The 57,671-nt window shown below is 46.8% G+C and carries 51 protein-coding genes (2 of these 51 cut by a window edge); 9 read left to right on the top strand and 42 right to left on the bottom strand.

The window, feature by feature from the left end:
* On the top strand, positions 1-626 hold the 3' end of the coding sequence (locus tag D2V93_RS01470) for a tetratricopeptide repeat protein (protein ID WP_245978038.1). 658 nt of this gene lie to the left of the window's left edge; 626 of the gene's 1,284 nt are visible here — the last part of the coding sequence; its start codon lies off the left edge, out of view; the stop codon is at positions 624-626.
* A gap of 87 nt (positions 627-713) precedes the next feature.
* Here D2V93_RS01470 and D2V93_RS01465 read toward each other — a convergent pair whose 3' ends face one another.
* Complete coding sequence (locus D2V93_RS01465; protein ID WP_245978037.1) at positions 714-1,244, bottom strand: mechanosensitive ion channel family protein; 531 nt, start codon at positions 1,242-1,244, stop codon at positions 714-716.
* A gap of 82 nt (positions 1,245-1,326) precedes the next feature.
* Between D2V93_RS01465 and D2V93_RS01460 the strand changes: the two genes are divergently transcribed.
* Positions 1,327-2,307: a CorA family divalent cation transporter gene (locus D2V93_RS01460; RefSeq protein ID WP_119618086.1), complete on the top strand. Its 981-nt coding sequence runs from the start codon at positions 1,327-1,329 to the stop codon at positions 2,305-2,307.
* A gap of 143 nt (positions 2,308-2,450) precedes the next feature.
* On the top strand, positions 2,451-3,098 hold the full coding sequence (locus D2V93_RS01455) for an OmpW/AlkL family protein (protein WP_083569734.1): 648 nt from the start codon (positions 2,451-2,453) through the stop codon (positions 3,096-3,098).
* A 73-nt stretch (positions 3,099-3,171) separates the two neighbouring features.
* On the opposite strand, the gene D2V93_RS01450 is transcribed toward D2V93_RS01455, so the two are convergent.
* The 13 genes from D2V93_RS01450 to D2V93_RS01390 form a co-directional block, all read right to left on the bottom strand.
* Positions 3,172-3,966, bottom strand: coding sequence for an anti-sigma factor (locus D2V93_RS01450; protein ID WP_119618085.1), 795 nt, complete (start codon positions 3,964-3,966; stop codon positions 3,172-3,174).
* Positions 3,967-3,969: 3 nt separating this feature from the next.
* Positions 3,970-4,497, bottom strand: a complete 528-nt coding sequence (locus D2V93_RS01445) for an RNA polymerase sigma factor (RefSeq protein ID WP_072882107.1) — start codon at positions 4,495-4,497, stop codon at positions 3,970-3,972.
* Between the two features lie 40 nt (positions 4,498-4,537).
* Positions 4,538-4,840 carry a GNAT family N-acetyltransferase gene (locus D2V93_RS01440; RefSeq protein ID WP_072882106.1) on the bottom strand — a complete coding sequence of 101 codons (303 nt, stop codon included), beginning with the start codon at positions 4,838-4,840 and terminating at the stop codon, positions 4,538-4,540.
* A gap of 17 nt (positions 4,841-4,857) precedes the next feature.
* Complete coding sequence (locus D2V93_RS01435; RefSeq protein WP_119618084.1) at positions 4,858-5,064, bottom strand: (4Fe-4S)-binding protein; 207 nt, start codon at positions 5,062-5,064, stop codon at positions 4,858-4,860.
* Between the two features lie 63 nt (positions 5,065-5,127).
* Positions 5,128-5,715, bottom strand: a complete 588-nt coding sequence (locus D2V93_RS01430; protein WP_119618083.1) for a superoxide dismutase family protein — start codon at positions 5,713-5,715, stop codon at positions 5,128-5,130.
* 75 nt (positions 5,716-5,790) lie between these two features.
* Complete coding sequence (locus tag D2V93_RS01425) at positions 5,791-6,483, bottom strand: DUF2490 domain-containing protein (RefSeq protein WP_119618082.1); 693 nt, start codon at positions 6,481-6,483, stop codon at positions 5,791-5,793.
* A complete protein-coding gene (locus tag D2V93_RS01420) occupies positions 6,480-8,402 on the bottom strand; it encodes a S9 family peptidase (RefSeq protein ID WP_119618081.1) in 1,923 nt (640 codons plus the stop codon). The genes D2V93_RS01425 and D2V93_RS01420 overlap by 4 nt, the downstream gene beginning before the upstream one ends.
* Positions 8,403-8,573: 171 nt before the next feature.
* Entirely contained in the window at positions 8,574-10,004 is a 1,431-nt protein-coding gene (locus D2V93_RS01415; protein ID WP_119618080.1) for an amidohydrolase family protein, read from the bottom strand.
* Positions 10,004-10,573, bottom strand: a complete 570-nt coding sequence (locus D2V93_RS01410) for a YdeI/OmpD-associated family protein (RefSeq protein ID WP_119618079.1) — start codon at positions 10,571-10,573, stop codon at positions 10,004-10,006. The genes D2V93_RS01415 and D2V93_RS01410 overlap by 1 nt, the downstream gene beginning before the upstream one ends.
* A gap of 1 nt (position 10,574) precedes the next feature.
* The gene (locus tag D2V93_RS01405; protein WP_119618078.1) at positions 10,575-12,188 is read right to left on the bottom strand and encodes a M1 family metallopeptidase; all 1,614 of its coding nucleotides are present in this window, start codon (positions 12,186-12,188) and stop codon (positions 10,575-10,577) included.
* A 53-nt stretch (positions 12,189-12,241) separates the two neighbouring features.
* Complete coding sequence (locus D2V93_RS01400) at positions 12,242-13,573, bottom strand: M28 family metallopeptidase (protein WP_119618077.1); 1,332 nt, start codon at positions 13,571-13,573, stop codon at positions 12,242-12,244.
* Between the two features lie 39 nt (positions 13,574-13,612).
* On the bottom strand, positions 13,613-15,136 hold the full coding sequence (locus D2V93_RS01395; protein WP_119618076.1) for a nuclear transport factor 2 family protein: 1,524 nt from the start codon (positions 15,134-15,136) through the stop codon (positions 13,613-13,615).
* Positions 15,133-17,343 carry a bifunctional alpha,alpha-trehalose-phosphate synthase (UDP-forming)/trehalose-phosphatase gene (locus tag D2V93_RS01390; RefSeq protein WP_119618075.1) on the bottom strand — a complete coding sequence of 737 codons (2,211 nt, stop codon included), beginning with the start codon at positions 17,341-17,343 and terminating at the stop codon, positions 15,133-15,135. Before D2V93_RS01390 ends, D2V93_RS01395 begins: the two co-directional genes overlap by 4 nt.
* 103 nt (positions 17,344-17,446) lie before the next feature.
* On the opposite strand from D2V93_RS01390, the gene D2V93_RS01385 reads away from it, so the two are divergent.
* On the top strand, positions 17,447-19,246 hold the full coding sequence (locus D2V93_RS01385) for a glycoside hydrolase family 15 protein (protein WP_072882095.1): 1,800 nt from the start codon (positions 17,447-17,449) through the stop codon (positions 19,244-19,246).
* 54 nt (positions 19,247-19,300) lie between these two features.
* Here the strand turns inward: D2V93_RS01385 and D2V93_RS01380 are convergent, their stop codons facing one another.
* The 10 genes from D2V93_RS01380 to D2V93_RS01335 all read right to left on the bottom strand — a co-directional run bounded on the left by D2V93_RS01380 (position 19,301) and on the right by D2V93_RS01335 (position 34,651).
* Positions 19,301-21,112, bottom strand: a complete 1,812-nt coding sequence (locus D2V93_RS01380) for an acyl-CoA dehydrogenase family protein (RefSeq protein ID WP_119618074.1) — start codon at positions 21,110-21,112, stop codon at positions 19,301-19,303.
* A 33-nt stretch (positions 21,113-21,145) separates the two neighbouring features.
* Positions 21,146-21,511 carry a four helix bundle protein gene (locus tag D2V93_RS01375; protein ID WP_072882093.1) on the bottom strand — a complete coding sequence of 122 codons (366 nt, stop codon included), beginning with the start codon at positions 21,509-21,511 and terminating at the stop codon, positions 21,146-21,148.
* Between the two features lie 30 nt (positions 21,512-21,541).
* Positions 21,542-22,732 carry an acetyl-CoA C-acyltransferase gene (locus tag D2V93_RS01370; protein ID WP_072882092.1) on the bottom strand — a complete coding sequence of 397 codons (1,191 nt, stop codon included), beginning with the start codon at positions 22,730-22,732 and terminating at the stop codon, positions 21,542-21,544.
* Between the two features lie 86 nt (positions 22,733-22,818).
* A complete protein-coding gene (locus tag D2V93_RS01365) occupies positions 22,819-25,224 on the bottom strand; it encodes a 3-hydroxyacyl-CoA dehydrogenase/enoyl-CoA hydratase family protein (protein ID WP_119618073.1) in 2,406 nt (801 codons plus the stop codon).
* A 19-nt stretch (positions 25,225-25,243) separates the two neighbouring features.
* Complete coding sequence (locus D2V93_RS01360; protein ID WP_072882090.1) at positions 25,244-25,690, bottom strand: MarR family winged helix-turn-helix transcriptional regulator; 447 nt, start codon at positions 25,688-25,690, stop codon at positions 25,244-25,246.
* Positions 25,691-25,827: 137 nt separating this feature from the next.
* Positions 25,828-27,597, bottom strand: coding sequence for an AMP-dependent synthetase/ligase (locus tag D2V93_RS01355; protein ID WP_119618072.1), 1,770 nt, complete (start codon positions 27,595-27,597; stop codon positions 25,828-25,830).
* Positions 27,598-27,722: 125 nt separating this feature from the next.
* Entirely contained in the window at positions 27,723-31,397 is a 3,675-nt protein-coding gene (gene purL / locus D2V93_RS01350; RefSeq protein WP_119618071.1) for a phosphoribosylformylglycinamidine synthase, read from the bottom strand.
* 110 nt (positions 31,398-31,507) lie between these two features.
* The gene (locus D2V93_RS01345; RefSeq protein WP_245750709.1) at positions 31,508-32,452 is read right to left on the bottom strand and encodes a helix-turn-helix domain-containing protein; all 945 of its coding nucleotides are present in this window, start codon (positions 32,450-32,452) and stop codon (positions 31,508-31,510) included.
* A gap of 14 nt (positions 32,453-32,466) precedes the next feature.
* On the bottom strand, positions 32,467-33,309 hold the full coding sequence (locus D2V93_RS01340; protein WP_119618070.1) for an SDR family NAD(P)-dependent oxidoreductase: 843 nt from the start codon (positions 33,307-33,309) through the stop codon (positions 32,467-32,469).
* Positions 33,310-33,439: 130 nt separating this feature from the next.
* On the bottom strand, positions 33,440-34,651 hold the full coding sequence (locus D2V93_RS01335; protein WP_119618069.1) for an RsmB/NOP family class I SAM-dependent RNA methyltransferase: 1,212 nt from the start codon (positions 34,649-34,651) through the stop codon (positions 33,440-33,442).
* A gap of 59 nt (positions 34,652-34,710) precedes the next feature.
* On the opposite strand from D2V93_RS01335, the gene D2V93_RS01330 reads away from it, so the two are divergent.
* Entirely contained in the window at positions 34,711-35,742 is a 1,032-nt protein-coding gene (locus tag D2V93_RS01330) for a WD40/YVTN/BNR-like repeat-containing protein (RefSeq protein WP_119618068.1), read from the top strand.
* A 189-nt stretch (positions 35,743-35,931) separates the two neighbouring features.
* Here D2V93_RS01330 and D2V93_RS01325 read toward each other — a convergent pair whose 3' ends face one another.
* From D2V93_RS01325 to D2V93_RS01290, 8 genes are all read right to left on the bottom strand, one after another.
* Positions 35,932-36,276: a DUF6515 family protein gene (locus tag D2V93_RS01325; RefSeq protein WP_245978036.1), complete on the bottom strand. Its 345-nt coding sequence runs from the start codon at positions 36,274-36,276 to the stop codon at positions 35,932-35,934.
* 121 nt (positions 36,277-36,397) lie between these two features.
* A complete protein-coding gene (locus tag D2V93_RS01320) occupies positions 36,398-36,838 on the bottom strand; it encodes a hypothetical protein (RefSeq protein ID WP_119618067.1) in 441 nt (146 codons plus the stop codon).
* Positions 36,831-37,361: a hypothetical protein gene (locus tag D2V93_RS01315; RefSeq protein WP_072882082.1), complete on the bottom strand. Its 531-nt coding sequence runs from the start codon at positions 37,359-37,361 to the stop codon at positions 36,831-36,833. The genes D2V93_RS01320 and D2V93_RS01315 overlap by 8 nt, the downstream gene beginning before the upstream one ends.
* A 33-nt stretch (positions 37,362-37,394) precedes the next feature.
* Complete coding sequence (locus tag D2V93_RS01310; RefSeq protein ID WP_072882081.1) at positions 37,395-37,937, bottom strand: RNA polymerase sigma factor; 543 nt, start codon at positions 37,935-37,937, stop codon at positions 37,395-37,397.
* Between the two features lie 167 nt (positions 37,938-38,104).
* Complete coding sequence (locus D2V93_RS01305; RefSeq protein WP_119618066.1) at positions 38,105-39,931, bottom strand: ABC transporter ATP-binding protein; 1,827 nt, start codon at positions 39,929-39,931, stop codon at positions 38,105-38,107.
* Positions 39,932-39,935: 4 nt separating this feature from the next.
* Positions 39,936-41,642: a phospho-sugar mutase gene (locus D2V93_RS01300; RefSeq protein WP_119618065.1), complete on the bottom strand. Its 1,707-nt coding sequence runs from the start codon at positions 41,640-41,642 to the stop codon at positions 39,936-39,938.
* A gap of 54 nt (positions 41,643-41,696) precedes the next feature.
* Positions 41,697-42,644 (bottom strand): glycosyltransferase family 2 protein, encoded by a 948-nt coding sequence (locus D2V93_RS01295; RefSeq protein WP_119618064.1) that lies wholly within the window; start codon positions 42,642-42,644, stop codon positions 41,697-41,699.
* A gap of 42 nt (positions 42,645-42,686) precedes the next feature.
* Positions 42,687-43,208 (bottom strand): DUF4199 domain-containing protein, encoded by a 522-nt coding sequence (locus tag D2V93_RS01290; protein WP_119618213.1) that lies wholly within the window; start codon positions 43,206-43,208, stop codon positions 42,687-42,689.
* A gap of 160 nt (positions 43,209-43,368) precedes the next feature.
* Between D2V93_RS01290 and D2V93_RS01285 the strand changes: the two genes are divergently transcribed.
* Positions 43,369-43,629 carry a type B 50S ribosomal protein L31 gene (locus D2V93_RS01285; RefSeq protein WP_072882077.1) on the top strand — a complete coding sequence of 87 codons (261 nt, stop codon included), beginning with the start codon at positions 43,369-43,371 and terminating at the stop codon, positions 43,627-43,629.
* A 93-nt stretch (positions 43,630-43,722) separates the two neighbouring features.
* Positions 43,723-44,898 (top strand): GlmU family protein, encoded by a 1,176-nt coding sequence (locus D2V93_RS01280; protein WP_119618063.1) that lies wholly within the window; start codon positions 43,723-43,725, stop codon positions 44,896-44,898.
* Positions 44,899-44,901: 3 nt separating this feature from the next.
* Here the strand turns inward: D2V93_RS01280 and D2V93_RS01275 are convergent, their stop codons facing one another.
* The 9 genes from D2V93_RS01275 to D2V93_RS01235 all read right to left on the bottom strand — a co-directional run bounded on the left by D2V93_RS01275 (position 44,902) and on the right by D2V93_RS01235 (position 55,161).
* A complete protein-coding gene (locus D2V93_RS01275; protein WP_245978035.1) occupies positions 44,902-45,981 on the bottom strand; it encodes a 3-keto-alpha-glucoside-1,2-lyase-like domain-containing protein in 1,080 nt (359 codons plus the stop codon).
* 182 nt (positions 45,982-46,163) lie between these two features.
* Positions 46,164-47,360 (bottom strand): STAS-like domain-containing protein, encoded by a 1,197-nt coding sequence (locus D2V93_RS01270; protein WP_182849912.1) that lies wholly within the window; start codon positions 47,358-47,360, stop codon positions 46,164-46,166.
* A gap of 266 nt (positions 47,361-47,626) precedes the next feature.
* Complete coding sequence (locus tag D2V93_RS01265; RefSeq protein WP_119618061.1) at positions 47,627-48,502, bottom strand: polysaccharide deacetylase family protein; 876 nt, start codon at positions 48,500-48,502, stop codon at positions 47,627-47,629.
* 109 nt (positions 48,503-48,611) lie between these two features.
* Positions 48,612-50,657: an amidohydrolase family protein gene (locus D2V93_RS01260; RefSeq protein WP_119618060.1), complete on the bottom strand. Its 2,046-nt coding sequence runs from the start codon at positions 50,655-50,657 to the stop codon at positions 48,612-48,614.
* Between the two features lie 180 nt (positions 50,658-50,837).
* The gene (gene ygiD / locus D2V93_RS01255) at positions 50,838-51,665 is read right to left on the bottom strand and encodes a 4,5-DOPA-extradiol-dioxygenase (RefSeq protein ID WP_072882719.1); all 828 of its coding nucleotides are present in this window, start codon (positions 51,663-51,665) and stop codon (positions 50,838-50,840) included.
* 116 nt (positions 51,666-51,781) lie between these two features.
* A complete protein-coding gene (locus D2V93_RS01250) occupies positions 51,782-52,315 on the bottom strand; it encodes a YceI family protein (protein ID WP_119618059.1) in 534 nt (177 codons plus the stop codon).
* A gap of 98 nt (positions 52,316-52,413) precedes the next feature.
* A complete protein-coding gene (locus D2V93_RS01245; protein ID WP_119618058.1) occupies positions 52,414-53,238 on the bottom strand; it encodes a helix-turn-helix domain-containing protein in 825 nt (274 codons plus the stop codon).
* A gap of 74 nt (positions 53,239-53,312) precedes the next feature.
* Positions 53,313-54,137 carry a helix-turn-helix domain-containing protein gene (locus tag D2V93_RS01240; RefSeq protein WP_119618057.1) on the bottom strand — a complete coding sequence of 275 codons (825 nt, stop codon included), beginning with the start codon at positions 54,135-54,137 and terminating at the stop codon, positions 53,313-53,315.
* A gap of 28 nt (positions 54,138-54,165) precedes the next feature.
* A complete protein-coding gene (locus tag D2V93_RS01235) occupies positions 54,166-55,161 on the bottom strand; it encodes an SDR family NAD(P)-dependent oxidoreductase (protein WP_119618056.1) in 996 nt (331 codons plus the stop codon).
* Positions 55,162-55,375: 214 nt separating this feature from the next.
* Between D2V93_RS01235 and mtaB the strand changes: the two genes are divergently transcribed.
* Positions 55,376-56,704, top strand: a complete 1,329-nt coding sequence (gene mtaB / locus D2V93_RS01230) for a tRNA (N(6)-L-threonylcarbamoyladenosine(37)-C(2))-methylthiotransferase MtaB (protein ID WP_119618211.1) — start codon at positions 55,376-55,378, stop codon at positions 56,702-56,704.
* Between the two features lie 51 nt (positions 56,705-56,755).
* Here the strand turns inward: mtaB and D2V93_RS01225 are convergent, their stop codons facing one another.
* Positions 56,756-57,049: a GNAT family N-acetyltransferase gene (locus tag D2V93_RS01225; RefSeq protein ID WP_072882456.1), complete on the bottom strand. Its 294-nt coding sequence runs from the start codon at positions 57,047-57,049 to the stop codon at positions 56,756-56,758.
* 163 nt (positions 57,050-57,212) lie between these two features.
* Here D2V93_RS01225 and D2V93_RS01220 point away from each other — a divergent pair, with 163 nt between their 5' ends.
* A protein-coding gene (locus tag D2V93_RS01220) for an alpha/beta fold hydrolase (protein ID WP_119618055.1) crosses the window boundary here: on the top strand, positions 57,213-57,671 show its 5' portion. Its footprint extends 204 nt past the window's final position; only the first 459 of its 663 coding nucleotides appear in the window; its start codon is at positions 57,213-57,215; the stop codon falls past the right edge of the window.

The following is a 57,671-nucleotide window of genomic DNA, read 5'->3' as shown; positions in this document are numbered from 1 at the left end:
TCTATGGACATGCGGGACGTATTGAGGAATCGTACCGGTTTTATTTGAAAGCATTGCACATGGATCCTCAAAATGCCTATGCCAAAAAAGGAATAGCATGGATCGTTTATTCCCATGAGCGAAATGGCCATGAGGCCCTTCGGATATTGGATTCGATCATCAAAAGAAACAAATCCCCGGAATACCATTTGTTAAAAGCGGAGATAGCTTCATTCCTGGACGATGAGACACTCCGGATGCAATCCTTGGACAACTACTATAAAAGTGTTGTGCAGGACGGCTACGGACAAATGTACAATGCCTACAATGTTGGTTTTTACTTGGAGATGGATGCCATGGATAGAGCGCTGCAGTTGGCAAAAGAGGAAGTAGTGAACAGGCCTACCCCGGAAACCTATGCTTGGCTGGCCTATAGCCTTTTGAAGGGGGGCGAAAAGGAGCGGGCACTGGAATTGGTAGAGGACTATGTCGATGGGCAAACTTTTGAGCCTGAAATTTTATTCTGCGTCGCCGAGATTTACAAGGCAAACGGACAGACCGAGAAGGTCAAGGAAATCAAAAAGGAGCTCCTTGGGGCGGTATACGAATTGGGGCCTGTCAAAGAATTAGGGATAGCCAGCCTATAGGACATTTTAAATTTTGCAAGGAGTGGTTTCCAAGTTTTCACTTGGTTGTTGTTTTCAAGGGTGTTCGGCCATGCTGGGCACCCTTGATCAATTCTCGATGATCTCTTCCTCATCCGAAGTGTCTTCGATGTCCTTCAAGATTTCTATCCCTTTTTGGATGACAAGGTTGGTAGGTATGGTGATCCTTCTCCCATCATCCGTGCGCATGAAGAGGTAAAAACCGCTGATGTCCTCCACTTTGCCGGTCCAGTCAAAATCCTTGTCCATGACCCTGATCCGATCGCCCAATCTCAAAGGATGGCTAAAAAACAAGATGACGCTTGCGGTCAAATTGGAAAGGATGGACCACTGGGCCACAAAGCCAACCCCCAAAATGGCCAGAACGGAAGACAGAAAAAGAGAAAAATCCTTTAGATTGACACCCCATATCAATGAAATCCCGACAAAGGCCAAAATGTAAAAAATCAAATTGCTCAGGTAGAAAATGATCTTTCGACTGTTCATGTCGATGGAACTGCTCTTGCCATATCTTCTAATGCCTCTTTTGGTCAAGGTGTTCAGTAACAAAATGAAAGCCAGCAGGATAACCGTGAACAAAATCTCGGTTTTAAAAGACATTGGGTCTATCATGGGATGTTCTTGCTATTTTTGGGTTAACTTATGCTCTAAACTACAAATAACCCATTTCACTTGCATAACAATGGAGACAGAATTTGAAAAAAATACATGGGTGATCAATTACTCCCTGGACAACTATGACAACCGCCAATTCTCCTTGCAGGATGACATCATCCTCTCCAAAGGGGACAAATCGATTACGTGGGTCAATACCTATGGCCTGGAATATATGGATGAGTTCAGAAAGATGGTCCTGGAAAATAATTTGGACGATTTTCTGCTACGGCTTCTCTTAAACCAAAAGATGGGCAACAAGGTAATCGAACTGGAGGAGCAGCTCTTTGTGGCCGCCAGGATCGTGAAAACGGAGCATGATAGTCTGGAATCCGAGCAGATCTTCTTTGTAGTGGCCAAGGATTTCATTTGGTGCATTCAGGAGAAAAGAGGGGACCATTTTGATTGGATCCGTCAGCGCATCTTTGAAAATAAGGGGATCATCAGGAAAAAGCGTGCGGATTATCTATTGTTTTTCATCTTGGAGACCTTGATCACCAATTATAAGGACAAATATGAAGAAAGCGTTTTGATGGACAATACCTTGGATGTCATCATGAAGCGCGAACCCACCCCTCAGTTCATGTTCGATGTGGAGCAGAAGAAATCCATGATCAATGAGTTCAAAAAGGCGTCCATTGGACTTAGGGACATCATCATAAAACTGGAAAGGGTGGAGATGAAGGGTTTCCACAACAAATATTTCAGTGAACTCAGGGAACAGATCAATGGTTTGACCAACGATATCGATTCGGATATCCACGAATTGGAGAGCCAGATCAACCTTTTTTTTAGTATCCAGGGCCATCGTTTGAACGAGGTGATGAAAACATTGACCATTTTTTCGGTCATTTTCATACCCCTTACTTTTTTGGCCGGGATTTATGGGATGAACTTCGAAAACATTCCAGAGCTCCGATGGCCCAACGGGTACTTCATCCTTTTGGGGTTGATGCTGGTCGTCACCATTGTTTCCATCATCATATTCAAGCGGAAAAAGTGGTTCTAAAGCCATAGTCCCCTAAAGTCCTTTTTTCCTTTCATCTGATTTTCAAGGGATATATGGCTCCTGTTGTTCATATCCTATGACAAACATCATATATCTGGAGAGCCTCTAGGATTAGTTTTGTCCCATCTTAAAATAACAGTACAATGAGAAAGACAATACTTTTTGCAGTGATGGCATTTATGGGATTTTCAAACTTTGTAATGTCCCAAGATTCACCCACCAATGACTTTGACAAATGGCAATTTAGATTGAGGGGCATAGTGGTAGCTCCAGATGAAGGAGCTGACATAGAGGCCATAGGCGGGGACGTTTCCATATCCACCTCCGTTGTCCCCGAATTTGATATTACCTATTTTTTTACAGAAAATTGGTCGGCGGAACTTATCTTGGGAACTACGAAACACGATGTGGAAGCCATTGGTACAGCTGCAGGGGATATCGATTTGGGCAGCGTCTGGCTTTTGCCGCCAACATTGACCGGACAATACCATTTCACTGGCGGCAACCTCGTTCCTTATTTGGGTGCCGGCGTAAACCTCACGCTTTTTTATGGTGTGGATGAGGGACCTGTGGCAAATGATGTAGAATATGATACGGCAGTAGGTTTTGCACTGCAGGGTGGGTTCGATTTCATGCTGAATGATAAGTGGTTCTTGAACTTGGATATTAAGAAACTCTTCTTGAACACTACCGCCACCGTAGATGCAACTACGGCTTTGGGCGCTACTGTGGAAGCAGATGTGGATATAGACCCATGGATCTTTGGATTTGGAGTGGGCCTTAAATTATAGTAGGGTTATTGCGCTTTATTTAGGTGATGAAGGCAGTCCAAAAAATTGGACTGCTTTCTTTTTTAAGATTATGTTACCTGCCTACGGCCCCCAAGGTATACAACTGCTCCAAGGTAGGGGATTCGCTTCCGCCCTCGGGTTCCAATGTAATTCCGAATGCCTCGGACTCGTTGGCGTTCTCGAGCGTGAAAAGCTTGCTCTCAGTTGAGATAAAATTATCCAAAAGGCCAATGCTGGTAGGAGTTAGGGGGTCCAGTTTCAAGGACCATACCTGATAGGTGAATCCCGTTGGAGGTTCTGGCAACCCCTGCGCATCGATGACTACCTTGTTTTCCGCCCTGTCCCAATAGGCCTTGGCATAGGATTCTGGGGAGACGGCCTGTCCACCCAGGGCAATCACAGTAACATTCTGACCTCTAAGCATTTCCAGGAACGTTTCTTGTCGGGCAGCCTTCTCCTTGATGTCGGACAACGTTTCTTCCAAGTTCTGTTTTTCCTGATTTGAGACTTCTATTTCCGATTTGAGGTTGTTGTTTTCCGTATAGACCCACAATAGACCCGCCGCAAATAGCAAAGAGGCGGCCCAGCCCAGATAGCTGCCCCAAGGAGCCTTCTTCTTGGAAGTGGGCGGAACAAATGTGATCACATCGTCCAACTCGGCCCCGATTCTCTTGAACCCATCCTTGGGCAATCCAGGAGAAGTGGTGCGGGCGAGTTCCATAATGGTAGCCTCAATGGCCTCAATCTCCATTTTTATTTCTGGATATTCTTCCGCATACCGATGTACCTCTAAGTTTTCTTCAGGGGTAAGTGCCCCCGCAACATAGAGTTCCAAAATACCTGATGCTATGTACTTTTCAACTTCCATAACTTACGCCATATTCTTCCGGATCTCGGAAAGACAGCTTCTAATACGTGTTTTTATGGTGCCGACTGGTGCTTTGAGCTCCTCTGCGGCTTCCTTTTGTGTGTACCCTTTGAAATAAAGCAAGTCTATCAACAGAATGCATTTATCCTTGAGCCCTTTCAATAGGGACATCAGGCCAATAGTATCCACTTTATCGTTCAGATCCTCACTGTTTTCATAGATACCTACGAGAGATTCGACAGAGAGGTTTTTCTTTTGGTTTTTATGGCTTTTTGAGCGCAGTTCATCGATCGCTGTGTTTCTGGCGATATTCAAAATCCATGTAAAAAAGCGGCCTTTTGAGGTGTCGTATTGGTCAGATTTTGTCCAGATCTTGACAAATACGTCCTGACAAAGTTCCTGGGAGCGTTCGGGGTCCTTGAGAATGATATTGATGGCCCCGCATAGATTTTCCGCATACATATTGTATAGTGCCTCAAAAGCAGCTCTATCCTTTTTCTGAAATCGTTCTATGAGGTTGTCCAATTGCATAGCCTATGGCTAAAGATATGAAAAGTCGGATAAGATAAGGTTATTCGATGTTGATTCCTTTCATCACCAATACTTTCCACTCGGGATGTTTTTGGAGGTACTTGGCCACAAAGGGACAAAGGGGAATTAGGGTCCAATCCTGTTCCTTGATGTGTTCCAAGGTCTGTTTGATGAGTTCCGAGCCGATGCCCTGTCCTTCATAACCTACGGGGACTTCAGTATGGGTAAGGTATATCTTTTCTTTTGCCTTGATGTATTCGATTTTTGCAATGTCGCCATTGTCCAATTCAAACTGGAACCGTTTGGCGTTTTCATTGTCCACAAGTTGGTGTTTCTTTTCCATATTTTTTTGGCGGGCTGTTAACGGTAACTCAGTGCTCCGGACGGGCATTTTGAGATTTGGTGTTTCAGTTCATCGGTTGCGGCGTTTTCAACTTTTATCCAAGGTTTCTCTTTGGGATTATAGACCTTGGGCAACAATTTCACGCATACTCCGGCATGTTGGCATAGCTCAGGCTTCCATACCACCGTTATTTCCCCATTGGGATATTCTTTCACAGTGTCCATATATCGTTTTGTTATGGGAAGAAAAAAGAGCTGCTTCGAGGCAGCTCTTTTCCATATTGTTTATTATTGGATGATACCGGTACAGGAAACCCTGGCTCCTGCGTCACCGCTGGGCTGCGAGGTGTAATCATCCACTCCTTGGTGAACAATGACTGCCTTGCCCAAAATGTTCTTGGTTTCGTCATCGCAGCCAATGCACCATTCGCCAGTGGCAAAATCCACCGTTGCGTTTCCTTCCGCATCTGCCACAAAATTGCCTATATCTCCCTTATGGTAGCCTTCTTCTGCTCCCCATTTGCCATGGGGCTGAAAAGTAGGGTTCCAGTGCCCGCCAGTGGATGTCCCATCCGCGGAGGAACAATCGGCTTTTTCGTGGAGGTGTATGGCGTGCTCACCTTCTGAAAGACCACTGAATGTTGCTTTCATGATCACTTTTCCGTTATCTTCGGTAAAGGTGACCTCTCCTGCCACATTACTGTCGCTCTTCGGCTCCATTTCAAAAGTTATCTTTTGCGACTCTACGACCTCAATCGCCTCTTCAACGACCTCTTCCGCTTCCGAGGTGGCTTCTTCGGCTTCCTTTTTTGCTTGTTTGCAACTAAAGGACATGGTCAATATAAGTCCCAATGCTATTGCTTGTAATTTTTTCATTGTAAGAATTTTTAGGTTCATGACTAAGTTACTCATTATTTAGGGAGGTGTCAACCCTTTTGTCCATAGTATTTTTTATGACTTCTTTTTGTTGAAAAGTCCCCTAAGGTCAGGATTGTAGAACACGGCGACCTGCAAGCGATCATATACGGCATTGGGGAACTGGTTGCGCATGTATCCCAATTGTACACTGCTGTTCTCCGTAACGTTCACACCAACAGCCGCATAGAGTCGGTTCTGCCCGAAAAGGTCGTCTTGAAGGTTGATGAACAACTCATCATAAAAGTTCAGGTAGAAGGTATTGGTGAGGGGGAGGGCCATCTGTATACGATAGCGGGCCCTGTGCTGTGTGTCCGTGGCATCACCAAAATCCAAAAAGCGTTGCTCCAAACGGTAGCGGTGCTCAAAAAGTAATTCCCATACCTTATTCTTTAGAATAAACTGTTCAAAGATCCGGTGCTCTATACTGTTGACCTCACCGGGTATTTCCCCAAAGGAGTTGTCAGTATCGATATAACCATAACCCAAGGTGGCTATGGCACTGGGGTCGATGTGGTAATTGAGCCCTGTGCGCAAGAGCAATTGATTGAAATTGTTGGTGGTCTCATAATACCGGGCCTGTGCCTCGGTATGTATACTGAGCCGCTCGGAAACCTTGTTGGTGCCAAAGTACATGTACCAAGCTCCCCATTTATCCTCTCCGGGTTGTTGGGCATTTGAAACCATCGATACAAACAATACGAATAGGGGCACTATTTTTTTGATCATAAACTTCCATCTTTAATTGGTGTACCTTGTTCTTCTTTTTTTAGGTACACATCCAAAAACTCCAATATTTTGCTGTACGCTTCTATTTGGTTCTCTTTTTTCACAAATCCATGCCCTTCGTCCTCAAAAAGCACATACTCCACGGGCACTCCATTTTTGCGAACCCCGGCCACTATTTCATCGGATTCGACCTGGAGAACCCTTGGGTCTTGGGAGCCTTGGAGCACAATGAGCGGTTTGGTCACCTTGTCCGTGTGGAAAAGCGGAGAAATCTGCTTCAGCCGCACAGAATCCGCACTATAGGGGTCTCCCAGTTCCTTGTAGAGAGCATCTTTGAAGGATTCCCACCACGGTGGAATGCTTTTTAGGGTCCTCATCCAGTTGGTCACCCCGAACAGGTTTACGCCCACATCAAACTCTTCCGGCGCATAGGTGAGGGCAGCCATGGTCATGTAACCACCATACGATCCTCCGATGATACCGATCTTCTCGCCATCGATGTCCGGTTGTTGGGCCAACCAATTTTTGCCCTCCACACAATCCTTGAGGTCTTTGTCTCCATGGTTGAGGTCATCCATTTGGTAGAACGTTTTTCCATATCCACTACTTCCACGGTTGTTCACGGCCAATACGGCATAGCCGTGGTTCACCAAATATTGGATAAAGGCACTGAAATTTTGTCGCGATTGCCCACCTGGACCACCATGTACCCATACCAAGGCCGGTACAGGGTTTTCTTCGGAAGCTTGATGGGGCTTGTAATAAATGGCCGGGATTTCCACCCCATCAAAGGATTTGTAACGGATCACCTCTGCTTTGACGAGGTCTTGGCCCTGTATTTCGGGATTCAGGACATCCGTAAGTTGTTTCTGTTCCTTGGTCTCCAAGTTGTACACGTATAGATTGGAGGGAGTGTGTGAGCCACCTGCGTAGAAACGCATCATCTTTTCATCATCTGAAAAGGCGACACTGGTGACTTCCATATTCTCTATTTTGGGAAGTTCTATGTTTTTTCCCGTAGCCACTTCCATTACTTCTATGGTGTTTTTGGCATCCTCGTTGATGTACGTCACTTGGTAGGTTCCGTTATCGGTAAAACCGATTCCGACAATGTCCCAATCCCGTTCCATGGCCTTTTCATAGGAACCATCATCCAATTTGTACTTCATCAAATAAGAAAATTCATTTCCATCATCAGTGGTGTAGTAGAGAGCACTGCCATCGGGCGAAAAATCCTGTCCGCTATTGCCACTTTGGTTTTTGTTGATCTTGGTGAGTTCCTTGGTTTCCAGATTGTACAGGAACAGGTCACTATCATTGGTGTTGATGGATTTGCTGAGCGCCACATATTTTTCGTCCGGAGAAATGACATTGATGTCATATCCAGCATCGTTTTGATAGATCATGGTGGGAGCCATAGTTTCTAGGTCCATTTCATAGAGGTCCATGAACCGATTGTCCCTTTTGTTAGAGGCATAGAAAAAGGAGGTATCGTCGGTTGCCCAATCGTAGAACAATGATCGCGCCCCTTCGTCCGGTGTCAGGTCTTTGTGGCTGCCATCGGTCTCCCGCATATAGATGTGGTAGATTTCATCCCCATTGTTGTCCATTCGGAACAGCATGCGCTCATCTTTTGGAAAATAGGAAATGGAAAAGACGGACGAACTGTCAGATTGGGTCACTGGCAACATATCCCCGCCCGAAGCCGGAACGGTGTACATGTTATAGATTCCAGAACGGTTGCTCGAAATCAGCAATTTGCTTTTGTCCGGAGAGAAGCTTCCTCCGCTGATGGCCTCATTGTCCATCATCTGGGCAATGGTGTAGGTCTGCATGGTTTCCGCTATGGACGGTTCTTTTTTTTCTTCCTTGCAGGCCCAGACCAGGGACACAAGGGCAATGATTGTTAATTTTTTCATTTTGCTTCAGTTGATTTTGTTGGAAAAAGGAAAACTGACCTGAAAATATCAGTACAGGGGAGCGTGGTTCTCATTTTACACGTTGTTTAGTTTTTCTAAAGATACCAAAAACAGTATTAAGGTATGTTTGTGCGCAACAGGATTCTGATGGATGCCCTTCGGAACAAAACGTTATTCTAGGGTAGCGCTGTCCAGAAGCTGTTGTAACTGCTCCTTGGAAAATACTTGGGTCCCCTTGACCACGGAATATTGCTTTTGGGTCTGGGTGATATCTTCCAACGGATTCCCCTCCAGAATAACAAGATCGGAGACCTTTCCTTCGGAAATGCCACCATAATCTTCGGTCTGTTTCAAAAATTGGGCTCCGTGATAAGCGGATGTGCGCAAAGCGTCCAATGGGGAAATACAGTTGGCCACCATGGCTTCCAGTTCCTTGTGCAGTGAAACTCCGGGGTAGACATAGGAGTTGAAGGCACCACAATCAGAGCCTGCGAGCAAGGACACGCCGGCCGTATCGAGGGATTTGGCCAATTTCCCGAAAAAGGCATCCAATTGTTTTCGGCTTTCCCGTGTTTCCTCGGAGGCATTCAGGGCGCCTCTGATCCTTCCCTCGTAGGTTTTTACGAGACCTCTGCCCATGTATTTCAAGTAAGGGTCGTTGGAATGGTCCACTTCATCCAAATAGCTCAGGGTTTTTCCAATATGGAGGGTAGGCACTACAAAAACATGGTTCTCTTTCAACTGGTTAAAGGTATTTTGCGCAACACTATCCGTGTAAGCATCCATAAGGGCAGGCATGGCGCCCCAAAACCCCATTTCCCCCGTCTTCATTTTTTCGGTGACCTCCTCTTCGTTGCTGGCGCAGCCTTTCATGATGTAGTAGAGATGCTCGATACCGTCCATCCCAGCTTCGATGGTTTCGCCCAAGGTTACGGTAAAGGGCATGTGCCCCGATACGACCAGACCTCTTTCCTTGGCACCTTCAATGGATTTGAGGTAGTTTTCCGCAGAAATCCTGCTGTCGTAGAGCTTTACAAAATCCACCTGCAATTTTTCCAAGGAATCCAGGGCATTTTGTACATCCTCATCGGATTGGACTTCCAGCGAACCTGCCCAAGAGGAATTGGGGCCGTCAATTTTGGGCCCGGCGGTGAAAATGGTGGGGCCTACCAACTTTTCCTCTGCAATCTGTGATTTCCAATCCATAACGGAAGGGGTAAGGTCACCTCCCGCATCGCGCACCGTGGTGACACCATTGGCGATAAAGAGCTTTAGGAAGTTCTTATTGTTGGCTATGAGGGAATCGCCGCCCCTCAAATGGATGTGGTTGTCCCAAAAACCAGGCAATACGTATTTTCCTGTTGCATCGATGGTGGAATCAACTTCAAAGGCTTGCTCACTTTTTGCTGTTTTGATGGCTTTGATCTTGCCGTTCAAGATATAGATGTCCTGAACCTCGACCTCTCCCGTTTCCAAATGGATGACATTGGCATTCGTGATGGCCAGGTCCACTTTTTCCTTGTTCTCGGTTTGGCAGGCGGTCGACAATAGGATCAATAGTGCAAAACAATATAGTGCGGGGTTGGTCTTCATGGGGGTCATTAGTTTCTATATTTTATATTTTTTTCAGAGAGTTCCACGATTTCTTGGATTCGTTTTTCCCGTGTTTCTTCCCGTTTGGCCTGGTTCAACCAATAGAGGTAGCCTTTTTGTTGCCCAGGGGTAAAACCTTGGAAGTTATTGAGGGCTGCCTTGTTTTTATTGAATGCTTTTTGCAGGTCTTTAGGGACCACGCCGTTTTCCACATCGTCCAGTTCTGTCCAAGAACCGTTCTCTTTGGCCAGTTCAATGGCTTGCACACCACTTTGGTGCAACAACCCATCGGCTTCCAGTTCCTTGATGTGGTCTTTGTTCACTTTACTCCACGTGCTTTTGGGCTTTCTGGGGCAGAAATACTGTCTTCTTCTCCCGTCCCCAAGGCTTTTTACGGTGCTGTCAATCCACCCATAGCAAAGCGCGACCCTCACGGCTTCTTCCCATCGCATACTTTTCTTATGATGGTCCACCTTATAGAAGATAAGATAGACACCGGTATAGGTGGAATGGTTCTCATGTAGCCACTCGCGCCACTCGGCATCATTTTTAAAGTAATGTTCAGGGTGTTTTTCCAAATCAGACTTTTTGGGTCTCTATATAAAAATTCTTGTCAAACTTCAGCTCTGTGCTGTCCATGGCTTCCGTTTTCCATTCCGCACTGGGGAACAACCATTTTTCCTTTCCATCGACAAAAACACGGACGGGCATATCAAAATCTTCCACGACATCCACATACCGATACTTGATGGTGCCATCTCCCAACTGATATTCCAATTTGGGAATCATGGTGGTACGCAGGTATTGGTTGAAAAATGCCGAGAGGTCTTTACCTGTTTTTTTGCTGATGTAGTCCTCAATCTGTCCTGTGGTCACCGTTTGATGGTAAAAATCTTTGTTGAGTCCGCGAAGGACCTGTCTCCATTGTTCATCATCTTCCACCAGTTGGCGCAAGGTGTGCAGGATATTGGCCCCTTTGTAGTACATGTCGCCAGAACCTCCTCGGTTCACGCCATAAGGACCTATGATCGGTCTGTCATTTTGAATGTTGGCCCGTGTGCCCACAACATACTCCGCAGAAGCTTTTCTTCCAAAATGGTAGTCCAGATACAGGTTTTCGGAGTAGGCAGTGAACCCTTCGTGTACCCACATATCGGCAATGTCTTTGTAGGTGATGTTATTGGCAAACCATTCATGGCCCGCTTCGTGTATGATGATGAAGTCAAATTTGAGCCCCCAGCCCGTCCCGGACAGGTCCCTGCCCAAATATCCATTTCCGTATTGGTTGCCATAGGTGACGGAGCTTTGGTGTTCCATGCCCAAGTAGGGCACCTCTACCAGTTTGAAGCCATCCTCATAAAAAGGGTAGGGGCCGAACCAATGTTCAAAGGCCCTGAGCATCATCGGGGCTTGGGCAAATTGTATCTTGGCTTTTTCCAGATTCTCGGGAAGCACATAGTAGTCCACATCCAAAGTGCCATTTTCTCCTTCATACTTTTCTCCAAAATGCACATAGTTGCCAATGTTCACATTCACTCCGTAATTGTTGATGGGATTGGCCACAAACCAGTGATAGGTTTTTTGATCGCCCATTTCGTCCACCTTTTCCAGTTTTCCGTTGGATACATCCATCAGGTCTTTGGGAACGGTCACACTGATACGCATACTGTCCACTTCGTCATACATGTGGTCCTTGTTGGGCCACCAGACACTGGCGCCCAGTCCTTGGCACGATGTGGCCACGAAGGGATTGCCATTGGAGTCCTGTTTCCATGAAAAACCACCGTCCCATGGGGCCCTTACAGCTTCTCTGGGATGACCTGAATATTCAATCTTGAGTTCATTGAATTCACCGGGCACTTGCTTTTTCTTCAATTGGATGAAGTGTGCATTCCCCTCAGAGGTGAATTTCAATTTTTTTCCATCTTGGGTGATGGCGCTTATCTGCATGGGTTCCTGAAGGTCTATCTGGAGCACCTTGGCGCTTTCCAAGACCTTATAGCGAACAATGTTATGGCCCGAAATGAACTTTTCAGCAGGGTCGACCGTTACGTTCAGATGGTAATAGTTCAGGTCCCACCACTCGCGTTCAGGGGTTATGCTCCCCCTTAGGGTATCCTGTCGGGTGAAATTCTGGGCGGATGCCAATCCCATGCCCAGTAGGCATGTCGCTAAAATGAAATAGTGTTTCATGTGTGTTTTTTAAGGCTTTCAGTTGGTGTTCAAAGTGATATTTCGCTATATTTCTATCTAAGGATCTTATTGGGAAAAACAACGGGACTTTCATGACCATCCTGTCCAATGGCCGCAACCCCAAAGAAGAAATTGTCAATGACGATGCCTTCCAACGTATGCTCGGTCACATCTCCCACATATCTGTAATTGTCCCAAGTAGGGGAAGTAGTGTCCCTCCAATAGATTTTATATCCCACGGCACCATCCACCTTGCTCCATCTTAATTTGGCGTTGGGCTCCACGATTCCACCGATTTCCACTGTTTCCGGAGCTGGAGGGCCCCAAGCAATGGATGCAAGGTTGATTGCGTTCACGGCGGTGAGCTTTTTGGCGTACCCAAAATTGACATGCTCCAACACATCGCCATAGGCGATACCATCTTCCACACGGATATCTTGATGCTGTTGGGTATAGTTTTCATGGGCCTCCATGATGCGGATGCCAGCAAACCCGGCATCATTGAAGGGTCTGTGGTGACCACCACGCCCAAAGCGATCCAATCGATAGATCATCATGGGGTTCATTTCGGGCATATAGGTCTTTGTGGTGTGGTAGACATAACGTGCCAGTTGACGGGAAATACCATCCACCTCGCCACCATAAAACCGTCGGGCATTTCGTTGCTGTTCGGTCTCCGTGGGAGGCACGGGTTCTGAGAAAATCCGGAAATCCCTATTGCTGACCACGCCATCCACTCCGGTAATGTTGCCGATCATGTCGTTGTTCAGGATGCCGACAATGTCCCATCCTTTTTCTTTGGCATGGGCCGCCAATCCTTTTCCGCCATAAAGACCCTGCTCTTCGCCCGATAGCCCTACATAGATGATACTGCTTTCAAATTGGTATTTGGAAAGGACACGTGCCGCTTCTAGGGTGCCTGCCATTCCACTGGCATTGTCATTGGCCCCCGGCGAATCCGAAGTGAAATCGGCAGGATCACTGACACGGGAATCGATATCGCCGCTCATGATGATGAATCGGTTGGGGTATTTGGTGCCTCTTTGGATGGCCACCACATTCACCACCCAAACATCGTGCACAATTCGGGCATTGTCTCCTTTTTTCACCAAATCTTTTTGATAGAAAACTTCCAAGCAGTCATTGCAGTTGGAGGAAATCTGTTCGAATTCCGATTTTATCCACCGTCTGGCAGCCCCAATGCCCCGGGTTTGGGAAACGGTGTCGCTCAGGGTGTGCCTTGTGCCAAAATTGGCCAGGGTGGTTACATCTTTTTCAATCCTCTCCGCAGATACCGAATTAATGATGTCATAGATCCGAGGGTCGGTTTGGGCGAAACCCAAGGTTGTAAAGAGTAAGAGAAGTAATGTACAAATAGGCTTCATGATGCAGAGGTTGGTTTTAAATTGGGAAACTATAAAAAATTATTGGATGAAGGTGACTTTTGAGATTTTTCCATTTTCCACTTCGTAAATGGCCACGGCAGACTCGGTGGTTCCATTGGCGACCACGGATTCTTCGTCGATCACTTTGTTGCCGATGACAATCCTTTTCTTGATATCGCAGTGCAGATCAGGGGTGTTTTCAAAGAATGCCCTATACTGCGCCGACATAGTTTTTTTTCCCTCAGACAGCAATTTATCTGGGTGCATGTACAATTTGACGTTATCCGAATAAGTGTCCATGAATGCATCGATATCCCTTGCATTATAGGCATCCAACTGCTCTTGGACTATGGTTTCCGTATCGGCAGTGGGCTGGTCCGGAAAAATAAAGGTCATGGAGGTGATGAGGCCGTTCTTCACTTCGTAAAGCGCCACTTGGTGTCCTTTTCTACCATCCACCAAGGTGGTTTCCTCGTCTATCACCTTATTGCCTATGACGATACGCTTGACCACTTCCACACTAGATTTATTGGTGTTGGCGAAAAAGCGCTCATAACTTTCTGTCATTTTGGTTTTTCCCAGGTACATGGTCTCTTTAGGGAACCGCTGCACCAGAACATTATCGGAATAGCAAGAGATGAAACCTTCTAAATCCTCCTTGTTGAAGGCTTCTACTTGCCTTTGCACGACCATGGCCGGGGATTCATCGGCGACAAAAGCCAATCGGGTTTTGCTTTGGTTTACGGAAATCCGGCTGATGTTGTTGATTTCTTCTTGCTGAAACGTCAGAATGGACTCCCATTCCAGACCCGAAGCAGTATCCATGACCAGTAATGTTTTTCCGGCTCCCGTAATGATGCTATTCTGGTCCAACCAGCATATATCCTCTTGGTTTTGATAGGTGTCCGCAATTTTTTGGGATATGCCCGTTTCGGGGTCCAAAGACTTGATTTCCCATGTTTTGTTGGCCTTTGCTATAAAGCTCACCAACCGGGTTCCCGGGATGTTGTGTAGAGATCTGCCCACATTTTTTTGCACACTGCGGGTAGTGTTTTTTTCCATGTCGAGGACCATCAGGTCCATGCGATTTTCCACCAAGACTGTGGCCACAAGGATATGGTCGTTGAACCAGACATGGTACCCAATCTTTAGATTGGTGATCGGGGTTGAGTCGCCCGTTTTTAGGTCATATTCATACAAACGTTGCAGCCCGTCCAAATCTAGGCGGATGGCAGAGATGGCATTTTTGCCAGGAATCCTTAAGGGGGAATATTCGCTTCCGGTCGGGGTGTTGGTGAGCCAAGAAGTGGTGCTGCCCAAGTTGATGTTGAACCGGAGTATGTCCGTCTGTCCTTCCCTTGTGGATGAGAACAGTACGGTATCATCATCCCAAAAGGAGGGTTGGTTGTCATACCCTTCATTGTTGGAAATGTTCTTTGGGTTGGACAATAACGGGGTCCCGCTTTTCAGAGTCAGGTCAAAAAGATAGACTTCCGTGTTGGCCTGGGCGTTGGCCAAGGCATATGTCAAAATGAAGACTGTGGTAAAAAGTCTTTGGATCATGGTTGTACAAACCGTTTTAAAAGTTCCCTTACTTTATTGGTGCTCTCCACATGGTACTTGGCCTGCGTTTTTTTCAGTCCTACTTTCACCGTAATGGCCGAATCCGGTAGTTCTTGGAACATGAACTCGTCCGTCCAGTCATCTCCTATAGCGAACACAAAATCATAATCGTCCTCGCCCAGCATACGAACGGCTGCCCTTCCCTTGTTCACATTGCTGCTCTTCACTTCCATGACCTTGTTGCCATTGAGCACGCTAATATCGTCATTACCGATGAGACTTCTGAGTACCGTATTCAGTTCTGTGGCCCTTTTTTCACCAAAATCGGGATCCGTGTTCCTATAGTGCCAGGCCAGGGAATAGTTCTTTTCCTCGATGAACGAACCGGGGGTCCTATCTACAAACGATTCCAAGACGGGGCGTATTTTTCCCATCCAGTCGCCTTTTACCTGCTCCAGCATCCTAAAGTCTTCACCGTCCTTGGAAATCCAGACCCCATGTTCCACGATCATGTTGTATTTTTTGGGAAGGAACCACTTGCCAAAGGTCTGTTTGTCCCTTCCACTGATCAAGAATAAGGTAGTATTGTCCTGGTTGTGCAATTGGTCCAGCAGGTCATATAGTTCTTCATCTGGGGAGGCTTTTTGGGGATCTTTGTGGAAACCTGCCAAGGTGCCGTCATAGTCCAAGAACAAGAGCCGTTTTTTGGCCTCGGAATACCGATCGGCAATTCTGGTCAGGATTTCCTTGGACATTTTTTCTGAGACAAAAGCCCGTCCCAAATCCCTTTTTTCGTTTAGAGCGGTCATGAATTCATTGGCCCAGACCTCCACATTGTAGCGTTCCAAACGGTTTTGTAGAAAGGTGTTGCGGTTGACCTGTTCTTCCACAGGCATATTGATGGCCTGTTTCAGGGTGTCGGCCTGCTCTTCAAAATTATTGGGGTTGATGAGGAGGGCCTCGTTCATTTCATAGGCAGATCCAGCCATTTCGCTCAAGATCAACACTCCGGTCCTGTCCGTTCGCGTGGCAATGTATTCCTTGGCCACAAGGTTCATTCCGTCCCTAAGGGGTGTCAGCCAGGCTATATCGCTGGAAGTGTAGAGGTCAATGAGGTTTTCAAAAGGCAATGAGCGGTAGAAATACCAAATCGGGGTCCAGTTGACCGTGGAAAGCTCCCCATTGATCCTTCCTACCAGTTCATCTATCTCCCTTTTCAGCAATTGGTACTGGGGCACATTGGACCTTGAGGGGACGGCAAGGATGATCAAACGTACCTTTTCCTGGTACTCAGGGTATTTCTTCAAAAAGTATTCAAAGGCATTCAGCCGTTTGGCGATTCCCTTGCTGTAATCCAACCGATCTATGGAAAGAATGAGTTTGGTATCTGGGGCAGAGGCCTTGTGGCTGTCCAGTCGTAGTTGAAAATCACTTCTGTCCTTGCTGCTCTTTTGACCATGGTCCTTTGCGGCATCGTGGAATTTCTTATAATCGATCCCCATGGGAAAAGAGTCCACTTTGATGGCCCTGTTGTCCATATAGATTTCATTGAAACTCACCTCCAGTCCCAACAACCTTCTCACTGAGCTCAAAAAATGCCTTTCGTAGTCATAGGTATGGAAACCGATGAGGTCGGAGCCCAACAACCCCTCCAAAATTTCTTCCCTCCAAGGTAGTGTCCTAAAGATTTCATAGGAGGGGAAGGGAATATGCAAAAAGAAACCGATGGAAGTGTCGGGGCGTTTCTCCCGGACCATTTGCGGCACCAGCATCAGTTGGTAGTCATGCACCCAAATGGTGTCGTCCTCATCCGATTTTTCTATGATGGCATCGGCAAATTTTTGGTTGACGGATTTGTATGTGTCCCAAAAATCAAGTTCAAACTCGGAATATTCCAAAAAATAATGAAAGAGGGGCCATACAGTACGGTTGCTGAACCCAAAGTAGAAACCGTCTATTTCTTTGGAGTTGAGTTTTACCTTGGCACAGCCATTTTCTGTTAGGGCCTTGTCGATCTTGCCTTCCAGTTCGGGAGGGGTCTCCTCGTCCGTGAGCCCAGACCAACCTATCCATAGGCTCTCACCTCCGCTGTGGACGGATTTCATCCCTGTGGCCAGACCTCCAACGCTGGGAATGGCATTGATGGAGCCATTGCTGATTTGCAATTGAACAGGTAGCCGATTTGAGATTATGATAGTTTTGCCCATAAAAGGATGGTTTTTGAAAGGTTTTAAAATTAAGTTTCTTTAAATTTCGGGAAATTCGACCGCAAAAACAATTCACATTAAACCTTTTCAGAATAATTGATGTATGGACAACTTAAATTATGGAATTATTGGCAATTGCAGAAGTGCGGCCTTGATCTCCAAAACAGGTTCCTTGGATTGGTGCTGTCTGCCAGAGTTCGATTCCACTTCGGTATTCGCAAAATTGCTGGATGAGGAAAATGGGGGGAGCTTTGGGATAGAGCCCGTGGGCAACTACGAAATAGACCAACAATACCATAGGGACACTGCCATATTGGTCACACGTTATGCAAATGGCCATGATGTTTTTGAAGTGATGGACTTTATGCCCCGGTATCTGAAAAGGGATGGGAAATACCATGCCCCGCCAGAAATTATCAGGTATATCAAATATGTCTCCGGCAAACCCAAAATACGTGTGACCTACGATCCCAAATTGGAATATGCCATGGGGGAGACCACTCACTATATCAAAGAGGATTTTGTGGCAAGCCTCACCCATCAGGAAAAATACGATACCCTCTTCCTATATACTTCCTTTGAAAAGGAAAGCGTTCTCAATGGTGAGGAATTGGTCTTGGAAGAAGATGGGTATTTCCTTATCTGCTACAATGAAAAAATACTAAGGCCTACCACTGTAAAAATAGCCTTGGAATTGGAACGCACCAAGGTATATTGGTTGGACTGGGTGCACAAGGCCCCTAGCTATGACAAGTTCAACGATGAGATCATGCGAAGTGCCATCACTTTGAAGATGCTTACTTACGACAAGACAGGGGCTGTGCTGGCCGCTGCTACCACATCGCTGCCCGAGACCATTGGGGAAGTGCGTAATTGGGACTATCGTTTTTGCTGGATCAGGGATGCCTCCATGGTGATCAAGGTGGTTTCCGAATTGGGCCATAAAAATTCCGCGAAGCGCTATCTTCAATTTATCATAGACCTGATGCCGGACAAGGACGAAAAGCTCCAAATCATGTACGGCATCAACAAGGAAAAGAAACTCACGGAGAAGTCCCTGGACCATTTGGCCGGCTACAAAGGTTCCAAGCCCGTGCGCGTGGGCAATGCGGCCTATAAGCAGAAACAGAACGACATCTATGGTATTTTGATGGATGTGATCTATGAGCAACTGATGAAGTTCAGCAACGACATCGAAAATGGGGAAGAGCTTTGGAGCATCACCAAGGGCATTGTATGGATCGTGGGCAAACACTGGAGGGAACCGGACAAGGGCATTTGGGAATTTCGTGGCGAGGACAGGCATTTCACCTTTTCCAAAGTACTGTGCTGGGTGGCCTTGGACAGGGCCATAAAGGTGGCCAAAATGTTCGGTAAGACCCGGAAAATTGAAAAATGGACGGCTTTGGAACAGGAAATCAAGGAAGATATCCATAATAATGCATGGAACAGTGATATCAATGCCTTTGTGCAGTCCTATGGGTCGAGACATTTGGATGCCTCGGTGCTGCTGATGGAATCCTATGGCTTTATCCATGCTAGGGACCCCAAGTTTGTGAGCACGGTTAGGGCCATTGAGGAAGGCCTCAGCAACGATGGTCTGTTGTACCGATACAAGAACGAGGATGATTTTGGACTTCCTTCATCATCGTTCACCATTTGCACATTTTGGTTCATCAACAGCCTGTTCAAAATTGGGGAAGAAGAAAAGGCATTGGAGCATTTTGAACGTTTGCTCAGTTATAGCAACCATTTGGGGCTGTTCAGTGAGGACATCGATTTTAAGACCAAGCGATTGTTGGGCAACTTTCCACAGGCCTATTCCCATTTGGCATTGATAGAGTGTGCCATCAATTTCTCAAAGAAAGAGAGCGAGGAACGTATCTTGGAATCCTTGGGATAAAAAACGCCCCTAAAAGGGGCGTTCATCGAAATTTGCTTTTTTGGCAATCTTCAATTAGTCAAAGGTATAACCATTGTCAGCGGCAACTTTGTCTGATATTTGCGTGCGTAGCGCCACTACGTTGGGTTGGTTTGTATATTTTGTAAAACGTTTCAGTCCCATCAGCATCATCCGTTGTTCATCTCCCTCGGCAAATGAAACAATGGCTTCTTTGCCTTTTTGGTTGATGATGTCCACGGCCCGGTATAAATAAAGTTTGGACATGGCTATCTGAGCGGCCTGTGCCTCTTCGCCAAAGCGTTTTGCGTTTTTCTCGGTACGAAGGATGGTCGATTCCACCAAATAGATCTGTATGAGGATGTCGGCAGCGGACATCAACAACATTTGGTGTTCCTCCAGATCGGGACCGAATTTTTGCACCGCACTTCCCGCTACCATCAAGAATACCTTTTTCAAGCGGGCCAACAAATCTTTTTCCTCTGCAAACAGTTCGGAAAAATCAGGCGTATCGAATGATGGAATGCCCATTAGTTCCTCGCCAACAGCAGTTGCAGGGCCCAAGAGGTCCACATGGCCTTTCATGGCCTTTTTGACCAACATGCCCACGGCGAGCATTCTATTGATTTCGTTGGTCCCTTCATAGATCCTTGAGATACGGGCGTCCCTCCATGCAGATTCCATAGGGGTATCGGCACTGAAGCCCATCCCCCCAAAGACTTGTATGCCTTCGTCCGTGGTGTGTTGCACATGCTCGGAAACGGCCACTTTCAGAATGGAGCATTCAATAGCGTACTCCTCGACCCCTTTCAGCTCTGCTTCTTGGTGCGAGTTGCCGTCTGCCTCACGGATGGCAATCCTGTCCTCGATATTCTTGGCGGCTCGGTAACAGGCGGATTCATCCACATAGGCATTGGTGGCCATATCGGCGATCTTTGCCTTGATGGCACCAAAATTTATGATCGGGGTCTTGAACTGGATGCGCTCATTGGCATACTTGGCGGCCTCGGTAACGATACGACGTTGGGCTTCCAAACAAGCTGCAGCCAGTTTGATCCTTCCCACATTCAGGGCGTTCATGGCGATTTTAAAACCATTTCCCCTTTCGGACAGCATATTTTCCACGGGTACCTTGGTCTCATTGAAAAAGACTTGGCGGGTAGAGGAGGAGTGGATGCCCAATTTTTTTTCTTCATCGCCCAAGGTGATGCCGTTTTCCGGATCATTTTCCACAATAAAGCCGGTAATGTATTTGTCGTCCTCGATTCGGGCAAAGACGATGAACATATTACAGAACCCCGCATTGGAAATCCACATTTTTTGCCCCGTGATGCTATAGTATTTCCCATCTTCGGAAAGCACGGCCTTGGTCTTGCCCGAGTTGGCATCGGAACCTGCCCCTGGTTCAGTCAAGCAATAGGCCCCGAACCATTCCCCAGAGGCCAGTTTGGGTACGTATTTTTGTTTCTGTTCCTCGGTGCCGTACAAGGTGATGGGCATGGTGCCTATCCCTGTATGTGCACCAAATGCGGTGCTGAAAGAACCGGTGGCCCCTGAAATGTAATCACAGACCAGCATGGTGGAAACAAACCCCATGCCCATACCGCCATAGGATTCGGGAACGGCAACACTGAGCAGGCCAAGCTCTCCTGCCTTCCGCATGCATTCCTCGGTGTAGGCATAGTCTTTTTTCTCAAAGCGTTCCCAATGTGCCCAAAGTTCGCGGTCCACAAATTCCTTGGTGCTTTCGCGCATCATTTTTTGTTCTTCGTTGAGGTCTTCGAGGGTAAAAATATCCTCGCACTTGGTCTCCTTTACCAAAAATTGACCACCTCTGAGTATGTCTTTGTTTGTTGTTTCTGTGCTCATTTTTTTAAGATTTTAAGATGCAAGAGACAAGAATCAGGACCTGTTGTTCAGACCGTCTTGAAACTTGGAAATCATTTTTTGTAATTGCTGGATTTTATATTCTAAAAGCTGAAATGTTTCTATGGAAATGTATTTTTGGTTCAAGGCAACAATCAGTTGGGTTTCCCATTCAAAAGAAGAGCCTAGACTACACTCAATATACTTATTGAAATGCTTGTTGGTCGATTTGCTTGTCCCCTCCGCAATGTTGGAAGGGATAGAAACTGCACAACGAATCAATTGGGAGACGAGATTGAATTTTTCCACATCAGGGAACCCTTTTGTCATTTTATATGTTTCGTCAACCAAAATCATACCTTCTTGCCAAATTTTGAGTTTTTTGAAATTATGTCTCCCCATGTCCAGGTTCTTGTCTCTTGACTCTAATTTCTATGCCAAGAATTCAAAAATCCCCGCAGCACCCTGACCTGTACCAACGCACATGGTCACCATGCCGTACTGGCCTTTCATGTTGCGTTTCCGCATTTCATCAAAAAGTTGGACGGAAAGCTTGGCCCCGGTGCACCCAAGGGGATGGCCGAGGGCAATTGCCCCTCCGTTCACGTTCACAATTTCCGGATTGAGGTCCAATTCGCGGATAACGGCCAAGGATTGTGATGCAAAGGCTTCGTTCAGCTCGATGAGTTCAACGTCGCTTTGTTTCAATCCTGCCTGCTTCAATGCTTTTGGTATGGCCTTGACGGGGCCTATTCCCATGATCCGTGGCTCCACGCCAGCTGCGGCATAGTTGACCAATCGGGCAATGGGCTCCAAATTCAGTTCCTTGACCATGTCTTCGCTCATGACCATGACGAAGGCCGCTCCATCGCTCATTTGGGAGGAATTTCCGGCAGTGACACTTCCATCTGCCGCAAAAACAGGCCTTAATTTATTCAATGTAGGTATGTTGGTGTCCTTACGTGGTCCTTCATCCTTATTGACGGTGTAGGTCTTGGTCTCCTTTTTACCCGCTTCGTTCACAAACGTGTGCTCTACTTCTATGGGAACGATCTGTTCTTGGAACCTGTTCTCTTCTTGTGCCTTCAAGGCTTTCATGTGGGAGTTATAGGCAAAAACATCCTGGTCTTCCCTGGAAACCTTGAACTGTTTGGCCACTGCTTCTGCGGTGAGTCCCATACCCCAATAGTAATCCTCGTGTCCTTCTTTGGCCGTGGCATAATCCGGTGTGGGCTTGTACCCGCCCATGGGGATGTAGCTCATGCTCTCCGCCCCTCCGGCAATGATGCAATCGGCCATTCCGGATTGGATCTTGGCCGTGGCAATCCCAATGGTTTCCAAGCCCGAGGCGCAGTAACGGTTAACGGTAACACCGGGTACGTCATCGATGTCCAAGCCCATCAAGGAAATGAGCCTGGCCATGTTCAGTCCTTGTTCCGCTTCGGGCATGGCGTTGCCCACAATGACATCGTCAATGCGTTTTTTGTCGAGCTGTGGGAGTTCTTTCATCATATGTTCAATGGTCTCGGCCGCCAGTTCGTCCGGTCTCTTGAACCTGAACAGTCCCTTTGGGGCCTTGCCCACTGCTGTTCTGTATGCTTTTACAATATATGCTGTTTTCATTTCTTTATGGATTCTTTGATTTTTGGATTCTTGGAAGGTTAGATGTGTGTGTTCGAATAATCGAATAATCTACTTATCCAAGTCATCTAATTCCTAAGGGGTTTTCCTGTTTTCAACATATGTTGGATACGCTCCAATGTCTTCCTTTCGGTACACAAAGAGAGAAAAGCTTCACGCTCAAGGTCCAAAAGATATTGCTCGGTGACCAAAGAGGCTTCCGATAGGTCTCCACCGGCCATCACATAGGCCAACTTATTGGCAATTTTCTTGTCGTGTTCGGAGATATAGTGACCCGCCTCCATGGAATCCGTTCCCACCAAGAACATGCCCAAAGCTTGTTTTCCGAGTACTTTTACATCCTTACGTTTTACGGGTTTGGTGTATCCTGCCTCGGCCATGAGCTTCGCATGAGCCTTGGCCGTGGCAATCTGACGGTCTTTGTTCACCACCACAATGTCCTTTCCTTTTTGAAGGATGCCCAAGTCATAGGCTTCATAGGCCGATGTGGATACTTTGGCCATTCCTATGGTGAGGAAGTATTCCTGAAGCACGTTCAGTTCCACATCGTTCTTTCGGAAGGTATCGGATGCCCGAAGGGCCATTTCCTTGGAACCGCCCCCGCCGGGAATCACACCGACACCAAATTCCACCAAGCCGATATAGGTCTCGGCAGCGGCGACAATTTTGTCCGCATGGAGTGAAAGCTCACACCCACCTCCCAAGCACATGCCATGTGGGGCGGATATGGTGGGGATGGAGGAGTAGCGCATCCGCATCATGGTGTCCTGGAACATTTTGATGGCCATGTTCAGCTCATCATACTCTTGCTCCACGGCCATCATGAATATCATCCCAATATTGGCCCCAACGGAAAAATTTGCAGCTTGGTTGCCTACTACAAGTCCTTGGAAATCCTTTTCGGCAAGTTCTATGGCTTTGTTCAGACCGGCGAGCACATCGCCACCAATGGTGTTCATTTTGGATTGGAACTCGCAATTTAGGATGCCATCGCCCAAATCTTCTATCACCACTCCACTGTTCTTGAACACTTCTTTGGACTTTCTGATGTTGTCCAGAATGATAAAGGCGTCTTGACCGGGCACTTTTTCCATGGTCTTTTTGGAGATGTCATAGAAATAGGTAGCGCCATCTTTTACGGTATAAAACGAATTGATTCCAGAAGCCTTCATTTCAGTGACCCAGGAAGCAGCCTCCTGACCTTCAGCCTTGATGAGTTCCAAGCCTTTGTCCAATCCCACGGCATCCCAAATCTGAAAAGGTCCGTGTTCCCAGCCGAAGCCGGCTTTCATGGCATCGTCAATTTTGTAAAGTTCGTCCGAAATTTCTGGAATCCTGTGTGTCACATAGGCAAATAAAGCCCCAAAACTCTTCCTGTAAAATTCACCTGCCTTGTCTTTTCCATTGACCAATACAGGAAAACGTTCGATGACCTTGTCTATGGTCTTGGTGAGTTCCAGTGTGGCAAACTTTGCACTTTTTTTGGTGCGATAGTCCATGGTGTCCAAGTCCAAAGTGAGGATGTCGCTCTTGCCATCGTCGCCCGTAACTTTTTTATAGAAACCTTGCCCTGATTTACTGCCCAACCATTTGTTGTCCACCATGGTCTTGATGAAATCGGGCAATTGGAAGAGTGCATGGCGTTCATCGTCCTTGCAGTTTTCACTGATTCCGTTGGCGACATGGACAAGGGTGTCCAGACCTACCACATCCACCGTGCGGAAGGTGGCAGACTTGGGTCTACCAATAACGGGTCCTGTGAGTTTGTCCACTTCTTCAACGGTCATGCCTAAATCCTTTACTGCATGGAAAAGACTTTGGATGCTGAAGATCCCGACCCGGTTTCCAATAAATGCAGGGGTATCCTTGGCCACTACCGAGGTCTTGCCCAAGAACTGTTCCCCATATCCGTTGAGGAAATCCAAAACTTCCAATGATGTATGTGGGCCAGGGATGATCTCAAACAATTTCAAGTATCTGGCCGGGTTGAAAAAGTGGGTTCCGCAGAAATGTTCCTGAAAATCCTCACTTCTTCCCTCACTCATGAATTTAATGGGAATGCCCGAAGTATTGGAGGTGATGAGTGTGCCTTTTGCCCTGTGTTTGTCCAGATTTTCAAAAACCTGTTTTTTGATGTCAAGGCGCTCCACGACTACTTCAATGATCCAGTCCACCTTTGCCACTTTGGAAATGTCATCTTCCAAATTTCCCGTAGTGATTCGGTCTGCAAATTTGGGATGATAGATGGGGGAAGGCTTTGATTTGAGCGCTGCGGCCAATGAATCGTTCACCAAACGGTTACGGACGACCTTGTCCTGAAGTGTCAGCCCTTTGGCTTTTTCCCTGTCGTTGAGTTCGCGTGGAACAATGTCCAACAATAATACCTCGACACCGATATTGGCAAAATGGCAGGCAATGCCACTTCCCATGATACCGGAGCCTATTACGGCAACTTTGTTTATATGCCTTTTCATGTGCAGGTTTGTATTTTAATTATTTCGTTGTTTTGATATAGACTTTTTTATCGGAAATGAGTTTGTTTATCACATCTATGGTCCTGAAAAATCCGCCCAAGTCTGCTTCGGACACATGTTCTTTGATCACATCGTTGAAACGGAGTACCACATCCTTGGATTCTTTCCGTTTTTCAAGCCCCAAAGGGGTAAGGTGGATGAGAACTCCCCTTCCGTCCTTGGGGTTGGGTTTTCGTTGGATGTACCCTTTTTCCTCTATATTTTTTAAAATCCTTGACAAACTTGTGGCCTCCATTCCCATTTTTGGGCCTAGGGCGGTACTCGGTGTGCCTCCTTTTGGGTCAATGCTCAAAAGGGTAAAACCTATAGCCATGGTCACCCCATAGTTCTTGGCCTCCTCATTATACATTTTGATAACAGCTTGCCATGTGGCCCTAAGGGCATAATCAATGGTCAAATCTTTCATGGAACAGGTTTGGTGTTTTCAAATATAATAAAATTTATTATGCATGCATAATAAATTAATGGTTAATTGATCGACCCAAAAAACACGGCCCACAAAAGATGTGGGCCGTGTTTTTTGTTATATAAATAAGATGGGCATTAGTGCCCGTAAATATCATTGTAGAGATCTAGATACTTTTCCTTCACGATCTTTCGCTTCAACTTCATGGTAGGGGTGAGATGGCCCTCGTCCACACTCCAGACATCGGGGGTCAACCGGAACTGTTTCACTTTCTCCCATTTGGCAAAATCCTCATTGGCCAGGTCCACTTCTTCTTGGAAACGGGCCATGACCTGGTCGTTTTTGACCAAATCCTTGTTGTTTTCTAAAGCAATACCATGCCTTTTGCCCCATTCCTTCACAAAATCAAAATTGGGCTGGATAATTGCTGCGGGCATTTTCTCCCCTTCGCCCACAACCATGATCTGTTCAATGAATCGGGATTGCTTGAAGCGGTTTTCCAATAACTGGGGAGCTACATATTTACCTCCCGAAGTCTTGAATATCTCTTTTTTGCGATCGGTAATTTTCAAAAAGCCATCGGCATCCACTTCGCCAATGTCACCTGTATGAAAATAATCGCCCGTCATCACTTCGGCGGTTTTCTCGGGATCTTTGTAATAGCCCATCATGATGTTGGGCCCCTTGCAGAGAATTTCACCATCTTCAGCAATTTTCACTTCAACGCCATCAATGATCCTGCCCACCGTACCAATTCTCCATCCTTTATTACGCTGGTCGTTCACGGCAATGACCGGAGAGGTTTCCGTCAGTCCATAACCTTCCATCACGGGCATGCCTGCTGCTGCAAAGATCCTTGCCAATCTGGGCTGAAGGGCCGCACTGCCTGATACCATAACGGATAGGTTGCCGCCAAGACCTTCCTGCCACTTGCTGAAAACCAACTTTCGGGCGATGCCCAATTGCTTTTCGTACCACCAGCCATTTTTTCCATAAGGTTCAAACTTGAGCCCAAGTTCCACGGACCAGAAGAACAGCTTCTTTTTAAGGCCAGATAAGTTAGTGCCCTTTGCAATGATGGCCTCATATACTTTTTCAAGAAGACGGGGAACCACGGTCATTACGTTGGGTTTTACCTCCTTCACATTGTCACTGATCTTGTCCAGCCCCTCTGCAAAATGGATTTCAATGCCGCAATATTGGTAGAGGTAGAGAATCATCCGCTCAAAAATGTGGCAAACAGGCAAAAAGCTAAGCGCACTCCCGCCAGATTCGAACGGAACCCGTTTTTCACTGGAGATGACGTTGGACACAATATTGTGATGGGAAAGCATCACGCCCTTGGGTCTTCCTGTTGTTCCTGACGTATAGATCAAGGTGGCAAGATCGCCAGGTTGTACACCATCCTTTAATTTTTCCACTTCATCTTGGTTGGAAGCATCGGCCCCCAACTCCAAGAGCTCTTTCCAGTTCTTGCAGTTGCCAAGTTCATCAAAAGAATATACTTCTTTCAAATTTTTAAGATTGGAACTGATGGCAAGCACTTTCTCCAAGACTTCTTCGCAGGAAACAAAACAGTATTTGGCCTCGGAATGGTTCAAGATGTATTCGTAGTCCTCTTCCGAAATGGTGGGATATATGGGCACGTTCTGTGCACCTATCTGAAGTATGCCAATATCCACGATGTTCCACTCCGTCCGGTTGGTCATGGAAATAACGGCAATTTTGTCGTTTGGTTTCACACCTAGGCGTAAGAGGGCCCGGCTTATGGCATTGGCCTTGTCCACATATTCCTGGGTGGAGGTCGCTACCCATTTGCCATTGTATTTGGTGACCAATGACTTTTCAAGGGGCAGATTTTCCAATTGATGATAGGGGAAATCAAATAAGCGGGTAACTTTTTGCATAGTAAGTTTCTGTAAAGTAATTGCAAAGTAGCAAATCGGAGCCTAACAAAGAAAACGATTTAACAATTACCATGGGGAAATTTTGAAAATCCCTAAATAATTCACAATCTGGTGTCCCTAAATTACTAATTATCCAAGGCTTCCAACCACTCTTTTGCATTCACAAAAGCCTGTAACCAAGGCGAAACCACATCTTGCCTATCCTTTGGATAGTGTGCCCAGTTCCACGGGAACGTGGATCGCTCAATATGCGGCATGGTCACCAGATGCCTACCCGTTTTATTACACAGCATGGCGGTGTTATAATCACTACCGTTCGGATTGGCTGGATAACCTTCATACCCGTATTTGGCCACAATGTGGTATTGGTTCTCAGCATGCGGCAAACTGAATTTTCCCTCACCATGACTGATCCAAACCCCTAGAGTGGTGCCGGCCATGTTGGAAAGCATTACGGAATTGTTCTCCTGAATTTTCACCGAAGTAAATCCACTTTCGTGCTTGTGCGACTCGTTATACGTCATCCTGCCATGGGTCTCATGCTCTGGGTTGATGAGATCCAACTCCATGAACAATTGGCAACCGTTGCAGATGCCAACGGAAAGGGTATCAGGTCTTGCAAAGAAATCCTTCAAGGCCTTGTTGGCTTTCTCATTGTATTTGAAAGCACCTGCCCAACCTTTGGCACTACCTAGCACGTCCGAGTTGGAAAAACCTCCCACGGCGCCAATGAATTGGATGTCCTCCAAAGTTTCCCTACCTGTGATGAGGTCGGTCATGTGCACGTCTTTCACATCAAACCCGGCCAAATACATGGCATTGGCCATTTCCCGTTCCGAGTTGCTTCCTTTTTCACGAAGGATGGCGGCCTTTGGTCTTTCAGCACCTCTCGACTGCGCTCGAGGTGACAGTTTTCCTGTAAAACTGGAAGGGAAAACATATTTGAGTGGTTGTTCCTTGTAATTGACGTAGCGGTCCTTGGCCAAACCATTGGCAGTCTGTTTGCTGTCCAATAAATAAGAGGTTTTGAACCAAGTATCCCGAAGCGATTCGATGTTCAGGCCGATTTCCACACCATTGTTCTTGATATGCAGAATGTTACCAGTGGAAACACTTCCAATCTTGTTGAAGTCGATGCCACTTTCAGCTAAAACTTTTTCGATGGAACTGTCCTTGGATTGAAGCACAACCCCAATATTTTCCGAGAACAACAGTTTGATGATGTCGGATTCACCAATAGAGGTCAAATCCAATTCGGCACTCAAGTCGTTATCGGCAAAACACATTTCCAACAAAGTAGTGATCAAACCTCCAGAACCAATATCGTGGCCGGCCAAAATTTGTCCGTCCTTGATCAATTTTTGAAGTGTATTGAAAACCGTCTTCACATAAGCGGCATCCAAAACGGATGGGGCTTCATCCCCAACACCGTTCAAGATTTGGGCAAAGGATGATCCGCCCAATTTATGGGCATCTTTGGAAAAATTGATGTAATAAATGTCCCCGCCCTCTTTTTGAAGAACCGGTTCCACAATTTTGGTGATGTCATAGCAATGTGCTGCCGCTGAAATGATTACGGTCCCAGGAGACAATACTTCACCGTCCTTGTATTTTTGCTTCATGGAAAGGGAATCCTTTCCAGTAGGTACATTGATACCCAGTTCGATCACAAAATCGGAAAGGGATTTTACCGCTTCGTATAAACGTGCATCCTCACCTTTGTTGCGGCAGGGCCACATCCAGTTAGCGGACAGGGAAACCGATTTCAAACCATCTTGCAAAGGGGCCCAAACAATGTTGGTCAAGGATTCAGCAACACTATTTCTACTTCCTGCAACCGCGTCGATCAATGCGGAAACAGGAGAGTGCCCAATACTGGTCGCAATCCCTTCCTTGCCTTTAAAATCCAGTGCCATCACCCCGGTATTGTTCAAGGGCAATTGCAAGGGACCTGCACATTGTTGTTTGGCCACACGTCCACCCACGCAGCGATCCACTTTGTTGGTCAACCAATCCTTACAGGCCACGGCCTCCAATTGCAGTACTTGCTCCAAATAATCATGGAAATATTCCAATGAATAGGAAAGGGCAGGGTAGGTTTGTTGGGCTTTGGTATCTGCCATAATGGTCTTGGGCGAACTTCCGAACATGTCGGAAAGTTCCAAGTTCATGGGGGTCTCACCTGTAGTACCGGAGGTAAAGGTGAATGTATGGTCTCCGGTTACGGTACCTACTTGATACATGGGCGAACGCTCACGGGCCGCCACACGATCTAGCAAATCAATATCTTTTTCACCGATTACCAATCCCATGCGTTCCTGGGATTCGTTGCCGATCAATTCTTTTTTGGATAGGGTAGGATCTCCGATGGGAAGTTTGTCCGTATCGATTTTACCTCCGGTTTCTTCCACCAATTCAGACAAGCAGTTCAAATGTCCACCTGCACCGTGATCGTGAATGGAAACGATGGGATTGTCATGACTTTCCACCAAGCCACGGATGGCATTGGAAGCCCTTTTTTGCATTTCGGGATTGGAACGTTGTACGGCATTCAACTCAATGGCTGAGCTGAATTCGCCCGTATCGGCACTGGATACGGCCGCTCCGCCCATTCCGATGCGGTAATTGTCACCACCTAGAACGACTATTCTGTCTCCTGTTTTCGGGGTGTCCTTCAAGGCTTGTTCGGTTTTACCGTACCCGATACCACCAGCCATCATAATGACCTTATCGAAGCCTAATTTGCGGGCCTCTTCCTGATGTTCAAAGGTCAAAACGGAACCTGCGATCAACGGCTGTCCAAATTTATTTCCGAAGTCGGAAGCACCGTTGGATGCCTTGATTAAAATATCCATTGGGGTTTGATACAACCATTCCCTTTCTGCCATTCCTTTTTCCCACGGACGGTTTTCCTCCAAACGGGAGTATGAAGTCATGTACACAGCGGTTCCAGCTAGAGGTAATGAACCTTTTCCTCCCGCCAAACGATCACGGATTTCACCTCCGGAACCTGTAGCGGCACCGTTAAAAGGCTCCACGGTGGTGGGAAAGTTGTGGGTCTCAGCTTTTAGGGAAAGCACGGAATTGAATTCCTTTTCCTCGTAAAAATCGGGTTTATCAGCGCTTTTGGGAGCAAATTGGATTGCCTTGGGGCCTTTGATGAAGGCCACGTTATCCTTATAAGCCGAAACGATATCATTAGGGTGGGCTTCGGAAGTCTTTTTGATCAATTTGAATAGGGAAGAAGGCATCTCTTCGCCATCGATGACAAAAGTCCCGTTGAAAATTTTATGTCTGCAGTGCTCCGAGTTCACTTGACTGAAGCCGAACACTTCGGAATCCGTCAACTTACGGCCGAGTTTTTTGGAGAGTCCTTCCAAATAGTCCACTTCCTCCTCGCTCAAGGCCAGACCTTCTTTTTGGTTGTAGGCGGCAATATCCTCAATCTCCAAAATAGGTTCGGGCACAATGTTGATGGTGAAAATATCCTGTCCCAGACCCTTGTATTTTTGGGAGAGCATAGGGTCGTAATCTGTAAAGTCCTCGGATACCGCATGGTACTCCTCAATTCGGATAATACCAGAAATGCCCATGTTCTGTGTGATCTCAGTGGCATTGGTACTCCATGGGGTCACCATGGCGGCGCGTGGGCCAACAAAAAAGGCGTCGAGTGACGCCGCTTCTATCTTGGGTTGGTTGCCGAACAACCATGTCAGTTTACTGTTGTCTTCCTGAGCAATTTCCTGTGTGGTCTGGACGGCAAAAACCTTGGTAGCCTTGTCCCCAAAAAAATGGATCATACGAGTGATGCTTGAGCGGTTTAAGAAAGTGCAAATTTACGATTTTGGAGTGGAATATCTGCTGTCTTATGATAGAGTTTTGAACCGCGGGTGTTGATATTTGACAAGCATCAATTGAATGAAGCCCTAAAAGCCAACGGCGACTGCTTGGTTTTGCTTTTGAACAACTTACTGAAGGATTGGGAATGCTCGAATCCTAGCGTATATGCAATCTCGCTGACCGAAAGTTGGGTGGTCGATAATTTTTCCTTGGCTTTCTCTATCAGTTTTTCATGGATGTGCTGCTGGGTACTTTGTCCCGTCAAAACTTTGAGCAAACTGCTCAGGTAATTGGAGGAAACGTTCAGGGTGTCCGCTACGAATTGGACGGTCGGTATTCCTTTGTTGATGGCCTCCTCTCCGTTGAAATAGGTGTCGAGAAGATCTTCCAACCGAACCAAAACCTCGTGGTTGTTGATTTTTCTCGTAAGAAACTGTCTTTGATAATATCGTTCGGCATAATTGAGTAATAATTCCAGTTGGGCAATGATGATATTCTGACTGAATTTGTCGATGTTGGACCGATATTCTTGCTGGATGTGCAACAAAATGTCGATCATGGTATTCTCTTCCTTTTCAGAAAGAAAGAGGGCTTCATTGATGGCGTAGCCAAAGAACTCATAGTTTTTGATGGTCTTGGCCAAAGGGGTATTCCACAGAAAATCGGGGTGGATGAGCAGCAACCAGCCCGAAGGCTTCTTTTCCGTTGGGAGCATTTCAAACTGAAGTACCTGTCTTGGGCCGATGAATGTCAACAACCCTTCATCAAAATCGTATTCCTGTTGCCCATACCTTACCTTAGCTGAGACATTGCGCTTCAATCCGATAGAATAAAAATTTTGTGTCCAAGTAATCTGGTTTTCAATGGTCTGATAATCCACTTGACCATAATCGACCACACTTATCAAAGGATGTTCGGGTTTGGGCAGTGCACAAAACCTGTGGAACTCGCTAAGGGTATTGAACGTATGCATAATCCATTGAAGGTTAAGGGACAAGGCAAAGCCTTGCCCCATTTTGAAATTACATATTAATTTTTAAAATCCGTGGAATGGCTTAGCTCCTTGGTCGCTTCCAAGGCAGTTTCCAAGGTTTTCAGTTTTTGTTGAGCCATGCCATAGGCGTCGCTGCCCAAGAACAAATGCAGGGCAGGGTTATCGCTTTCAGCCACTTTGATGAGCACCTCTGCAGCTTTTTCGGGATCTCCAAGCTGGTTGCCGGCTATCTCCTCTTTGTGCAAGCGTTCCGATTCCCGGGCCTCGGCATACACATCCATCCGGTTTTTGGCCAATTTCAGGGAATCATCCGATAGAAAATCGGTGCGGAAATATCCCGGATATACCAAAGTGGTGTGAATTCCGAACGGATTCGCTTCAACAGAGAGGGCCTCTGTGAAACCGACAACCGCAAATTTTGTGGCACAGTAAATTCCAAATCCGGGGAAATTGCCGACCACTCCCGCTACCGATGCAATGTTGAAAAAGTGTCCGGAGCGTTGTTCCCTTAAATGTGGCATCGCTTTTCGAATAACGTTCAACATACCAAAGACGTTCACGTCAAAGTTTTGTCGCGCCTCAGCATCCGAAATTTCTTCCAAGGTCCCATTTTGTCCGTAGCCAGCATTATTGACGACCACATCTAGGTGACCATAGTGGTTTAGCACTTGTGAGATGGCAGACTCCACACTTTCCTCGTTCATAAGGTCAACTTGTAGTGGCAGGAAAGCCTCATGCTTTCCCACGGCATTTTCCAAGGCACTTAAACTTCTGGAGGTAGCTGCCACTCGATATCCTTGATCCAATAAAGTTTTTACCAAAGTAAGTCCCAGACCTTTGGAAGCTCCGGTAACCAACCATACTTTTTTTGTGTCCATTTTCGTAGAATTTTGATTGTTAAGAATTGACACAGCAAAGTTGCCCTGAAACGAGGGGGTACATGTAGCCTAATCTACGATTGTTGTAGTCGAAATTTATGATTGGGTGCAAAAGACCCTTGCAAAGGATTTAATTCCTTTTCATCAATGCCATATAAAAACCGTCAAAACCGGTTTCGGAAGCATAAACGTTCTGTTCTCTTACCAGTTCGAATTCCTTGCCGTTTACCGATTCCAGGAATTTTTTGACCTGTTCGGTGTTTTCCTGGGGAAGTATGGAACAAGTGGCATAGACCATCTGTCCCCCTTTTTTCACCATTTTGCTATAATTCTGGAGGATGTCCTGCTGCACGCCCATGATCCTATCGATGAACTCGGGCTCCAGCTTCCATTTGGAATCAGGGTTTCTTTTGATGACGCCCAAGCCGGAGCAGGGGGCATCCAACAGCAATCGGTCGGCACTGTTGTGCAGTTTTTTGATCACCTTGGTGGAGTCGATGGGGCGCGTCTCGAAATTATGGATTCCGTTCCTTCTGGCCCTGATCTTGAGTTTTTTCAACTTACTCTCATAGATGTCAAGGGCGATGAGTTGGCCCTTGTTCTGCATGAGCGATGCCAAATGCAGGGTCTTGCCACCAGCACCGGCACAGGCGTCCACTACGCGTTGCCCAGGTTGCACTTCCAAATAAGGGGCCACCAATTGGGATGAGGCATCCTGCACTTCAAACAGCCCATCCTTGAAAGCTTCCGTAGTGAACACGTTCTTGCGTTCCTTCAACTTCAGGGCATCGGGATAACCGTCGATTTCCACGGTTTCGATATCTTCTTTGGCCAAAAAAAGTTTGAGCTGCGGTTTGGTGATCTTCAGTGTGTTTACCCGCAAAATAACATCTGCTTGTTGGTTGAGTGCGGCAATTTCTTTTGTCCATAGCTTGTTGCCCAGGGATTTCTCCCCGAGTTCGTCCATCCAATTAGGGACGGATTCCCGAAACTTTCGGATCTTGGAGAGCTCATCGAACCTCCCTTTGATCCTTCTCTCCGGGGTTTCTTCCATCTGCTTCCAATCGGGCAATGGAATGCCTTTCAGCACGCACCAGACCGCAAACAATCGAAACAAGTGCTGACGGGTATAGGGTTCGTGCGCTTCAGCTATCTCGGTATAGAGTCGTTTCCAACGTACAATGTCATAAGTGGTCTCAGCAATGAACGCACGATCACGCGCACCCCAACGTTTATCGTATCGAAGTACTTTTTCTATCACCTTATCGGCATATTCTCCATCGTTGAAGATCTGCTTTAGGGCATCTATTACGGCAAAAACTAGGTTTCGGTGCAATCGCATGATACAAAATAAGGTTGCAAAGGTATCATTTCTCCTTACTTTTGAAGAAAATAAATGTAATGAGGATTTCCATTTTTCTTTTGATGGTCTTGGTTTTGGCCTCCTGTGCCGAAGAACAAAAGCACCAACCGTTCCAATCTGTGACCGTGACACCCGTTTATGAAGATTCGGTGAGCATCCGCGCCATCACCTTTTTGGATGGCAGAACGTTGGCCTTTGCGGGGAGCAACGGAATGTATGGGACGGTGGATGTCACTTCGCATAAAGTAAGGGCCAATGTGCAAACCTATGATTCGTTGACGCCCAGTTTTAGGGCGGTGGGCAAGACCAGCAACGATTTTTTCATGTTGTCCATAGAAAGTCCCGCCTTGTTGTACAAGACCGGGAGTGGTGGAAAAATGGAAGTGGTGTACCAAGAAGAAGGGGAAGGGGTGTTCTACGACGCCATGGCCTTTTGGGACGATACCTTTGGTATCGCGGTGGGCGATACGGTAGATGGGTGCCTTTCCATTATTCTCACCAAAGACGGGGGACAAACGTGGAGTAAACTGCCTTGTAGCAGTTTGCCAAAAGGCATCGAAGGGGAGGGGGCCTTTGCAGCCAGCAATAGCAACATTGCCATAGCAGGAAATAAGGTTTGGATCGGGACCACAGAAGGTAGGATCTATCATTCTGCGGACAAAGGGGCCACTTGGGAAATCCAACAGACACCCATCATTCACAAAGAACCTACCCAAGGCATCTATTCCATGGATTTTTATGATGAGCATCTGGGGTTTGCCATTGGTGGTGATTATACTTCACCCGAGTCCAACCAAAAGAACAAGGTCATAACCGTTGATGGTGGAAAAACATGGAACCTGATTGCCGATGGAAAGGAACCGGATTATAAAAGTTGTGTGCAGTTTGTACCCAATTCGGAAGGGAAGGGGCTTGTCGCCATTGGGTTTACGGGCATTTCCTATTCGGGTGATGGTGGTGAAAATTGGAAGGAGTTGAGTGAGGAACCGTTCTTTACCCTACGCTTTTTGAATGATTCCACGGCTTATGCCGCTGGGAGTAAGCGTATCGCCAAATTGGAGTTCAACTAAAGTGAGGCTCTCCAAAAGTGATTAAGCTGTCATTTTGAGCTGTCACCCTGAGCGCAGTCGAAGGGGAGGTGAAAAATCTCAATTATCTTAATTTCAGGTATTTGAATTTAAAAATGGATCCTTCATTTCATTCAGAATGTCATTTTTTAAAGAGCCTCGGAATCAATCAATTAACCAACCAAAAACAAACTATACGGTAACGACCACATATTGTCGGCCTGATCGTTTATACCAAACGCCCATGTAGCTGTACAGTCTTCGTCCGTTAACATAGACGACCTTGCTTCCTCGGGGCAGCGTGCTCACTACTACGCCACGGGGAGCGGCGGTAACCACATAATTACGGCCACGGGCTTTGTACCATACACCATCGGCATAATAAAAATTCGTGTTCTTGTGGACAACCACTTTAGGACTGGACAGGCTGGTGACTACGGTTCCATGCTTGGGATATACCCTTACCACTGTTCTTCTTTGTGCACTTGCGGCCACTATTGTTCCCAAAAAGGCCACGATAACCAAAATTGTCTTCATACGTTTCATAATGTGGATTTTTATGGTTTCTGTAGCTAAGACATCGGTTGGGAGAAAAGGTTTAATGCATAAAAAAAGGAGTCTTTTTTTGACTCCTTTGGATTTTAGTGTTGTGAATGGGTCATCTACCACCTTTTCGCTTACGGTACTGTTGCAACAACTGCCTTTTGAAATCTTCTTCTGCCTTGATCAGCAAAAGTGCCTTTTTGGCCGGGATCACCTTACGGATGTTTGCCATGAAATCCTGTTCTTCACGATGTCTTTCGTTTTGGAGGGCGAGCATTTTGTCCAACAGGGTTTCGGATTCGCTTTCGGACAAGCTTTCTGCCGAGGATATCTGGGATCTCAGTTCCATGCGTTCTTTTCTGCGAATGGTCTCCAAGTCCTCTTCGTGCTTATTGTATATGGGCCAGAAGGCCTGGGCCTCTTCGCTCGTAAGTCCTACCTTTTCAGTAATGAACGCTACTTTCAGGGTCTTGATCCGGTCCCTTGCCTGGCCTTGTGCCTGTACCCCAAAGGCCGTCAAGATTAGGGTAAGCAATATGAGTGCTCTTTTATTCATGCTCTTCATTTTCTAAGTGTAAATCCTCAATGTCTTCCATAGTATCCTCCAAGTATTCCCAAAGGATATCGTTGGTCAGGTCCTCGGCCAGCACATCGTTCAACTGGATGTCTTCCAAAGGAATGGTCTCGGCAATTTCATAGGAGCTGAGTCCAATGTCGTGATTATCAAAATAGGCATCTATCTCGGCGCTGGCCAAATCATCAAAACCGAAGGAAGCAGTCTCTGTTTTCCAGTTGATACTAAAAATCAACAGGAAAATGGCCGCAATCGCTGCCGCTGCGTAATAAAAATTCCGACGCTTATCCAGTGGGATGACCTTTCCACTTTCCTCCGTGGTTTTGGATAGAATCGTGGGAACAACCTCATCGAAGTAATTTCCCGGTACGGAAAAACCATCGGATTTGGGGATGTTGGTCCCAGTACCGCTTTCTTCCTTTTGGATCCGGTCCATCAAGCGGTCATGGAAACTTTCAAAGTAACCTTCCGGGGTGTTGAACTTATTTTTGCTGTTCTTTTTCATGGTATTTTTATGACTTCAATTTGTGCCAAAGGTTTAATCTGCTTTAAGATACGCCTCAATTTTCTTTGCGGCCAAATGATAGGATGCCTTCAAGGCCCCGACCGAGGTTTCCAATACCTCGGAAATGTCCTCATACTTCATTTCCTGAAAATATTTCATGGTAAAGACCAGTTTTTGCTTGTCCGGAAGGGTGGCCAGTGCCCTTTGGAGCTTTAACTGGATCTCATCACCCTCAAAATAGGCGTCGGCCTGAAGGTTTTCTACCATACGCTCTTTGAGTTCTTGGTCGCCAATGCCCATTTTTTTTGATTTCTGTTTCAAAAAGGTCAACGACTCGTTGGTGGCGATGCGGTACATCCAGGAGTAGAGTTTGCTGTCGCCCTTGAATCCATCGATATTCCGGTACACTTTTATAAAAGTGTTCTGCAATACATCGTCCGCATCATCATGGTCAAGGACAATCCGCCTAATGTGCCAATAAAGGCGTTCCTTATAGGTGTTCACCAATACCTCAAAGGCCTTTGCCTGGCTTTCCTTGCTCTTGAGCTCTTGTACTAGGGTTTCCTCAGCGATCAATCTTTGTAGGTTTTGATGCTATGACTAAGGTAAGGGGAAATGGTTTAATTTTTCAAGGTTCAATAATCAATAAACAATTGACATTTAACAATTACCAATATGTTTTTTTAGAAAAAAGGGAAACACCTATCCAAAACTCCAACGATCCGATCAATCCAAAAATCCGATCAAGAAGTGAACGACTGCATCTCCACCAGTTTTTTGTAACTCTTTTGGGATTGCATCAGTTCTTCGTGGGTGCCCTGTTCCAAGATTTCGCCCTTGCCCATCACAACGATGGAATCTGCATTCTGGATGGTGGACAAACGGTGGGCGATCACGATGGAAGTGCGGTTCTTCATCATTTTCTCAAGGGCATCCTGCACCAATCGTTCGCTTTCGGTGTCGAGGGCGGATGTGGCCTCGTCCAAGATCATGATTGGGGGGTTCTTGAGCACGGCCCGAGCAATGGAAAGGCGTTGTTTTTGCCCGCCACTCAACTTGTTCCCACCATCTCCGATATTGGTGTCGTAGCCATGGGGCAATTCCATAATGAAATCGTGTGCATTGGCCACTTTGGCCGCCTCAATGATCTCGGCCATGGTCGCGTTTTCCTTGCCCAGGGCAATATTGTTCTTCACGGAATCATTGAAAAGAATGGAATCCTGGGTCACCAATCCCATCATGCCGCGAAGGGATTTTTTGGTGATGTTCTTGATGTTGGTCCCGTCTATGGTGATTTCCCCTTTGTTGACATCGTAGAAACGGGTGATCAGATTGGCCACGGTGCTCTTTCCGCTTCCAGATTGGCCCACCAAGGCCACGGTCTGCCCCTTTTCAACCTTTAGGTTGAAGCTTTTCAGGACATAATCCTCCTCATATTTGAAAGAAGTGTCCTTAAACTCGATGCTCGAACTGAAATCGGTCTTTTCCATGGCCCCTTCCATGTCCTTGATGGGGTTTTCAGACTCCAGTATCTCCAAGACGCGCTCTGCGGCTGCATTTCCTTTCTTTACTCCATACGAAGCCTTGCTGATGGCCTTGGCAGGGGTAAGTATGTTGTAGGCAAGCCCCATATAGGCAATAAAAGAGGCGGCATCGAGGGTTTCTTCTACCAAAACCATACGTCCACCAAACCACAATAAGATTCCAATGACCAAAATCCCAAGGAATTCGCCCGTCGGGGAAGCCAGATTTTGTCTGTTTAGCAATGTGTTGGAAAACTTGAAAAATCTCGAGGTGGAATTTTCAAAGGTTTTGTAAAACTTGGATTCGGCGTTAAAAGCCTTTATGACCCGAAGTCCACCCAAGGTTTCCTCCACGATGGAAAGGAATTCCCCCTGTTCCTTTTGCACCTTGTCCGATTTGCGTTTTAGGGATTTCCCAATACGGGATATTAACATTCCGGCTATGGGAATAAAGACGAAGACAAATATGGTCAGTTTCACACTGATTAAGAACATGACCACAATGGTGAAAAGGATGGTCAACGGCTCCCGCACGATCAATTCCAAAACGGACAGGAAAGAATGTTGGATTTCCAATACATCCGAAGTGATCCGGGCAATGACATCCCCTTTTCGTTTTTCGGAAAAATACGAAATGGGCAAATCCACAATTTTCTCGTACATCTTGTTCCGAATGTCCTTGAGCACCCCGTTCCTCAAAAACGTAATGAAATACATCGCCAAGTAATTGAAGATGTTTTTGAGCAAGAAAAGGACCAGGACCAGTCCAACAACAATCACCAGACCTTTCATGGGGTCCTCGCCGGAATATTGCGTGACCCGGTAGTTCATGTAGTCCATAAAGTAATCCTTGGCTTTGCCTATGCCTTCAAATGAAGGCGGAGCCGTAAGTTGCTTGGTCTTATCGAACAATACATTGAGCATTGGGATAAGGGCCGCAAAGGAAAGCGCACTGAAAAGCGCGTAGAGGATATTGAAGAATATGTTCAAATAACCGTATTTACGGTAAGGTCCCGCAAAACGGAGAATCTTTTTAAAGTAGTTCATTCACTTACAAATTCAGCTCGGATAGGATACCTTCTATCTTGGTTTCCAATTGCGAATTTACGGATTTATAATCCTCCGCCTTGTCCAATTTTGCATTGGTGCTGATATAGAACTTTACCTTGGGCTCCGTTCCGCTGGGCCTGGCCGCAATCCGGGTGCCATCTTCGGTCTCGTAGATAAGCACATTGGATTTGGGCAGATGGATGGTCCGTTCCTCGCCTGTCTGCACATTTTTGGCGGTGGAGGTGTTGTAGTCCTCGACCCAAAGCAACTTTGAGCCTTGCACGGAGGCCACTGGGTTTTCCTTGAAGTCCTTGAGCATCTGCTTGATCTCTTCCGCGCCACTGATCCCTTTTTTGGTAAGGGAAATCAATTTTTCCTTGTAAAAACCAAACTGCACATAGCAATCGATAAGGTCTTCGTAGAACGAGCTGCCATTCGCTTTGGCATTGGCGGCAATCTCACAGGCCAATAGGGTAGAGGTGACCGCGTCCTTGTCCCGGACAAAATCGCCCACCATATAGCCAAAACTTTCCTCGCCACCTCCAATGAACTTGGAAGCAGGGAAATCCTTGATCATTTTCCCGATCCATTTGAAGCCAGTAAGTGCCGTTTTAAACTCTACGCCATACGCTTTGGCCATTTGCTCCATCATGGGGGTGGATACAATGGTAGTGGCGATGAACTCGTTGCCCTTGAATCCTTTTTCCTTATATCGATCCAATAAAAACTTGGTCATCAACACCATGGTCTGGTTGCCGTTCAGCAGTTCCATCTTGCCCTCTAGGTTGCGGACGGCGATTCCCAACCGGTCACTGTCGGGGTCGGTGCCCACCACCATATCGGCGCCTATTTCCTCTGCTTTTGTAATGGCCATCGCCAAGGCTTCGGGTTCCTCTGGGTTGGGGGACTTGACGGTTGGAAAGCCACCATCGGGCTTTGCCTGCTCCTCAATGATTGTGACATTGTGGTATCCGGCCCGTTTCAACACTTCGGGTATGGCGGTGATGGAGGTGCCGTGCAGCGAGGTGAACACAATTTTAAAATCGTCCTTTCCTTTCGCATGGAAGTCCCCATTGGAAACGGAGGCTTCAAAAAAGGCTTCGTCCACATCCTTATCGATCATGTGGATCAGATCGTCGTTGGGACCAAATTGGATATCTTCAAAAGAAAGGGAATCGATTTCCGCGATGATTTCCCCATCTTGTGGTGGCACAATCTGTCCGCCATCGGCCCAATATACTTTGTATCCGTTGTATTCTGGGGGGTTGTGCGATGCGGTCAACACAATTCCGGCATGGCAGCTCAGGTGTCTCACGGCAAAGGACAACTCAGGAGTGGTGCGGAGCTCGGAGAACAAATAGACCCTGATACCATTGGCAGAAAACACTTCGGCCACCGTTCTGGCCAGGGTGTCGGAATTGTATCGGCAATCGTATGCGATTACCACCCGAATGTCACTGTCGGTATAGGTCCTTTTCAGGTAATTACTGAGCCCTTGGGTACTCTTTCCCAAGGTGTATTTGTTGATTCGATTGGTGCCCACGCCCATCACGCCACGCATCCCGCCCGTTCCGAATTCCAGATTTTTGTAGAAGCGATCTTTGAGTTCTTCGGGGTCATTTTCAATAAGATGTCTGATTTCTTTTTTTGTTTTTTCATCAAAAAAATCGATCAACCAAGATTGAGCGGTAGCGGTAATGGAATCCATTTGTATAGTGTTTATGTGTCTTAAAAATACAAAGATTATAAGTTTGGGTGGGGCTTAAAGGTTAATTTTATCGGAGATATTGTAACGGGTATCATTTTTTCTGGAGCGTACCATGATCTCCCCGATAAACCCTGCCAAAAACAATTGCGTACCCATGATCATTGCGGTAAGGGCAATGAAGAACTGCGGCCGTTGGGTGATCAATCGGCCCGTTGGGTTCAGGAAGAGTTTGTCCACGCCCAGATAGACCGAAAAACAAAGGCCCACAAAGAACATGAGAACGCCCAGTGCGCCAAAAAGGTGCATGGGCCGTTTGCCAAACTTGGACACGAACCATATGGTGATCAGGTCCAAAAAACCATTGATGAAACGCTCTGCGCCAAATTTGGTGGAACCGTATTTTCTGGCTTGGTGCTGCACCACTTTCTCCGTAATCTTCGAAAAACCGGCATTTTTGGCCAGAACGGGGATGTAGCGGTGCATTTCCCCGTGCACTTCGATGTTCTTCACCACCTGGCTGTCAAAAGCCTTGAGACCACAATTGAAATCGTGCAGTTGCACACCGGAAGTTTTCCGGGCGGCCCAGTTGAATAGTTTGGAAGGGATGTTCTTGGCGATGATGGAATCGTATCGTATTTTTTTCCAGCCCGATACCACTTGTTGGCCCTCTTGGGTCACCATGCGGTACATTTCGGGAATTTCCTCGGGGTTGTCCTGAAGATCGGCATCCATGGTAATCACCACATCGCCTGTAGCCGCCTTGAAGCCAGCATGCAGTGCCTGCGATTTCCCATAGTTCTTGTAAAAACGGATGCCTTTTACATGTTCGTTCTGTTGGGAAAGATCGGTGATGATTTTCCAGGATCCATCCGTGCTGCCATCATCTATAAAGATGATCTCATATAAAAAATGATTGGATTGCATCACCTGTACAATCCAATCATGTAGTTCTTTAAGCGATTCGTGCTCGTTGAGCAAAGGAATTACAATGGAAATCTGCATTGCTTGTTTCTGGATTTCCCTTCAAAAGTAGTATTTTTTGGTTTAGTAGGACGGTTTGCTCTTTTTCAAGATCAGTCCCACGATCAGACCGATGACCAAGCCGAAGATACTGTTCATGATCAAACCCACTGGGTATTGGATCCAAGCAAATCCTTTTTGCATTTCCACAGCTTGGTCCCATTGCTCCTCTGTCATGTTGGGATTTTGCTCAAAAGCCTTGGGTTTGGCAATTTCCATGGCCTTGTCAAAAAAGTCGGGTTCAATGAAATGGGTCAGGATGTACTGATAGGCCAAGGAAATCACGGCCCCCACCACTGCGGCACCAACGGCCACTTTCAGCGCCTCGGAAATGGTCAGGAAACCACCATTGGCCTTTTTAAAGGCATTGACGGCAATAAAGAGGACACCCGCCATGATCAAGATGGAGACCACGATGATCGAAGCGTTCATTTCATAGTGCATTTTTTGGGTGTAGAGCATTACACCGAACACCACGGATATGATGCCCAGTAAAAGCCCATAATTGAGCGCAAATTTTCCGGTTTTTGGTTGTTGTTCTTCCATTTTTTTGATTTTTGTGTTGATTGTAGCCAATTAGTGCCGGGGTCGGGCATTTTGTTACAGTTAAAGTTACTTTTTTATTTTTTAGGTCTTTTGAGTTGGTCGTGTCAAAGAAATCATTAAATTTGCACCTCGAAAATTCTGAGATTAAGCATTTAAGACGATGAAAAAAGATATACACCCAGGAAACTATAGAATGGTGGCTTTTAAGGATATGTCAAACGAGGATGTGTTCATTACCAAGTCCACTGCAGAGGCAAAGGAGACCATCACTGTGGATGGTGTGGATTATCCTTTGGTGAAGTTGGAGATTTCAAGGACTTCGCACCCTTTCTATACCGGTAAGACCAAATTGGTGGATACCGCTGGTAGGATCGATAAGTTCAAGAACAAGTACAAAAAGTTCAAGCAAGAAGAGGAGTAGACCGAATAGGTCATCCTTTTTAACGATTTATAGGAACGCTCCCGATGTTTTTCGGGGGCGTTTTTTATTTTTACCGAGTCAAAAGCATAGCTTATGAACTTTATTCTTTCCGATGGTAACCACCGCGAAGACCTTTTTCCCTTTACACTGACCCGCCCTGTGGCCGAGATGCGTATCGGCATCCTGACCATCAGGGAAAAATGGGAGAAATGGCTAGGGGAGCCCCTGAGCTTCCAAACGGAGGGCTATCTTTCGGAAAAATACCCGTTGCAGACGAGTGACAAAAATGTGGTGATCAACGGCAGCTATCTCCCCAATGAAAGTTTGGTGCAGGCCATCCAACAGTTGCAACTGGGCGAGGCCTTGATGGACGGCGGTGAATACATCGCCTATGCCACCAAAACCCTTGACGGAGCTTTTGACGTTGCGCAATACCAAGTGATCGACCATGTCTTTGAAGGCATCACGGTCAAAAACACCTGGGACATCTTTTCCAAGAACGGTGAAGCGATCCAAGCGGATTTTGATCTAGTGACCGCAGGAAGAAAAAGCCAGCCCATTTCCGAGACCAATCGAGTGTTGGCCCCGGAGAATATTTTTTTGGAGGAAGGGGCCACGGTGGAGTTCTGTACCTTGAACGCCTCCACAGGTCCTATTTACATTGGCAAGAACGCCCTGATGATGGAGGGCAGTATGGTGCGCGGCGGTTTTGTGCTTGGCGAAAGTGCCATTGTGAAGATGGGTGCCAAAATTTATGGTCCCACCACGGCCGGACCGGGCTGCAAATTGGGGGGCGAGGTGAACAACTCTGTACTCTTCGCCAACTCCAACAAGGGCCACGATGGCTTTTTGGGCAATTCTGTACTGGGCGAGTGGTGCAATATAGGCGCGGACACGAACACCTCCAACCTGAAGAACAATTACGCCGAAGTACGCCTTTGGAACTACCGGACCGAAAACTTTGCCCGGACAGGGCTCCAATTTTGCGGACTCATGATGGGCGACCACAGCAAGTGTGGCATCAATGTGATGTTCAATACCGGGACCGTGGTAGGGGTCAGTGCCAATATCTTTGGCGGAGGATTCCCCCGAAATTTTGTGCCCAGCTATAGTTGGGGCGGGGCCGCTGGCTTCTCCACCTTTTTGCCCAGCAAGGCCTTTGAGGTGGCCACGGCCATGATGAAACGCCGAAACATGGAGTTCAACGATACCGAGGCCCGCATCTTGGAACGCGTTTTTGAGTTCACGAAGAAGTGGCGGAACTTCTGAACCTTACTCTAATTTTCCCACCAATCCCCAACCGTTGGCCTTGTCAATTACTACGCAATGCAAGGTGTTGATGCCTTTTTGGAGCTGTAGCGGTATTTTGTTCGCACCCAGCCCTATGTGTCCTTGAAACTGGTTGTTCTTGGACCGAAAGGCATTGTTGCCATAAAAAATGGGGCTGCCGTTCAAATACACCACGATCTTATCGCTATAATCGAACGAAAACAGCTTGGTTTGGTCTGCAGCTACGGAAATGGTCGTGGATGCCACCGTGTAGGCCTCTGGGTTGGCTTCAAAATTGCCCGAAGTTGGCTTTGCCATATATTTGGAGATGGGGAGCAGACCTGACTGCTCAGTACGTGCGGTGATGGTCTTCGCCTTTTCAAGATCACTGAACGCAATTTCCCCTTCGGTATAGGGCTTGGCCTCGGTAAGTTGCCATTCCGCAATGATGCCTTCGGCGGGGGTTGGGGCAAGGAAGGGCTCTTTGACCACGGCCTCGTCGGTTTGGGTAATGGAAACGTTGGAAAAGCGGTTGCCCAGTAGTGCCCAAACACCCACTTCACCGTTCAAGTTGCCCGATTTTAAGTGATCTACCTGCAATACCTCTTTGTCATTGATAAACACGGTCGCGGTCCAGTTGTCCACCACCACCCGCAAATGGTTCCATCCTTGGGTTGCAAAAGTGACCTGCGCCTGATGTTCGGGATACAGCTGCCAGTTGCCTTCCCCATGATAGGTAGGGGTGTACTGCACGGCATCCACCTGTCCGGACTTGTGCATGCGCATATAGACTTCCTCAAAATTTTGGTCTTGTTTTCTGAATAGGAACCCTGCAAAACTGCGTTTGGAGTTGGCGTACACATCCATTTCCAGGACACCGTTGGAAAATTCGATGCCCTTCGCAAAGGCTTTGCCGTCGAGGAGCATGGTCGGGCGGCCGTCGAAAATTTCAAAAGAGGCCTTGACGCCTTCTTCAAGGGTCCAATACGCTTCTTCCAAGGGGATGGTTTGGGCAGTTTGGGCTTGTACAAATGTGGTCATGCAAAGCATGCCAAGGAGCATGGGTAAACGGAATCGTTTCATGGGATTGTTTTTTGATTGATGCGTTTTTCGTCGCAGGAACATAAGCGTCCTGACATTTAAAAATATAAAAAGTAAGTTCAATGGTGCCTATGGCATTTCTTTGGGAGGTTTTGAGATGGTGAGTACAGTTGAAGTGGTTTGGTTGGTTATCGGTTCAGTATAAGCGGTCTTTTTAATGCCGCTTAAACATTATTAGCATTATTATTTAAATTTTCCGCCAATCTTTGACTCACAGATCTTTGAACTATTGCTTGTACAGTCGGATTCATATTCTTCATAGGAAAAGCTGCTTGAAATTGAAATAAACCTAATTCGGAAATTAGTTTGCCGATTAATTCATCAGCAAACGATGAAGCTATGATTCCTACTCCATCGAAATCAATAATAACAGGTTTTTTGGCGCTTTTATAGATGTTTAACAATTCATTTTTAATTCTGAATCCTGATTGTCTTGTTCCAGTTCCTGATGATTGCTCAATTATTTTGTAAATAATTCTATCAAATTCATCTTCTAAATTTTCTAGAAAAATATCAATTGGTTCATATCCGCCAAGCGCTTCTTTCATTGAAATTGCATTATTTAATCTTATATCAAAATTAACAGCAGTTGATTGCTTATCAGTATTCAACACAATGATATTGTTGTATGATTCGGTTACTTTTTTTCTATTTATAAAATTCAATCCACCTTTTCCAGAGATAATTTGAAGAGCACCATCATTAATGCTTATTATATTGTAAAGTCCCCACATCCCATTCCCTTGTCCAATTTTTTTGTCTCTCGTAACACCTTCTTGAACCGCTAATGAAATCGCATCAGAAGCATTCCGTGGTCGGAAAGATGAGTTCCTTAGAGATTGGAATATTCCTTGACCATAATCAAATATGGATATTTTTAGAATTTGACTGTCCTTTAATACTTGTCCCATAATGAATCCTGTATTTTCGCCCGAATGTTGTATCACATTATCCATGATTTCATTTAGTCCCCATTCGCATGCTTGCATAATCCCCTCTTCAACTGTAGTACTCCTTCTTATGCTTGCCAAGAAGCCATTAACTAGAGAGTGTACATCATCAGATGAATGAAAAACCCATACTCGATCAAGAAAATTGGTGCCAAGACCCGTTGTTGTCTTGTTGATGTCGTCTGGACTAAGAAAATGAATTTTTCTTAGGTACGTTGGAACATTGATAAACTCAAAATCAACATTTAACTCTTCTTTAAAATAGTGGATGTATCCAGCAATTGGCACCGCAGGATAAGGGAAGACCTTTTCAACACCGGCTAAATCAATTACAATTTTCTTATGCCCAAATTTAAAGTGAAGGCGCTTAAGCCCATTAATAACTTCAGGAATTAACCTTTTGTTTGTCAAATTATAGGGTCTGAGCACGTTCTCATATACAGCACAATTATGATTCTTAAAATATGTTGTTGGTCTATAGTTCATTCTATTAATGCTAACGTTAGAGATATGATTCGTTTTACTGAATTGTATCGACCGATACTGGAACGAGTTCAGCAATTGTAACGAAGTTCTGTGAAAAATACTACAATTTTAACAGGGGTAACTACCTAATTATCAAGTTTTATCAACAAAAAAACTGGAAACAAATCGTGTAATTTGTGAAAGTGGTCAAGCTACATTTGAGACCTGTTTCGGTGGGCCATGAGCTCGCCCCAAGTCACCAACTCAATATGGCGCTTTTGGAGGGTGTCCATGGTTTTTTCACTGGTAAAAAAGTCAAAGTCCATCTGTCGCCATTCGGCCCCAAAGTGGGGATGGTTTATGGCAATGGCCTGCATTTCCGGCTCATCAAAAGCAGGGTGGATCAAAATCTGGTTCAGGCCCGGTTTTAGGTTTTCCAACATATCTTGGTATCCTTGGGTAAATTGGCCCTTTTCAAAATCCGCAATGGCACCCAAATAGGTATGGTCAATGGTCAGGTCGTCGGGGGCTATGTGTGCCACTGGGTCCAATCCCACCATCTCCATCATCTGTTTGTTGATGAGCACAGGGAGACCGTACTGTTCCCCCAACCGTTTGTACACCTTAAAAAAGTCAGGATGGGATCCCACGCTGTACATATGGGAGTCCAAGTGGGTGGGGTGCAACCCCAACAATAGGGCTTTTTCAATCTGGGCCCTCAACTCTTTTTCCACCTCTTCGGCGGTGGCGTTTTGGCGCAATTGTTCCCTTTTTCTAAAGAAATGTCCATGTTCGTCCACCAAACCGGGCACTTCCGAAACGGGCAACACGGGACCAAAACGGTAGGTTTCCCATTCGCAGGTAAGCGTAAGATGGAGGCCCATATCATATTGGGGGTGGTTTTTGGCAAAGAGCGCCATTTCGTGAAACCAAGGGCAGGGGACCATTATGCTGTACGAGTTCACCATACCTTTTTTCAACGCCTGCATGGTTGCCCGGTTTTCTGCGTGTGAAAGTCCGGCATCATCCGCATGGATCATCAATAGTTTGGCCTTGGGGTCAAAGCCCAATTTCTGTGCTGTGTTCATTACCAAAAATGCTTTGCGTCAATTTTTAAAGATAAGGGGGCTTTTATCAATAAAAAACCAGCAACATTTTCTGCCACTGGCTTTTTTAAATTGTAGTTGATACCCAACGCTATTCCTTTACTTCGGGCATTTGGGTAAAGGGCGCTATGCCAAATTCGGGGTACACCTCGGTAGGGTAATAAAACGTACCTCCCCGGGCCACCAACGCGATGCTCTTTATCGCCTTGATGTCCTTCACTGGGTTGCCGGGCACCAAAAAGAAGTCGGCCAATTTCCCGGGGGCTATGCTGCCCAAATCCGCTTGGCCCATATACTGCGCCATGTCATAGGTGGCCAGTTTCAGCACTTCAGCATTGGTGTAGCCCAACTGCTGGGTGTAGAGTTCCAGTTCGCGGTGCAGGTTAAAAGCCCCGCCCAGGTCGGTCCCTGCCACGATCAGAATGCCCTTTTCCTTCATCAGTTTTAGGGTCTCCACAATTTTTTGGTAGGCTTCGCGGTAGGCCTTGTCCTCTTCGGCATCGGCAATCTGCGCCAAGGCCACTTTCATGCCACGTTGCTCGTTGGGGGGCATATGGTCAATATAGTCCTCCGTGCCGGGCGATACTTGCCCGTTGCGGGAGAGCATCAGTTTTTCGTGGATGGACAGGGTAGGGTCAATGGCCGTTTTGTTCGCCACGAAGAGGTCTAGAGTCTCTTGCACCTTGGGACTGTCCAGGTCCAGTCCGGGAAAACGCTTCATGGCGGTAAGGCGGAGCAGGGTACGGGTGTCCTCCTCGGGCTCCAGCACCCAGCCCAGCATGGTCTGGTTGATGTGTGTCATCTCGTCAAACCCTGCATTCAGCATGGCATTGGCGTTGGAGAATGCAGGCACGTGCCCGGTCACGAAGAGTCCTTTTTCATGGGCCTTTTTCACAATGGCGGGCGCCCAGTCCCCGTTCATGCTGTTGTAGAGCTTTACGCCATAATAGCCCAGACTGTCATAAGTGTCCACCGCGGCCAGGGCCTCGGCCTCGCTCTCCACAATGATCCCGTTGTTGGCGTTGAACTGGCTTTTGCCCTCGATAAAGCCCAATCGGGTGATGCGTGGACCGGCCAATACGCCAGCATCGATTTTCTCGATCAGATCGGACAGTACTTTGTTGTCGTTCCCCATATCGCGGAAGGAGGTCACCCCGGCCAATACGTTCAACAGGGCACCGTTATCGCCGGAGTGGGCGTGCATTTCGTACAGACCGGGCACCAAGGTACCACCGTTCCCCGCAATGATCACTTCGTTCTCGCCAGCGGCATCGGCCGCTTCGATGGCCGTGATCTTTTCTCCGGCCACCACCACGGAAACCGGGTCGGTGAGGGCCATCGTCTCGGGGTCGAACACCCGAACGTTCTGGATGCGCACTTTTTTATCGTAGTTGTGGGCATATTTCTTTTGAAGGGTCTCATAGCGTTGGGCCGAATAGTTCTCGGCCAGTTGGCGCATGTCCTTTTCCACGGCTTCGAATCCTTCGCGGATCACAATGTACCGAGGGTCGATGGAAGCGAAGAAACGATTTTGGTCATCCAAAATAAAATAGGAGGGGTTCAGTTCGGCCCCGGATAGCGCATAGGTGGTCAGGGCCAGTTCGCCCTCACCGGAAGGCTGTGTCACACTGATTTTCTCCATCTCGGTCAGCGTCAGGTTCCCTGCGGGTAGCACAGGTAAGGTGTTGTTGGGGGCGTCCAGTAGCAATCTGGCGGCCAGCACGGAGGAATAGGGGCTCCCGAATTGGTTCACGTAGAGTTGGGCGGCTTCCACGTTCGCATTGCCGGAACCTGTGGCATCCGTCCAAGAGGCGTTCGTGGCCTCGAGGGTAAAATGTTCGTCCACGGCATTGCCAAAGGTGGTGTTCCCGCTGATCTTCCAATCGATGGGATAACCTTCGGGGGTCAACACGATGGTCTCCTTCATGGTCGGGCCACGGCCGTTGTTCTTGTAATCGTAATCCACATGGATGGTATCGCCCACGGTGCCGGCCTTGAGGTGGCCTACCTTGTTTTCACCGACAATCACGGTATAGGTCTCGTCCCCTTGATAATTGGCGAGGGAGGAAGCGGGTTCTTGTTTGCAGGATTGGATGGCCATCAGGGTGATAGCAACCACAACGATTCGAAGTTTCATACGGCTGGGTTTGTTTATTGCATCAAGGTAGCAAATTCTAGAATACCCGAAGCCCCTTTCCATCAAAATAAGGGTTGTCCAGACCGTTCGGAAATAAAAACCCCAGCCCCATGGGTATGCGGGTAGCTGGGATTTCCATCATCAATCAAAGTAAAGGCGGAGTGGTGCTTTTTGTTTTGGTCAATCGATCTTGAGGGACAACATACTGATGGACCCTCCCACAGTCTTGTCGTTGAAAAGTTCCACCTCTTCGGACTTGTCTTTCAGGGCCAAGGCATAGAGCAGGGGCAGGTAATGTTCCGGCGTGGGAATGGACATCTCAAAGCTGCTCCCCTGTTTGTGATAGTTGATGAGGGCATCGTGGTTGCCATCCAGAATGAAAGATCTCATCTTTTCATTGGCTTCATGGGCCCAGTCCCAGGCATAGGCGTCGTTCAATTTTTGCCAGGCCACACGGCGCAGGTTGTGCACCACATTGCCACTTCCCACGATCAGTACGCCCTTGTGGCGCAAGCGTTCCAATTGCTGGGCCAGTTCGTAATGGTACTGGGGGTCCTTGGTGTAGTCCAAGCTGAGTTGGATCACGGGAACATCGGCATCGGGATACAGGTGCTTGATCACACTCCAGGCCCCATGGTCCAATCCCCAGTGATGATCTAGTTCCACATCGGTCTTGGTAATGATGTCCTTTGTCTCCTGTGCCATTTCAGGGCTTCCCGGTGCGGGGTAGCGTACATCGAACAGGGCTTGCGGAAAACCACCAAAATCGTGGATGGTGGGCGGGTTTTGCATAGCCGTCACCTTGGTGCCACGGGTCTCCCAGTGGGCCGAAATGCAAAGGATGACCTTGGGCCTTGCCACTTCCTTGCCCAATTTGCGGAAGGAGGAGACAAACTCATTTTCCTCAATGGCGTTCATGGGGCTTCCATGTCCCAAAAAGAGCACGGGCATCTTCTCGGAAGGGGGCAGGCTCTTGTCGAGCGACCGTAATGTACTGAAATCGTTCATGGCAGTGATAAAAGGTATGACTCCCAGTGTTTTGATGAAATTCTTCCTGTTCATGTGAAAAGGGAGCTATGAAAAGCCCGGACCCTTTCGGTATCCGGGCCACTGGTACATCGAAATTAGGCCTCGGTCTTTACAAACTGGACCTCGGCAGCAATTTTTACTTCTTCGCTCACCATAACACCACCGGCTTCAAGGGCAGCGTTCCAGTTCAGGCCAAAATCCTTACGGTTGATTTTCCCAGCAATGGAGAACCCTGCTTTTTCGTTTCCATAGGGATCTTTCATGTACCCACCAAAATCCACATCCAATTCAACGGATTTTGTGGTTCCTTTGATCGTAAGGTCGCCTGTGAGCTTGAATTCGTCATCGTCCACTTTTTTGATGGAAGTGCTTTCAAATTTCAACTCGGGGTAGGTTTCCACTTCGAAGAAATCGGCACTCTTCAGGTGGCCGTCCCTGTCATTGTTATTAGTGAAAATGGAAGCGGCATCGATGGTGGCCGATAGTTTTGCGGTCTCAAAATCAGCCCCGTCTATGGTAGCACTGAATTTGGTGAACTCACCTTTTACGTTGGAGATCATGAGGTGTTTTACCTTAAAGGTAAGTTCGCTATGTGTTGGATCTAAATTCCAAATCGTCTTATTTGACATTGTTCTTAATTTTTGGGTTATTGATTTATTTCTTTGATACAAAGATCTTTCAATATCCCACGGGAAGGGTAATACCTTTTGGAAGAAGGGTTGTACTTTTAGGAAATAAGCTGTTTCATTTCTTTCTTGAAAGCGGATGGAGTCTGCCCTGTTTTGCGTTTGAAGACTTTGGAGAAGTAGGCCTTTTCATTGTAGCCCAGTTCAAAACCGATTTCGGCAATGGTCTTGTTGGTGTTGATGAGCAGGTTTTTTGCCTCGGTGAGTTTACGGGTCTCGATGATTTCGCCCACGCTTTGCTGCATCACTTCCTGGCAGATGAGGTTGAGGTTGCGCTTGCTCATGAACAGTTTTTCGGCATAAAAGGAAATCTTGACAGGTCGCCGAAAGTTCTCCTCCAGAATGCGTAAAAAGTTGGCATAGGTCTGCGAATGTGCATTGCTGGACTCTTGGTCCGGGTTTTCGGGCTTTTCGTTGTAGACCATCGTCAACAGTGAAGTGAGCAATTGTTTGATGATGGACAGATTGGGGTTGGGGCGTTCCACTTCGTCGAGCATCATTTCGCAGAGCGAGGTCAGCCTATTGAAACAACGATTGGTGGGCAGGGTGATGTTGGCCCTGTTGTGGAAATAGCCATAAAGCTTGAAAATGGTCTCCGACATGAACTCGCTTCGAAACCGGATGACCCAAAGATCACATTTGCCCTCGTGGGTCTGTGGCCTGAGCAGATGGGGCTTGCCTTGTGTCACGAAGCTCACGAAGGGGGCATAGACAATCTCATCATCAAAATCGATGAAATGGGAAATTTTGCCCTCCGCACCTATGATGAGTTCTTCAAAATCGTGCACATGGGGTTCAATGCTCTCGCTTTCCAATGCTTTGGCATCTTTGGCGGTAAATCGGAAGATTTTGAAGAGTTCCTGCACTATTGTGGACTTATATGGGGCAAAACAGGCATAAAATTACGCAAAAAAGAGTGCTCCATGACTTCTAGGTATTGTCAATGGATTGTTTTTTGTTGTGCAAGGGCCGTAGGGGCATATCCAAAATGTTTTTTAAAGGCAAAGGAGAAATGTGACAGGTTTTCAAATCCTGTTTCAAGATAGACCTCTACGGGTTTTCGTTCTTTCTTGGTCAATTGGTAATGGGCCAGTTCCAGACGTTTTTGGGTAAGCCAGCGCTGTGGGGTGGTGTGGAACACTTTGTGAAAATCCCGTTTAAAGGTGGTCAGGCTCCTACCGGTCAAATAGCTGAACTTTTCCAACGGCATGTTGAACATAAAATTCCGCTCCATAAAAGTGGCCAGGTCTATTTTGTGGGGTTCCTCAAAATTGGCCAAAATGTTGTCGATGCCTACATCCAGGGTTCTGAGGATGGTAATGGCCTCGGTAATTTTTAAGGAAGCAATGTTTTCGGGAAATTTGTCTTCCTGCATATCAAAATAGGGGATTAGGGAGGATAGACAACTTTTTAACAACGGATGGCTTCCAAAACGCACAATTTTGGGTGTGGAGACCACCTTCGGTTTCACATCCAGTTGGGCATAAAAATCCCTCAACCTGTCCGTGGAAAGGTGCATCACCACCGATTTATGGGGAAGGCCGTCCTTGGGATAGTTGATGATCGTGGCCATTTGATTTCTGGGAATCAGGAAGATGTCCCCTGGCTTGAACACGTGGCTTTCATCCGCCTGTACGATCTTGGTTTCCCCCGAAATGAACCACACAAGCATATGGTGGTCAAATACCACTTCCGTTTTGAAAAGCCTGTCCTCAAAGGATGAAAGCTTGATATCAGGTGTGATGTATTTTAATTGATAGTCCATAGGCTTGTGTAGTGTAAAGGTAGTAATATCAATGGATGGGAAATCGTATCCCGATGAGTTCTTCACTCAAGTTCCACAGTTTTTTTGCAAACGTTTGGTCCAAAGAATAAGGATTTACACCACTCGATATGGATGCATCGGTGGACAGTGCCGCAATATCGACATCTTCGCAGTACACCCCTCCCAAGTTATGGAGCATTGGACTAGTGGCACACCACACTGTTGTGGCTGCTCCTTGCGGAATGGTTTTCAGAGATGCAGCCACTTCGGGTAAAATAGTGCCTTCGTCATCACAGAAACCCATTTGTTGGAACAGTTCCAGCGATGCTTCCCTAGCCAACTCTGTTCCGCCTATGGACCCGGGATGTAACGAATAGGACCTCACGTTGAATGCCTTGGCCCTGTTGTCCAATTCAAGGGAAAATAGGTTCACCGCTGTTTTGGACTGTCCGTACGCCTGCAAAGTTTCGTAGTCCCGTTTCAAAAAATTAGGGTCTTCAAAATGGAATGGGGCAAATTGGTGGCCGTATGAAGAAACATTGACCACTCGTGCACCATGTGCCATTTTCAGGGCAGGCCATAGTCTGGCGGTGAGTTGAAATTGTGCCAGATAGTTGGTTACCAATTGGGATTCCATACCACGGTCGTCCCTGCGCAACGGTACCCACATAATGCCCGCATTGTTGATGAGCAAGTGTAGCGGTCTGCCCGATGTCAGAAATTTTTCGGAAAAGGCATCTATGGATTTGGAATCCATCAAATCCATGGCTTCCAATTCAACATTGGCCATCCCTTGCAGGTTGGCCTTGGCCTTTTCGATGTCCCTTGCAGGAACGATTACGGTCGCCCCTGCGTTCGCCAACATTTTGGTGGTTTCCAGACCGATGCCCGTGTTACCGCCTGTCACGATGGCTACTTTACCGGTAAGGTCAATTCCTTGGATCACTTCGTCTGTGGTTGATGCTGCGTTGAATCCCGAACCAATGGGGTTTTGCAATGCGCCTTGATAATTGTGCTGTTCCATTTTGATTTGTTTTTATGGAGCAAAACTAGAAGTGAAATCGGCAGACGGTTTTGTTCAAACGTCCCTTGTTACTTTGTTCAAAAGTTCACCTATCTTATTTTGGGCAGGTTGGCAACTTTGTTTTGCCAAACCAAGGTTGCTATTTCAATTGCAAAGCTATTCCCATAACTTCCAACAAATCATTATCTTTGCGGCCCTAAAGTCAGATGGGCAGATGAACAAAAAGGTTGCATTTTACACACTCGGCTGCAAGCTCAATTTCTCCGAAACTTCCACCATAGCGCGGAGTTTTGAAAAGGAGGACTTTGAGCGTGTGGACTTTTCCGAGCGGGCCGATGTGTATGTGATCAATACCTGTTCGGTGACCGAGAATGCCGACAAGCGTTTCAAGACCATTGTGAAACAGGCGCAAAAAGCCAACCCGGAGGCCTTTGTGGCCGCTGTGGGTTGCTATGCGCAGCTCAAGCCCGAAGAACTGGCTGCAGTGGACGGGGTGGATCTGGTATTGGGTGCCACCGAGAAGTTCAAGATTACCGATTATTTGAACGATCTCACCAAGAATGATAAAGGCGAGGTACATTCCTGCGAGATCGAAGAAGCGGATTTTTATGTGGGCAGTTACGCCATCGGGGACCGTACGCGTGCTTTCTTAAAGGTACAGGATGGTTGTGATTACAAGTGCACGTATTGCACTATTCCCTTGGCCCGTGGCATCTCGCGAAGCGATTCCTTGGAGAACGTGCTGCACAATGCCCGTGAGATTGCTGCGCAGGACATCAAGGAAATTGTGCTGACCGGGGTGAACATCGGGGATTATGGGAAGGGAGAGTTTGGCAATAAGCGTCACGAGCATACGTTTTTGGACCTTGTGAAGGCCCTGGATCAAATTGAAGGCATCCATCGCCTGCGCATATCGTCCATAGAGCCCAACTTGTTGAAGAACGAGACCATCGATTTTGTGGCGCAGAGCAATTCCTTTGTCCCCCATTTCCACGTGCCCCTGCAAAGCGGTAGCGATACTATTTTACGGTTGATGCGAAGGAGGTATCTCTCCAACCTGTATGTGGATCGGGTGAAGCGTATCAAAAAAGCGATGCCCCATGCTTGTATCGGAGTGGATGTGATTGTGGGCTTTCCTGGGGAGACTGACGAGCATTTCCTAGAGACCTACCATTTCCTGAACGAACTGGATATCTCCTATCTCCACGTGTTCACCTATTCGGAACGGGACAATACCGTTGCGGCCGAGATGGGCGACGTGGTGCCCATGAATGTGCGGAATAAGCGCAGCAAAATGCTTCGTGGCTTATCCGTTAAAAAAAGAAGGGCTTTTTACGAGAGCCAATTGGGCAGTGTGCGTACCGTTTTGTTCGAAGGGGAAAACAAATTGGGCTACATCCATGGGTTTACAGAAAACTACGTGAAGGTAAAGGCACCTTGGAACCCTGAACTTGTGAACACTTTACACCAAGTGGAGCTGACCTCAATTGACGAGGATGGTCTGGTGCGCTTCGAGTTTGTCACCGATACCATTTTGGCATAAAAAAAGCCTTCCGGAAGGGAGGGCTTTAATTTTCTTGAATGTTGGTGGGTATCAGATGCGGATTCCCACGGGCAACATTTCCTTGTACTGTCTGTTCTTTCTCAAAAAACCTGCAATGTGCGGGCTGGTCGGTACCACCCTAAGGTTTTTTTCCTGGATTTGGTGCAGAACGGCTTTGATGAAGTCCTCTTTGAACCCCTCTTGGTCAATTTCCTCAGGAATCACCAACTTGGTCAAAAACACCTTGCGCTCCTGGGAAGAGTATTCAATTTTGGCTAAATGCCCATTGACCCTAGCTTCAAACTGGCGCAAGAAACTATTGTCGTTAATTTCCATTTCTGTCATATAGTACTGTTTTTAATGACTCTGTAAGATTTAGATCATCCAAAAGATAATTCTAACAATCCCCTTAAAAATATAGTTCATTAGGTGGGGTCAGCTGCAAAAGGGATACAAAATTAGTCAAAAAATTGTTAATTTCCTAGTGGTTGACGATCTTTGATGAAATATGCCCGATACTAAAACCCATGTGTACCTAATGCCAGGAATGGCTGCCGCACCATCTATTTTTGAGGGCATCCATCTTTCTTCCGAAACTTTTGAGGTCCATTTGTTGGATTGGACCATCCCGGAAAAAGGCATGTCCCTGGAAGCCTATGCTAAGCAAATGTGTACTCGCATAGCACATGAAAACCCCGTATTGCTAGGGGTTTCCTTCGGGGGAATGCTGGTGCAGGAGATGGCCAAGTTCATCAAACCCAAAAAGGTAATCGTGGTCTCTTCGGTAAAAAGCAGGTCGGAACTTCCCAAGCGGATGCTCTTTGCCAAGTACACCAAGGTGCATAAACTACTCCCGACGGGATTGGTGACCAATGTGGAGCTTTTGGCCAAATATGCCTTTGGCGAAACGGTGACCAAGCGTTTGCACCTGTATGAAAAATACCTTTCCGTCCGGGACAAGCAGTAC

Source organism: Flagellimonas taeanensis (assembly GCF_003584105.1).
Classification (GTDB): domain Bacteria; phylum Bacteroidota; class Bacteroidia; order Flavobacteriales; family Flavobacteriaceae; genus Flagellimonas; species Flagellimonas taeanensis.
This window is presented reverse-complemented; position numbering and strand designations above follow the sequence as displayed.

Bases quoted from the DNA above. Each gene is read 5' to 3' on its own strand.
- D2V93_RS01300 (WP_119618065.1), bottom strand. From the start codon at position 41,642: ATGGATTCCATTACCGCTACCGCTCAATCTTGGTTGATCGATTTTTTT.
- D2V93_RS01400 (WP_119618077.1), bottom strand. From the start codon at position 13,573: ATGAAGCCTATTTGTACATTACTTCTCTTACTCTTTACAACCTTGGGT.
- D2V93_RS01330 (WP_119618068.1), top strand. From the start codon at position 34,711: ATGAGGATTTCCATTTTTCTTTTGATGGTCTTGGTTTTGGCCTCCTGT.
- D2V93_RS01295 (WP_119618064.1), bottom strand. From the start codon at position 42,644: ATGCAGATTTCCATTGTAATTCCTTTGCTCAACGAGCACGAATCGCTT.
- D2V93_RS01455 (WP_083569734.1), top strand. From the start codon at position 2,451: ATGAGAAAGACAATACTTTTTGCAGTGATGGCATTTATGGGATTTTCA.
- D2V93_RS01320 (WP_119618067.1), bottom strand. From the start codon at position 36,838: ATGAATAAAAGAGCACTCATATTGCTTACCCTAATCTTGACGGCCTTT.
- mtaB (WP_119618211.1), top strand. From the start codon at position 55,376: ATGAACAAAAAGGTTGCATTTTACACACTCGGCTGCAAGCTCAATTTC.
- D2V93_RS01250 (WP_119618059.1), bottom strand. From the start codon at position 52,315: ATGTCAAATAAGACGATTTGGAATTTAGATCCAACACATAGCGAACTT.
- D2V93_RS01265 (WP_119618061.1), bottom strand. From the start codon at position 48,502: ATGAACACAGCACAGAAATTGGGCTTTGACCCCAAGGCCAAACTATTG.
- D2V93_RS01275 (WP_245978035.1), bottom strand. From the start codon at position 45,981: ATGAAACGATTCCGTTTACCCATGCTCCTTGGCATGCTTTGCATGACC.
- D2V93_RS01335 (WP_119618069.1), bottom strand. From the start codon at position 34,651: ATGCGATTGCACCGAAACCTAGTTTTTGCCGTAATAGATGCCCTAAAG.
- D2V93_RS01440 (WP_072882106.1), bottom strand. From the start codon at position 4,840: ATGGAAAAGAAACACCAACTTGTGGACAATGAAAACGCCAAACGGTTC.
- D2V93_RS01425 (WP_119618082.1), bottom strand. From the start codon at position 6,483: ATGATCAAAAAAATAGTGCCCCTATTCGTATTGTTTGTATCGATGGTT.
- ygiD (WP_072882719.1), bottom strand. From the start codon at position 51,665: ATGAACGATTTCAGTACATTACGGTCGCTCGACAAGAGCCTGCCCCCT.
- D2V93_RS01385 (WP_072882095.1), top strand. From the start codon at position 17,447: ATGGACAACTTAAATTATGGAATTATTGGCAATTGCAGAAGTGCGGCC.
- D2V93_RS01445 (WP_072882107.1), bottom strand. From the start codon at position 4,497: ATGCAATTGGACAACCTCATAGAACGATTTCAGAAAAAGGATAGAGCT.
- D2V93_RS01340 (WP_119618070.1), bottom strand. From the start codon at position 33,309: ATGGACACAAAAAAAGTATGGTTGGTTACCGGAGCTTCCAAAGGTCTG.
- D2V93_RS01360 (WP_072882090.1), bottom strand. From the start codon at position 25,690: ATGAAAGATTTGACCATTGATTATGCCCTTAGGGCCACATGGCAAGCT.
- D2V93_RS01315 (WP_072882082.1), bottom strand. From the start codon at position 37,361: ATGAAAAAGAACAGCAAAAATAAGTTCAACACCCCGGAAGGTTACTTT.
- D2V93_RS01285 (WP_072882077.1), top strand. From the start codon at position 43,369: ATGAAAAAAGATATACACCCAGGAAACTATAGAATGGTGGCTTTTAAG.
- D2V93_RS01225 (WP_072882456.1), bottom strand. From the start codon at position 57,049: ATGACAGAAATGGAAATTAACGACAATAGTTTCTTGCGCCAGTTTGAA.
- D2V93_RS01370 (WP_072882092.1), bottom strand. From the start codon at position 22,732: ATGAAAACAGCATATATTGTAAAAGCATACAGAACAGCAGTGGGCAAG.
- D2V93_RS01375 (WP_072882093.1), bottom strand. From the start codon at position 21,511: ATGGGGAGACATAATTTCAAAAAACTCAAAATTTGGCAAGAAGGTATG.
- D2V93_RS01460 (WP_119618086.1), top strand. From the start codon at position 1,327: ATGGAGACAGAATTTGAAAAAAATACATGGGTGATCAATTACTCCCTG.
- D2V93_RS01430 (WP_119618083.1), bottom strand. From the start codon at position 5,715: ATGAAAAAATTACAAGCAATAGCATTGGGACTTATATTGACCATGTCC.
- purL (WP_119618071.1), bottom strand. From the start codon at position 31,397: ATGATCCATTTTTTTGGGGACAAGGCTACCAAGGTTTTTGCCGTCCAG.
- D2V93_RS01290 (WP_119618213.1), bottom strand. From the start codon at position 43,208: ATGGAAGAACAACAACCAAAAACCGGAAAATTTGCGCTCAATTATGGG.
- D2V93_RS01415 (WP_119618080.1), bottom strand. From the start codon at position 10,004: ATGACCCCCATGAAGACCAACCCCGCACTATATTGTTTTGCACTATTG.
- D2V93_RS01345 (WP_245750709.1), bottom strand. From the start codon at position 32,452: ATGGGGCAAGGCTTTGCCTTGTCCCTTAACCTTCAATGGATTATGCAT.
- D2V93_RS01235 (WP_119618056.1), bottom strand. From the start codon at position 55,161: ATGGAACAGCACAATTATCAAGGCGCATTGCAAAACCCCATTGGTTCG.
- D2V93_RS01305 (WP_119618066.1), bottom strand. From the start codon at position 39,931: ATGAACTACTTTAAAAAGATTCTCCGTTTTGCGGGACCTTACCGTAAA.
- D2V93_RS01435 (WP_119618084.1), bottom strand. From the start codon at position 5,064: ATGGACACTGTGAAAGAATATCCCAATGGGGAAATAACGGTGGTATGG.
- D2V93_RS01325 (WP_245978036.1), bottom strand. From the start codon at position 36,276: ATGAAGACAATTTTGGTTATCGTGGCCTTTTTGGGAACAATAGTGGCC.
- D2V93_RS01365 (WP_119618073.1), bottom strand. From the start codon at position 25,224: ATGAAAAGGCATATAAACAAAGTTGCCGTAATAGGCTCCGGTATCATG.
- D2V93_RS01405 (WP_119618078.1), bottom strand. From the start codon at position 12,188: ATGAAACACTATTTCATTTTAGCGACATGCCTACTGGGCATGGGATTG.
- D2V93_RS01390 (WP_119618075.1), bottom strand. From the start codon at position 17,343: ATGGGCAAAACTATCATAATCTCAAATCGGCTACCTGTTCAATTGCAA.
- D2V93_RS01395 (WP_119618076.1), bottom strand. From the start codon at position 15,136: ATGATCCAAAGACTTTTTACCACAGTCTTCATTTTGACATATGCCTTG.
- D2V93_RS01240 (WP_119618057.1), bottom strand. From the start codon at position 54,137: ATGGACTATCAATTAAAATACATCACACCTGATATCAAGCTTTCATCC.
- D2V93_RS01280 (WP_119618063.1), top strand. From the start codon at position 43,723: ATGAACTTTATTCTTTCCGATGGTAACCACCGCGAAGACCTTTTTCCC.
- D2V93_RS01355 (WP_119618072.1), bottom strand. From the start codon at position 27,597: ATGCAAAAAGTTACCCGCTTATTTGATTTCCCCTATCATCAATTGGAA.
- D2V93_RS01380 (WP_119618074.1), bottom strand. From the start codon at position 21,112: ATGAGCACAGAAACAACAAACAAAGACATACTCAGAGGTGGTCAATTT.
- D2V93_RS01450 (WP_119618085.1), bottom strand. From the start codon at position 3,966: ATGGAAGTTGAAAAGTACATAGCATCAGGTATTTTGGAACTCTATGTT.
- D2V93_RS01465 (WP_245978037.1), bottom strand. From the start codon at position 1,244: ATGTCTTTTAAAACCGAGATTTTGTTCACGGTTATCCTGCTGGCTTTC.
- D2V93_RS01420 (WP_119618081.1), bottom strand. From the start codon at position 8,402: ATGAAAAAATTAACAATCATTGCCCTTGTGTCCCTGGTCTGGGCCTGC.
- D2V93_RS01260 (WP_119618060.1), bottom strand. From the start codon at position 50,657: ATGAAACTTCGAATCGTTGTGGTTGCTATCACCCTGATGGCCATCCAA.